The organism is Actinoplanes sp. NPDC049598, assembly GCF_040675435.1.
Lineage (GTDB): Bacteria > Actinomycetota > Actinomycetes > Mycobacteriales > Micromonosporaceae > Actinoplanes.
Map to the genome: position 1 here is coordinate 345358 of NZ_JBFAOX010000001.1, position 55882 is coordinate 401239.

The window sequence follows — 55882 nt, forward strand, 5'->3', positions numbered from 1 at the left end:
CGACCGCGCCGGCCAGGGTGGTGACGATGCCGGTGGGCACCGAGATGGCCACGTCGGCCGGTAGGACCAGGCGCAGCAGCACGTCGGCGGCGACCACGATCAGCGCCCCGGCCAGGCCGGCGAAGGGCAGCAGCAGGACGTGCCGGCCCAGACCGGGGACGCGCCGGGCGGTCAGCCGGGCGATCACCGGGGCGCACAGGCCGACGAAGCCGATCGGGCCGGCCACCGTGATCGAGATCGAGGCGAGCAGCACGGCCGCGACGACCGCGAGGACACGGGTGCGGCGGACGTCGACGCCGAGCACGCGGGCCGAGTCGTCGCCCAGGCCGAGCACGTCGAGGCGGTGGGCCATCAGCAGGGTGGCCAGCACGCCGACGGCCACGATGGGCGCCGCCAGCTTGACGTTCTCGCTGCCGGACTGGACGGTCGTGCCGCTGCCCCAGGCGAACAGGCCGACGGTGTTCTGCTGGAAGAGCAGCAGCAGTACGGAGGTGAGGGCGTTGAGGGCCAGCGCGACGGCCGAACCGGCGAGCACGAGACGGGTCGGGCCGGCCGCGCCGCCGCGGGAGACGAGCAGGACGACGCCGGAGGCGATCACGCCGCCGGCGAACGCGACCAGCCCGCCGACCGCGAACGGCACCGCGATGCCGAACGCGGCCACGGCCACCACCGCGACATAGGCGCCCGCATTGACCGCGAGCGTGTCCGGGGCGGCCAGGGGGTTGCGGGCCACCGACTGCAGGACCGCGCCGGCGATGCCGACCGCGAGCCCGACGAGCAGGGCCGCGCCGAGCCGGGGGAGGCGGCTGGCCACGAGCACCGCCACCGCCTCGTCGTTGCCGGTGGCCCACGGGTTGAGGGCTTTCAGCAACTCGCCGAGGCCCAAGCTGGCGGTGCCTTGCGTGAGGTGCACCGCGGCCAGCACGGCGAGCAGCACGACCCCGGTGACGAAGACGGCTACCACGCCGACGACCCGCCGGGGAGTGCTGGTGGTCTCTCGGACCAGAGTCGCGCTGCTCATCAGTGGATCAGGCGGTCAGGGCGGTGGTGAGGGCGTCGATGAAGACGTTGGCCGAGGCCGGGCCGCCGAAGGTCCAGATGCCGTCCGGGACGCGCTTGACGTGGTTGGCCGTCACGAACGGGAGTTGCTTCCACACCGCGTTGCTCTTGAGCGCGTCGGTGAAGTCGCCGCCGTCGGCGTCGTTGGCGGTGTAGATGAAGGTGCTCGAGGCGTCCTTGATCTTGGTGAGGCCCTCGACGTCGGTCTGGGCCAGGCCGTAGTCCTTGTCGCCGCCGGTCGTCCACTGGTTCTTCAGGCCGAGCTCGCCGGCGATGGCGCCGAGGAAGGAGTTCGGCGTGTACATCCGGACCGAGACGGTGCCGGAGTCGACCCAGCCGTCGGCCATGGTGAACGCGGCGCCGGTCTTGCCCGCCTTGGCCAGCGCGTCCTTGCCCGCCGCGACCTTGCTGTCGAACCCGGCCAGCAGCTCGGTGGCCTTGGCCTGGGTGCCGGTGGCCTGGGCGAGGGTGTTGACCGTCTTGCGCATGTAGCCGATCGGGTCGCTGCCGTCCGAGCCGCGCAGCGTGAGCACCGGGACCTGCTTGGCCATCGACTCGATGACGTTGGCCGGCAGGTCGCTGGTGGTGACGACCAGGTCGGGCTTGAGGGCGACGATCGAGTCGAGGCTGGGCTCGCCGCGCTGACCGACGTCCGGGGTGGCGGCGTCGATCGGGGCGGCCTTGTCCCAGATGTTGTAGCCCTTCACGTCGGCCTGGCCGACCGGCTTGACGCCGAGGGCGACCAGGTTCTCCGTCAGTCCCCACTCGAGCGAGACCACGTTCTTGGCGGGGGCGTCGAGCTTGACGGTGCCGCGCTCGTCGGTGAGCTCGACCGGGCCGCTGGCGGCGGCAGCGGACGGGGCGCCGGCCTCGTCGGCCGGCTCCTCGGTGGTGCCGCAGGCAGCGGTCAGGAGGACAGCGGCTACGCCGACGGCGAAGGCGCGGCGGGTGAGAGCCATCAGAAGGGGGTCCCTTTCGTGATCAGGAAGCGAGAGACCGGCTGGTGTGCCGGCCGATGGGGCGGGTACGGACGTGGCCGTCGTCGCCGACGGACACCTCGATGCGCAGGCCGTAGACGTCGGTGAGCAGGTCGGCGGTGAGCACCTCGGCCGGGCGGCCGTCGCCGCGCACGACGCCCTGGCACATCAGCACGACCCGGTCGGCGACCGCGGCCGCCTGGTCGAGGTCGTGCAGCACGACGCCGACGGCGACGCCGTGGTCGTCGGCCAGCTCACGGACGATGTCGAGGATCTCGACCTGGTAGCGCAGGTCGAGGAAGGTGGTGGGCTCGTCGAGCAGCACCACGCCGGTGTCCTGGGCCAGGCAGGTGGCCAGCCAGACGCGCTGCAGCTCGCCGCCGGAGAGCTCGTCCACGGCGCGCTCGGCCATGGCGTCGACGCCGGTCATGGCCATCGCCTTGGTCACGTGGGCCGGGCCGTCGGGGTCGCCCGAGCCGAACCGGCCGCGGTACGGATGCCGGCCGTAGGTCACCACGTCGCGTACGGACACCCCGCCCGGCGTGGGCCGTGACTGGGTGAGCAGGGTGACCCGCCGGGCGAAGTCCTTCGGCCGCAGGGCGAAGGCGTCGCTGTCCTGCAGCTGTACCGTGCCGGAGGTGGGGGTGTGCAGCCGCGCCAGCGAGCGCAGCAGCGTCGACTTGCCGGACCCGTTGGGCCCGACGAGGGCCACGACGGTGCCCGCGCGCAACTCGATGCCCGCGCCGTGCACAACGGTCCTGCCGTCGTAGGCGAGCGTCAGATCGGCTCCGGTGAGCGCCGCGTCCCTGGTCATGAAGGTGAGGCTAACCTAAATCCGAGCGTGGCTCGAATCGCGGGTCATACCCAGCCAAGATCATCTATGTGCGTAGGGTGGGCGGATGATCGCGCACCCGGGGCTCCGCTTCACCGACCACACCGTGACCGTGCCGCTGGACCACAGCGACGCCGGCCAGGGGACGATCGAGGTCTTCGCCCGTGAGGTCGTCGCCTCCGATCAGGCCCGCGAGGATCTGCCCTGGCTGCTCTTCCTGCAGGGCGGCCCGGGTGGGAAGTCGCCGCGGCCGCTGCGCAGCGGCGGCTGGCTCGCCCGCGCGGTCAAGACGCACCGGGTGCTGCTGCTCGACCAGCGGGGCACCGGCCGCAGCACCCCGATGACGCCGGCCGCCGCCGGCCGGATCCGGCACTTCCGGGCCGACAGCATCGTCGCCGACTGCGAGATTCTCCGAGCGCGGCTGGCCGGCGGGCAGCGCTGGGACACCCTGGGGCAGAGCTACGGCGGGTTCGTCACGATGACGTACCTCTCCCAGGCCCCGCACGGCATCCGGACCAGCTACGTGACCGGCGGCCTGCCGGGCCTGACCGCCACCGCCGACGAGGTGTACGCCCGCACCTACCCGCGTGTCGCGGCCAAGAACGCCGAGTACTACCGCGCCTTCCCCGAGGACGTGGCCAAGGTCCGGGCGATCGCCGACCGCCTGGCGGCCGAGGACGTCCGGCTGCCCGACGGTGACCGGCTCACCGTCGAGCGGTTCCGGGTGCTGGGCAGCGCGTTCGGCATGAGCTACGGCTACGCCCAGCTGCACTGGCTGCTCGAGGAGGCGTTCTCCGACTCCTTCCTGTACGAGGTCATGCAGCTCACCGGATTCGTCGGCCAGCCGCTGTACGCCTTGCAGGAGTACATCTACGGCCAGGGCTCCGGCGCCACGGCGTGGGCCGCCGACCGGGCACTGCGCGAGCGCGAGGAATTCGCCGCCGGGGCCGACCCGCTGCTGTTCACCGGCGAGATGATGTACCCCTGGATGTTCGAGCAGATCCGGTCGCTGCGGCCCTACGCCGAGGCCGCCGAGACCCTGGCCGCCGTCGACGACTGGCCGCTGCTCTACGACACCGCGGTGCTGGCCGCCAACGAGGTGCCGGTCTTCGCGGCCGTCTACGCCGACGACATGTACGTCGACATGGGCCTGTCGCTGGAGACCGCGGCCGCCGTCGGCAACGTCCGCACCTGGATCACCAACGAGCACGAGCACGACGGCCTGCGCACCTCGGGCGAGGATGTGCTCGGCCACCTCATGGACATGGCCGCCTTCACCAAGTGAACCGGCCGGGATAGCTCACCTTGGCCAGCATCGCCTGGCCCTCGGTGCTGGGGTGGAAGTAGTCGATGTGGTTGACCAGGTCGAGGTCGAACCGCACGCTGTGCACCTCGCCGCCGTCCCAGCGGCACTTCTTGCCGTACGCCCGGCAGGCGTCGGCCAGCGCGTCGTTGTAGGAGTCGATCCGGGCGGCGACCTGGCGCCGGCGGTCGTTGTCGGCCTCCGCCGTGGAGGTGGGCCGGGCCAGCAGGGAGGGGCAGATGCCGCCGTTCCACGCGCGTACGGCCCGCTCGTCGGAGTGACCCACCTGCCACAGCCGGTAGAGGTCGGGAATGCTCACCACGAGCACCCGCGCCTTGGGCAGGCCCTTCTTGAGCCGGCCGAGCCCGGCGTCGACCCGTTGGCGGAAGGTGGCGACGCTGGTCATGCCCGTGGTGGTGCCGGCGCAGGCGTCGTTGGCCCCGATCAGCACCGTGACGTACTGGACCTTGGACTTGACCGCCGCGTTGGCCTGGCCGGCCAGGTCGGCCGAGCGGGCGCCGGGCTCGGCGTAGTTGTAGTTCCGGCCCTTGATGGCCGAGTTCTTGTCCCGGATGCGCCGGTAGTGGCTGTCCACCGCGGAGTCGCTGCCGGTGGCCCAGGAACGGCGCTCACAGGCGATCAGCGCGAAGCAGCTCGCGAACCCGGCGGTGATCGAGTCACCCAGGGCGGCCATCGAGGAGGGGTACGACTTCGAGGCGCCCCCGGTCGGCTTCGGATCGGCCGCCCCCGTGCCCTCCTCGCAGGCCAGGGCGAACACTCCGAGCACGGCGAGCGCGACCACGTGCCAGCGACGCATCAGATCCCCAAGATTCACCGAGAGTGACGACTTGGACACTCTACAGTGCCGGCAGCACCAATTCGCCCGCCGCCACGGCGCGTACGGCCCGCAGTAGTTCGGCCTTGCGCGCACCCTTGAAGACGTGCCCGCGGGCCCCGGCCCGCATGGCCGCGAAGACCGCGTCGTCGTCCGTCGTGCTCAGCACGAGCACCCGCAGACGCGGCATGAGCTGCAGCAACCGCTCGGTCGCGGCGACGGCGCCCATCCCCGGAACGTCCAGGTCGAGCAGCACCACGTCGGGCCGCAGGCGGGGCGCCATGATCAGCGCCTGCTCGCCGCTGGCGGCGCCGTCGGCCACCTCGATGTCGTCGGCCGTCTCCAGCAGCGCCCGCAGCCCCTCACGGAACGCCGTCTGGTCGTCGACGATCAATGCGCGAATCGTCTCCACCACCGCCCAACTCCCGGCCGTACGCAACGGGACTCCCCTCATCATCCTCGCCATGAACTACGGGGCGAGCGCGCTTCCGGTTGCCCCAACGCCCGAGGATTGCGCGAAGTGACGGCGATCATGCATCGACGGCGAAAGTGGTCGGCCGTTTCCGGACATGTGTGAGGGTGGACCCTGTGAACGCCCGGTTCGAGGCGCTGGCCCCCGCCCTGATCGAGGCGGTGCGACGTTATCTGGCGCGGCGCACCGATCCCGCCACCGCCGATGACGTGCTCTCCGAGACGCTGCTCGTGTGCTGGCGCCGGTTCGGCGAGATGCCCGGCGACCCGCTGCCGTGGGCCTACGGCGTGGCCCGCAATTGTCTGGCCAACGCCGAACGGGGCCGGCGCCGCCAGGCTCGCCTGTTCGCGCGGATAGCGGCAATAGACCCACCCCGGGCGTCCGTGGACGGGCCCTCGCCGCCGGACGACGACCTGGGCGGGGCGATGGCCCGGCTGCGCGACGCCGACGCCGAGCTGCTGCGGCTGTGGGCCTGGGAGGATCTCGCGCCACCGCAGATCGCCGTGGTGCTCGGCATCTCGGCCAACGCGGCCTCGATCCGGCTGCACCGGGCCAAACAGAGGCTGCGGGAGGAGTTGCGAAAGACCGGGACACCGGCCGGACATGAGGGGTCGACCGAGGGGAGCCGGCCATGACCGACGACGACCTGCGGGCGCGCCTGCGCCGCGCCGATCCGGCCCAGGAGCTGGACCCGGTGGCCCCTTCGCGAGTTGCGCGGCTCCTGGAGGAGACCATGACCACGACCACGACCACCGCCGTACGGCCCCGGCGCCCGCTGATCGCGCTGGCCGCCGCGGCCCTCGTCCTGATCGCGGCCGGCGTCGGCTGGCTGATCTTCCGTCCGCAGACCGAGGAGACCCCGCCCATGGCCACCGTCCAGCTCACCGCCCCGGGCATCCAGGCCAAATGCGTCGAGCCGACCGCGGCCACGCTGGCCGGGCGGGCCGACTTCGCCTTCGCCGGCACGGTCACCGCCGTGACCGGCGGCCAGGTCACCCTGCGGGTCACCCACGTCTACCGCGGCGCCGCGGCCGATCAGGTCCAGCTCGCGCAGGCCGGCGACTCCTCGGAGCAGATGATGGGCAGCGGCAAGTTCGAGGCCGGTAAGAACTACCTGGTCGCGTCCGCCGAGGGCAGCATGCTGATCTGCGGGTACAGCGGCGAGGCGGACGCCGAGGGCCTCCAAGGTCTCTACGACCAGGCGTTCGCATAGGTTGGTGGCATGCCGCGCCGTGCCGTCCCCGCCCTGCTCGCCCTGGTGCTCACCCTGCTGGTGGCGTCACCGGCCCGGGCCGAGGCCCCGCAACGCCTCGCCACCCAGGTCACCGACGCCTCGGGCGCGATCGACAACCGGGCGCCGGTCGACGACGCGCTGCGCGAGCTGCAGGACAAGACCGGGATCCAGCTCTGGGTGGTGCTCGTCGACTCGTTCGACGGCACGGCCGCCCAGAGCTGGACCGACCGGACGGCCGAGCTCAGCGACCTCGGCGACCGGGACGCGTTGCTGGCGATCGCGACCCAGGACCGGGCGTACGCGTACTCGTTCCCCGACGATTCCCGTCTGTCCGACCAGGAGCTGGCCGACGTCGCCGAGAAGGACATCGAACCGGCGCTGCAGCGGGGCGACTGGCCGGGCGCCGTCGTGGCCGCGGCTCAGGGCTATCAGGACGCGGCCGGGTCGAGCAGCGGGCTGGTCTGGGTGGGCATCATCATCTTCCTGGTCGTGGTGGCCGGGCTGGCCTGGGTGCTGCTGCGCCGCCGGCACCGGGCGGCCGCCCCGTCCGGCCCGTCGGCTCCGGCCGGGCCGACCGTGGCCGACCTGTCCGGCCGGGCCAACGCGCTGCTCATCGAGCTCGACGACGACCTGCGGGCCAGCGAGCGTGAGCTGGCCCTGGCCACCGCGCAGTACGGCGCCCCCGCCACCGAACAGTTCCGGGCCGCGCTCGAGGAGGCCCGCAAAGGTGTCGGCGAGGCCTTCCAGCTGCGGATGACACTCGGCGACACACCCGGCCCCGGCGACCGGGCCACGCTGGAGCGGATCATCTCGCTGTGCGAGGTTGCCGACAAGCGCCTGGACGACGAGTCCGACGCGTTCGACCGGCTGCGCGACCTGGAGAGCCGGGCGGCCGAGGCGGCCGACGAGGTGGACCGCCGCCGCACCCTGATCGAGGTGTCCCTGACCGGGGCCGCCGCGACCGCGCAGGATCTGCAGACCCGCTACTCCGGCGGCGCGGTCACCGCGGTCGCCGGCAACGCCGATCAGGCCCGGGAGCGGCTCACCTACGCCACCGACGCCGTCCGCCGGGCCCGCGAGGCTCTCGCTCAAGGCAAGAACCCCGAGGCAGCCCTGGCCGTACGCGGTGGCGAGCAGGCCGTCGATCAGGCCGACCACCTGGTTCAGGCCGTCCAGCGGGCGGCCGCCGAGCTGCCCGCGGCCCGGTCCGCGGCCGACGGGCTGCTGGCCGAGGTGACCGCCGAGACCGCGGCCGGCCGGGCCACGCTGAGCGGCGGGGGAGAGGTGCCGCCCGGACTGGCCGCGGCGGTCACCGGCGGCGAGCAGGTGCTGGCCGAGGTGCGGGCGGCGCTGGCCGGGCCGCGCCCCGACCCGGTCGACGCGGTGGCCCGGCTGCAGGCCGCGGACGCCGCGCTCGATGCGGCGCTGGCCGCTGCCCGGGACGCGGCCGAACGGGGTGCGCACGCGCGCAGCATGCTGGCGCAGGCGCTGCCGGTGGCCCGCTCCGAGGTGTTCGCGGCGAATGACTTCATCACCACCCGCCGGGGTGCGGTCGACTACGGGGCGCGGGCGGCGCTGTCGGAGGCCCAACGGCACCTCGCCCTGGCCGAGAGTCTGGCCGCCTCCGACCCGGTGGCGGCCCTCTCGGAGGCGCAGCAGGCTCAGCAGCTCGCCGCGCGGGCCGGCCAGTCGGCCCGCGTCGACGTGCAGGGGTGGGGTGGCGGTGGTGGCTACCGCCAGCCGGGCGGCTTCGACGCGGGTGCCTTCGCGGGTGCCGTGCTCGGCGGCATCCTGGCCGGCGGTGGCGGCGGGGGCCGCTCCCGCGGCGGCTTCGGCGGCAGCAGCCGGCATTCGGGCGGCGGCGGCCACAGCAGCGGAGGCGGCCGCCGGGGCGGCGGCGGCCGTTTCTGATCAGGCCGGGCTTGAGCAGCTCAGCGGCGTACCACCACGGCCTTGCCGATCGCGGAGCCGGACTCGACGATCTCGTGGGCGCGGCGCAGGCCGGCCGCGTCGATGCCCTCGATGCGCTCGGTCAGCGTGGTGTGCAGGACGCCCTTGTCGACCAGCTCGGCCACCTGGCGCAGGATGTCGTGCTGGGCCCGGCTCGTGGGGTCGTAGAGCGACCGCGTGAACATCAGCTCCCAGTGCCAGGCGATGCTCTTCGACTTCAGCGGCAGCAGGTCCAGGCCGTCCGGTTCATCGATGGCGACCACCGCGCCGTACGGGTGGACGATCTCGGCGAAGGTCTCGATCATGCCGGCCGAGTGCGGGCTGAAGACGTAGTCGACGCCGTCGGGCAGCGCGGCCCGCAGGTCGCCGTGGTGGTCGACCACCCGGTGGGCGCCCCGGTCGAGCACGTACTGGCGCGACTCCGGCCGCGACGCCGTGCCGATCACCTCGAGACCCGTCAACTGCCGGGCCAGCTGCACCAGGACCGAGCCGACGCCGCCGGCCGCCCCCAGCACGAGGATCGAGCCGGTGCTGGCGCTCGTGAGGCGCAGCCGGTCGAACAGCGCCTCCCACGCGGTCAGCACCGTCAGCGGCAGCGCGGCCGCCTCGGCGAAGTCGAGCGTCTCCGGTTTCGGGCCCACGATCCGCTCGTCGACGAGGTGGAACTCGGCGTCGGTGCCCGGCCGGGCGATCGAACCCGCGTACCACACCTGGTCGCCGGGGCGGAAAAGCGTGACCGCCGCACCCACCCGGTCCACGACGCCGGCCGCGTCGAAGCCGAGCACCCGCTCGGCGCCACCGCGCCGCAGCTTCACGTCGACCGGGTTGACCGAGACGGCCTCGACCCGCACCCGCAGGTCGTGCTCGCCCGGCTCGGGCACGGGCAACGTCAGGTCTTCCAGGGCATTGTCGCGGCTGCCGACCGCGCGCATCGTTTCGCTCATGACCGTGACGCTATTCCGATGGCCCTAGTTACCGGCAAGGGATCCTAGTTCCCTTTGGGTACTACGATGGTGGCGTGAAGACCGACGCCTGCACCCGGCAGCACGACGTCTACGACGCGTCGTGCCCCTGCCGCCAGCTGCTGGATCTGCTGGCCAACAAGTGGAGCGCCCTGGCCCTGGGCGCCCTCGAGGACGGCCCGCGGCGCTTCGGCGCGCTGCGCGACCGCCTCGACGGCGTGAGCCCGAAAGTGCTCACCGCCACCCTGCGGCGGCTCGAGGAGCAGGGCTTGATCGACCGTACGGTCTACCCGTCCGTGCCGCTGCACGTCGAATATTCGCTCACCGCCCTCGGCGAGGACGCGTGTGCGCCCCTGGCCGCCCTGCGGGAGTGGGCGGTGGCGAACATCGACCGATTCCCGGCCCTCACCGGAGCAGCGTGACCCGCCCGCTGTCCAGGTCGTAACGCGCGCCCACGATCCGTACCTCACCCGCGGCGACGTGCTCGGCCAGCAGCTCGCTGCGCGCGGTCAGCGCCGCCGCCTGGGCCAGCACGTTGGCCCGGACGCCCTGCTCGACCACGTCGCCCGGGCCGCCGATCAGCGGCTCGACGATCGGGCGCAGCGCCTCCACGATGGCGCCGATGTGGCCGGGCGCGGGGCCGCCGCTCTCGATCGCGTCGACCGTCGCGCTGATCGCGCCGCACCGCTCGTGCCCGAGCACCACGATCAGCGGGCTGCCGAACTCCTCCACCGCGAACTCGATGCTGCCCAGCAGCAGGTCGTCGACGATGTTGCCGGCCACCCGGTTGTCGAAGACGTCCCCGAGACCCTGATCGAAAAGGACCTCCGGCGGTACGCGGGAATCGGCGCACCCGATCGTCACGGCGAACGGATGCTGCCCGGCCGCGACCTCGTGCAGGCGGCGCAGACTCTGGTCGAGATGCCGGGCGTGACCCGCCACGAAACGGCGGTTGCCGGCGAGCAGGCGCTTGAGGGGGTCGGTTTCGGTCTCCGAGGCGACGGCGGGCGCGGCGGTGGCCCCGACCAGACCGGCGACGGCTCCCGAGATCAACAGGGAGCGGCGAGAAAGATCCATAAGCCTCGATCGTAGTCGTGAATCAGCGCCCTCGTAGCCCCGGATGTCGCCACGGTGCCTGCTCGGCGACCCGGCCGAGCCGGGGCAGCGGGCTTGGCGGCGGGGGGAGCGGGCTCGGCTCGAAATGCCGGACGATGCGGCGGATGGCGCGGAACAGGTCGCGTACCACGGCGGCCTCCTCGGGCGAGCTCAGCTGCCACCCGCGGAACGGCAGGTCGCCGTCGGCCGAGCGGAAGGTGAGTTGCTGGTCGTGGGCGTTGATGCCGCCCAGCGCGCCCAGCTCGCGGTAGTCGACGCGGGTCGCGCTGGGCTGCCAGTGCCGGGCCTGGGCCGGGGTGAAGACGATCTGGTTGCGCTGGGCGAACAGGTTCCAGCGCAGCACCAGCAGGCACGTCCCGCCCTCGTCGAGCTGCCCGCGGTCGACCAGCTCGGCCACCACGTCCGGGTCGACCGGGTATCCGGCGGTCCATCCGTGCCCGTACGACGTGTGGTGCAGCAACTCGGCCACGGCCAGGGCGACCGGGTCTCCGGCCTCCTCGATCGGCAGGAACAGCCGTCCCGCGAGCGCGAGCCGGGCCTCGTCGGTGGCACCCTCTTTCCAAAGCCGGGAGCCAAGAGCGAAGACCTCGGGGGTACGCGCCGACGCGCGGAACGAGGTGATCAGGTCGGCCCGCTGCTCGGGCGGGAGGGCCGCCAGCGTCGCGGTGGCCAGGCCGAGGTCGCCGCCGCCGATCGCCTGCAGCACCCGCCGCACCGTCTCCGGTCCGCCGTGCCGGGTGACGGCGGCGAGAACCGCCTCGATCCCGGCCGCGTCCAGCGAGGACAGGTGATCCTCCAGGACGCCCAGGGCCTCGCTGTCGTCCGCGTCGTAGAACGCCCGCACGACGACCGCGAGCGACTCGGGGGGAAGCGCCGGGAGGCTCCAATCCGACCGGAGTTCCTGCGCGACCGCGTCGATCAGCTGGGTCGCCAGCGCGGGCACCCCGGCCAGGACCGGGATGAGGGCGCGGCGCCGCTCCGCTTCGGTGTGGTCGACGGACCACTCGGGCGGCGCGTCGTCGAGGTCGCCGTCGTCATCCGTGGCCGGACCGGTCAGGGCGCCGAGAACGGGACGGGCGTTCAGCAGCTCGGTGGCGAGATCGACCTCGCCCGCGGCGGCAAGCTGCTCGATGACCAGGCTGAACTCGGCGTCCGGGCGGGCCGCGAGACTGCGCCCGACCGCGGCGGCCCGGTCGTCGCCGGCTTCTCGGGCGAGGGCGAAGAACCTTGCGAACACGTCCGAAGGCGGGCCGGGAATGTGGTCGATCAAGCGCCCGATCAGCGCTGTGCGGCGCGGCTCCGGCAGGGTGGCCGTCAGCGTGGTCAGATCCTCGGCCGAGCGGTTCTCGGCGGCCCACTCCAGCAGGCGGAACGTGTCCCGCACCCGGCCCTGGGCCCGGATGTCGGCCACCAGCCCGATCAGGCGCTCGACCGGCCGCCCGTCCGCGGCGGCGATCGAGAGCGCGACCGCGTCGCCGCCCTGGCGCCACAGCTCGGTGACGATGGCCCGGATCCCGTCGTCACCGAGCCGGCCCAGCTCGGCGACGAGGACGCGCCGGCAGTCGGCCCGCAGGGCGTCGTCGCCGGCGAGGGCGCGGATCAGGGCCGCCTGCTCCCGGGCCGGGACGGAGCGCCGGGCGGCGGCCAGCACCAGACGTTCGGCCGTCTCGAACAAGTTCTGCCGGCAGAGGTGCAGCGCGATGGACGCCAGTTGCTCCGGCTCGCGGTCCATGATGGCCGGGATGGCGGAGCCGTAGAGCCGGGCCGCCTCGCTGTCCCGCCCCGCCTCGAGCAGGGTGTCGGCCACCGCCGCGGCGTCCTCGCCGGTCAGCCGGCGGCCGGCCTCCTGGATCGCCGCGTCGGCCGGACCCGGCAGATCACGGACGGACAGCCCGGTCACCAAGGCGATGATGCGCGCGGGATGCCCCTCGGCGTCGAGGGCCACCGCCTGCCGCAGCAATCGGTCGCCGAGTTCGGCCCCGTCCTCGCCGAGGCCATGCAGGCCGGCCACGAACTCCACGGTCCGCTCGGGCGAGCCCTGGGCGATCTTCAACAGGAGCGAGTCCGCGATCCGCCGTTCGTCCAGCTCACCGAGCAGCTCCAGAATGCCCCGGACTTCGTCGAGCGGCCGGCCCGCCGCACCTTCCAGCACGGCCGCCACGTCAGCGCCCTCCGGCGCGCCGGGCGTGTCGGCGCCGAGCTCGAGCAGGATGCCGGCGACCTCCTGGTCCGGCTTCAGCCGGCCGACTGCCCGCAGGAGGGCCTCGGCCGCGCCGGGTGGGCCCTGATGGCGTAAGCGGGCCACCTCGATCCGAAGGTCCCCCGGTGACGCCGGCAGGTCGTGTGCATCGGGCAGCGGCTCCGGCTCGGCCGCGGGCTCGGTGATCGGCTTCGGGGTCGTCGGGGCCGCGCCGGTCCAGCGGTTGCGGCTGAGCACGATCTTGTTGCCGGCGTTGCGGGCGCGCTGGTGGGGGAGCGGCCGGCGTTTGGCGGTCAGCTCGCCGTGCATGCGCCAGTAGATCTGCTCCACGCTGATCAGGTCGGGGGCGTCCTCGATGCCCTCCTCCAGGATCTTGATGAGCTCGCCGGTGAACGCCGTGTAGGTCTCGCCCGGCGGGGCCAGCGCCGTCTTCGTCTCGCCCGCCGCGACCAGCAGGTAGCTGCCCTCGACGGCGGCCCGGTTGGCCAGGTGGCCGGCGGCCGGCCCCTCCGGCTCCATGCCGCCCGGCATGGCGCGACCGCTGTAACAGCAGTCCAGGATGATCACTTTGGCCGACCGTTTGTGGAAGCGCTGCACCTGCCGGCGTACGTCATCGAACTTGATCGCGGTGAACGGCTTGGCCTGGTCCGTCTCGGGCAGCGCGAGAAGGAGGTCGACGCCGCCGTCCAGGAGCCCGTGACCGGCGTAGTAGACCAGCAGGGTGTCGCTCGCGGCCGAGGCCGCCTTGTGGATCTCCTCCAGGGCCTCGCCGGGCGACTTCGGCTCGGGCACCACCACGACGTGTTCCTCGGGCAGGCCCCAGACTCGCTCGTCGCGCAGCAGCTGGGCCAGCCGGGTGAGATTGTTCGTGACGGCGGGCAGGTCCTCCATGGAGGCGAAGTGCGCCGTGCCGATCAGGACCGCCCGGGAGCGGGCGGGATCGGGAAGGTTCACGACCGCCCGTCGGTGTCGCCGTCGTTGATCGCGTTGAGGATCCGGTGGATGGTCTCCTCGTCGGCGTCCTTGGCGGTGATCTCGACGTCACCGTGCTTGAAGGTGATCTCGGGGGCGTCCTCGCGGTCGGCCGACTTGCGCCACTGGGCGTACGACAGCACCAGCGAGGCGATCGCGGTCGTGCTGCTGACGATCACGTCGATCACGTCGAGCGGGCTCTGCGCGCCCGGCCGCGTGCCGGTCGAGCCGAGCGACGCCTCGTGGTCGTCGTCGCTCAACCACTCGGCCAGGCTGTGCAGGCTCGGGTCGTCGCTGGAGGTGATCTGGATCAGCATGGGCCGCCCTCTCGTGCCGGTTTCGGACCATGGTGCTCCGAGAGGGCAACCCGTGCACTCGACCGAGTGGTTATCTCGCGCTGGCGGGCGCGACGGAGCGGTTGCTGGCCGCGGCGGCCAGGCACTCCTCGGTCACGATCGTGATGAAGCGGCGTTCACGCCGGTTGGCCTTGGACGACCAGCCGTCGCCGACCTCGGTCCACCATTTCTGCGCCTCGGACTTGCGGAACAGGTCGGCGAGGTTGAAGCGCAGCGCCTTCTCGTCCATCTGTCCCATGTGCCACAGCGTGTTCCAGTGCGCCACCCAGATGCTCATGCCGATGGCGTTCATCCGCTCGTCGCCGGCCGGCCGGTCGGTGGCGTTGTAGTCCAGCTCGGGATGATCCAGCATCAGCTTGATCAGTTCGAAGTGCCGTTCGCGGATGTCGGTCATCTGCGCGGCGCGGGTCTGCTGCTGCTGGGCCGCGAGGAAGATCGCCACGGCCAGCAGTGCGGCGATCGACGCGATTGTCGGTAGATCGATCATCTCGACTCTCTGTTCGTTCGGGCGCCGTGTGGATCACGCAGTCCGGGCTTCCGGCTGACACGAACGGCGAACCACGGCTGGGGGGCCTCGACGAAAACTCTCACGTGATCGAAGGCCTTCACAAGGCGGAGTCGCACTTGCTGTCCGTCCCCCTCGGCCTGACTAGCCTTCGGCAGTCAAGTGCCCGATCGTGTACGGAGCGTGCGCGGACCGGACACTGTCGGCTGGCCGACACCCAGCTCATGCCGAACGCCTCTTGGCTTCCACTGTGGACACACCGGACACATGTTGGGCGGCGGTGTCACACCGGAGGTCCGTTCCGGTAACCGAAAGCCGGGGATAATGGCGAAGTGCGCATAGTGCGCTTAAGGGACTTCCGAGGCGTAGCCTTCGAGGCTAGTTCATCATAACCCAACGTCACTGGCCAAGCACTATAGGTAAACAAGGTCTCGAATGAGTCCATCCCGTGATCAGGTCTACTGAGAACGGGCGCCGCCGGGAAGAATCCGGGCATGACCGCCACGAAGATCCTGCTGTCCGAGTCGGAGATGCCGCGGAACTGGTACAACCTCGTGCCCGACCTGCCCAGCCCGCCACCACCGGTGCTGCATCCCGGCACCCTGCAGCCGGTCGGCCCCGGCGACCTGGCCCCGCTGTTCCCGATGGCGCTGATCGAGCAGGAGGTGACGACCGAGCGCTACGTGCCGATCCCCGACGAGGTGCTCGAGGTCTACCGCTTGTGGCGGCCGTCGCCACTGTTCCGCGCGCACCGCCTCGAAAAGGCCCTCGGCACCCCCGCCAAGATCTACTACAAATACGAGGGGGTGTCGCCGGCCGGCTCGCACAAGCCGAACACGGCCGTGCCGCAGGCGTTCTACAACGCGGCCGCGGGCATCCGCCGGCTCACCACCGAGACCGGCGCCGGCCAATGGGGCACAGCGCTGGCCTTCGCCGCCGGACAGTTCGGGATCGAGTGCGAGATCTGGCAGGTGCGGGCGTCGTACGACCAGAAGCCGTACCGCAAAATGATGATCGAGACGTTCGGCGGGACCATCCACCCTTCGCCCTCTCCCCTCACGGCGGCCGGCCGGCGGATTTTGGAGGCGGACCCGAACTCGCCGGGCTCGCTGGGCATCGCGATCAGCGAGGCGGTGGAGGTGGCCGCGCAGAACGCCGACACCAATTACGCCCTGGGCAGCGTGCTCAACCACGTGCTGCTGCACCAGACGGTGATCGGCGAGGAGGCGCTGCTGCAGCTGGCCAAGGTGGACGAGACGCCGGACGTGATCGTCGGCTGCACCGGCGGCGGCTCGAACTTCGCCGGCCTGGCCTTCCCGTTCCTGCGCGAGAAGCTCGCCGGCAACCTCGACACCGTGATCCGCGCGGTCGAGCCGGCCGCCTGCCCGTCGCTGACGAAGGGCGTCTACGCCTACGACTTCGGCGACACGGCCGGCATGACCCCGCTGATGAAGATGCACACCCTGGGCCACGACTTCATCCCCGACCCGATCCACGCCGGCGGCCTGCGCTACCACGGCATGTCCCCGCTCATCTCGCACGTCTACGAGCTCGGCCTCATCGAAGCGGTCGCCAAGGATCAACGCGAATGCTTCGAGGCCGGCGTCCAGTTCGCCCGCACCGAGGGCATCATCCCGGCCCCCGAGCCGACCCACGCCCTGGCCGCCTGCATCGAGGAGGCCCTGCGCTGCAAGGAGACCGGCGAGGAAAAGGTCATCCTCACCGCCCTGTGCGGCCACGGCCACCTGGACCTCCCCGCCTACAGCCGCTACCTGGCCGGCGACATGGTCGACCACGAACTCTCCACCGACGCCGTCAAACAGGCCATCGCCAGCCTCCCTTCCGTGCCCGCCTGACCATCCGCGCCCGGCGCCGATTCGGCGCCGGGCTCATGTTCGGTCGGCGATCAGGACGTGGCTCTGGGCGAGGGAGGCGCGGTGGTGGACGGGGATGCCCAAAGCGGCGGCGGTGGCGGTGAGCGGCTCGTGCCGGGTGACGGTGTAGCCGTGGGCGGCGAGCAGGGCGGTCATGGCGGGCGGCGTCCACGTCGACCGCCACGGTTCCCGGGCCCAGACGCTCCGGCGGCCGGTCGAGGCCATCAGCAGACGCGCCACGAACCGGCCCACCTTGGCCGACGCCGCCGGCGCCTGGAAGTTGACCACCAGCCGGCTGCCCGGCGCGGAGCTGCCCGCCACCGCCGCCACGGTCGTCGCCACCTGGGCCTCGGTCAGGTAAGGCACCACACCCTCCCAGATCCACGTCGTGGCCAGCTCGGCCCGGTGCCCCGCCGCCACCAGCGCGTCACCGAGCCGATCGCGCCCGAAGTCGACCGGCACGAACACCGGCGCCCTTCCCGGCAGCCCCGCCACGCTTGCCAGCTCCGCGGCCCGGCGGCGCTTGTCCGCCTGCGAGGCCGGCTGGTCGACCTCGAACACGGCCGCCGCGGCCAGCTCGGGCATCCGCCAGGCCCGCCCGTCCAGTCCCGCCCCGAGAATCACCACCTGCGGGCTCGGCTGCTCCCGCACCGCGTCGTCGATGAAGACCGTCCGCGGCGCCATCAGCTCGGCCGTGGCCCGGATCGACTCGTAGTCGATCCGATCCGACCAGCCCTGGGGCACGGCAGCCGCCCGCACCCACCGAACAACCTCGCGCTCACCGGGCAACAGCAGCGCCATGGCCGTCGGATCGGCGAACCGCCCGACCGCGATCAGCCCGTCAGCGGCCGCGCGCCCCTGGCACACCTGCACCGCGGTCCGGCTGGCCGGCAGCGTCTGCGACATGGCTCCCTCCCCGTCGATCGACCGTAGCCGCGCCGCCGACGGCGGGCCGATGACGGATGTCATCAGCTCCGGAGGGCGTCGAGGTCGGCGAAGAAGTCGGGGTAGGTCTTGGCCACGCAGCCCGGGTCGAGGATCTCGATGCCGGGCGTGCGCAGGCCGAGCAGGGACAGGCTCATCGCCATGCGGTGGTCCTCGTAGGTCTCGAACGCCGTGGGCCGGGGCACGCCCGGGTTGACGGTGAAGCCGTCCTCGTCCTCCACGGCGTCGATGCCGGCCCGGCGCAGCTCGGTCACCACGGCCCGGATCCGGTCGGTCTCCTTGCCGCGGATGAAGCCGATGCCCCGGACCCGGGTCGGCGAGTCGGCGAAGACCGCGACGGCGGCCAGCGTCTGGGCCGTGTCGGAGATGTCGGCCATGTCGACGTCGACGCCGTGCAGCGGACCGGAGGCGGCCACCGTCAGCGAATCAGGCGCCCGGGTCACGGTCGCGCCCATCCGCTCCAGCACGTCGGCGAAGCGCACGTCGCCCTGCAGGCTGCCCGTGCCGAGGCCGCTCACGGTGACCCGGCCGCCCGCGACCGCGGCCGCGCCGAGGAAGTAGGAGGCCGCGCTCGCGTCGGGCTCGATGTCGTACGTGCGGGGCTGGTATGAGCCGGGGCGCACGCTCAGGCCCTCCACGGTTACGCCGAAGGCCGCCATCACCGCCTTGGTCATCTCGACATACGGCACCGAGACGAGCTCGGAGGTCAGCGACACCTCGAGCCCGTCGCGCATGAGCGGGCCGGCCATCAGCAGCCCGGAGAGGAACTGGCTGGAGATGTGGCCGCTGACGTGGACCGGGCCGCCGTGCATGGGGCCGCTCACGGCGGCCGGCAGGAAGCCGGGCTCGCCGAGCTCCTCGACCTTGGCCCCGACCTGGCGCAGCGCCTCGAGCACGGGACCGAACGGCCGGGCCCGCAGCTGAGCCGTGCCGTCGACCACCGTCCGTACGCCGGACAGGGCGGCCGCCGGCAGGATGAAGCGCGACGTCGTGCCGGACTGCCGCGCGTCGACGATGGCCTGTGGCGCCGTTGCGCGGCCGCCGACCACCGAAACCGTACGGTAAGAGGGGTCGACGGTGACGGACGCGCCCAGCGCGACCACCGCGTCCATCATGGCGCGGGTGTCGTCGGCGAACAGGGCGCCCGTGAGCGTGGACGAGCCCGGCGCGAGGGCGGCGCAGAGCAGGGCGCGGTTGGTGATGCTCTTGGAGCCCGGCGGGCGGACGACGGCGTGGAGGGGACGGCTGAGCGGCTTGACGGCGCGAGATTCGGTCACGCGCCCATTCTTGCGGGACGGGCCCCGGCCGCGCCGAAGGAATTTCCAGCCTGTGGATAACCGCCGCGATCTTGGAGCTAATGTGGATAACTCCGATGATCTTCGCCGGGCCGCCACAATGACCCGATGCGAATCAGGACAGCGCTTCCGTCCGATCTCCCGCAGCTGCAGGAGATCGAGCGCGCCGCGGGTGAGAGCTTCCGTTCCCTCGGCATGGCCGCGATCGCCGACGACGACCCGCCCCCGCTCGAGGTGCTCGCGCACTATCAGCGGGCCGGGCGGGCCTGGGTGGCCGTCGACGAGTGGGACGCCCCGATCGGCTATCTGCTGGCCCGTCCGGTCGACGGTGACGTCCACGTCGAGCAGGTGACCGTCCATCCGAGCCATCAAGGCCAAGGCGTCGGCCGGCGCCTGCTGGAGCGCGCGGAGCAGTACGCGGTGGAGGCCGGCGCGCCCGCGGTGACGCTCACGACGTTCGCCGAGGTGCCGTGGAACGCGCCGTACTACCGCCGCCGCGGGTTCGTCGTGCTGGACGCCGCCGCGCTCACCCCAGGCCTGCGGGCGGTCCGCGAGCACGAGGCGTCGATCGGGCTCGACCGCTGGCCGCGCGTCACCATGCGCCGCGCGGTCGGCCCCGGTCAGGCGCCCGGCGACGACCAGTCGCGATCGGCCGCCAGGTAGAAGCCCGGGTAGGACGGCTGGTTGTAGGTGGTCTGCTGACGGGCGACCTCGGCCCGGTACTGCGGGTCGTTCATCAGGGTGGTGAGTCTGTGGTGCGCGACCTCGGTGCTCAGGTGGATGCGGATGGCCGAGCTGTCGGCGGTGCGCAGCAGCAGCTCCTCGCGCCAGTCGCCGAGGACGTCGGCGATCAGGCCGGCGTTGCCCTTCGTGCCGTTGTTGGTCAGTGTGCCCTCGGCGGTCAGCAGGCGGCCGCGCTGCCAGTCGTCGATCGTGGGCGTCACGTCGAGGGCGCCGTTGAGGATCTGGGTGGAGCCGTCGGCCGCCCAGTGGATGCTCTGGTTGGTGCCGGGGATCGGGCCGGGCACGACCTGGCCGGTCGCGGTGTGCACGCCCAGGGCCTCGGAGCCGCCGGGCATGCTGGCCCACGACTCGAGCCCGCGCGTGCCGGGCAGCACGTCGCCGATCATGCCGCGGCCGGTGTCCCGCCCGGAGTAGGCGCCGAAGAGCACCTCGCCGGTCCGCGCGTCGCGCATGGCCATGCCGTACGGGGCGAGCGTCGCGTTCTCGTGCACGGTGAAGATCTCGAGTCCGGGGCGGTCCGGGTCGATGTCGGTCACGTGCATCGCGTCGCCGTGGCCGAGCCGTACCCGCTGGCCGGGCGCGGCGCTGCCCTCGGGGAGCGCGCCGAACGAGGAGTAGAGCAGGCTCCCGTCGTCGTCGATGGTGGCCGAGCCGTAAACGATCTCCTGCCGGCCGTCGCCGTCCACGTCGGCCGCGCTCAGCGAGTGGAAACCCTGCGTGGTCAGCGTCGCGAAATCGGGGTTGGCGCCGTCCCGCCCGTGCGGGGTGTCGTTGAAGGGATTCGTCATGGGGGTCCAGCCGCTGTCGGCGTACCAGTTCTCGGTGAGCCGCCGTCCGTCCCAGCCGTAGGCGACCAGCGTCGACCGGGTGTAATAGCCGCGGGCGAAGACGGCCGAGGGGCGGCGGCCGTCCAGGTAGGCCACGCCGGAGAGGAAGCGGTCGACCCGGTTGCCGGGCTCGATGCGTGGCATCGCGTAATCGCCCCACATCAGGCCGTCGTCGTGCCGGCCCGGTTTGTAGGGGACGGTCTGCAGCTCCCGGCCGGTCGCGCCCTCGAAGACGGTCAGGTACTCCGGGCCGTCGACGATGAAGCCCTCGAACGCCCGCAGGTTGTTGCGGGTGCTGCGGGCCGGGGCGTAGACGTCGACGAAGTAGTCGACCAGCGCGGTCGCGTCGGCCCGGCTCAGCGGATAGGTGTAACGCGGCTCAAGGCCGAACGCCTGCTCGAGGGTCGCGGGCCACCGGCCGGCCACCACCTCGGGGTGCGCGTGCCAGCCCTGGAAAAGCTCGACCAGGTGCTCGTAGTAGCCGGCCGCGCTGAGCCGGTAATCGTCGGTGTTCGCGTAGCCCGCGCGCACGTCGGCCCGGGGCATGGTGATGTAGCGCTCCGAGACGACACGGCCGTCCGGCGCGTAGCGGATGATCTTCGTGCCGGGGGCGGTCTTGAACATCATCTCGGAGCGGCCGTCGCCGTCGAAGTCGTAGACGAGGAACTGGGTGTAATGCGCGCCCGCCCGGATGTTGACGCCGAGGTCGATGCGGTGGCGCAGGGTGCCATTGAGCTCGTACGTGTCGATGTAGACCGGGCCCGTGTAGCCGGCCTGTGAGACGTCCTTCGAGTTCGAGGGGTCCCACTTGACGACGTACTCGTACTGGCCGTCACCGTCCACGTCGCCGACGCTCATGTCGTTGGCCGAGTAGGTGTAGGCCTCGCCGGCCGGGGTGACGCCGCCCGCCGGCTTGCGCAGCGGCAGGTCGTAGTAGGCGGCCTCGCCGGCCGCGGTCGCGGTCATCGACACGGTGGGCCCGGCCGCCGAGCCGGCCCGCGCGATGCGGTAACGCGCGGTCGGCGAGCCGGTGCGGTCCAGGTAGTTCGTGCTGTCGGAGACCGTCGCGATCCGGCGGCCGTCGCGGTAGACGTCGAAGGCCCCACGCTCGTGGGCGAGCAGGCGCCAGCTGAGGAAACGACCCTCGCCGGTCGACGCGACGACCAGGCCGCGATCCAGGCGCTCCATGGCCGGCCGGCCCGCGCCCACTTCGGCCGCGCCCACTTCGGCCGCGCCCGCCTGGGCCGAGGTCGCCGACAGGGCGGGGGCGGCGGTCAGGAGCAGCACTGCGACGTACGCCAAGCGTGTGGTCATGGCGGTCTCCGGGGTCAGGTAAGCGCTTACCTCGGAGAGTCTGCATCGACAAACGCCGATGGGTCAAGCTGCTACTTCACGATCCGCAGGTGCGAGCGTGACCGCTTGCCGGGCTTGGCGGCGGGGGACGGCGTCTCCTCCGGCGTGAACACCTCGTCGAGGCGGTGGCGCAACGTCTCGCGGTGATCCTCCCGGGGCGCCTCGCTGATGATGCGCGGCGCCGGGGCGTACCGCCGCTTGAGCTCTCGGACGACGGCCGTGACCAAGGCGACGGTGAGGGTGTCGCGCACGACGGCCCAGCCGGCGGTGCCGAAAGTGAAGTCGGCGGGGAACAGGACGCCCTGCAGGACCGCGCCCGACACGCCCGCGAGGGCCGACGCGCCGGCGAGGCGGCCGAGTGAGCCCTGGACGCCGTGCCAGTAAAGGGGCAGCCAGCGGTCGAGCAGCCAGGCGAACAGCACGGCCGGGAGCACCTGCGGGACCGCCTGGGTCATGCCGGCCAGCACCGTGTCCGTATCCGGCACCAGGGCCGCCAGCACCAGCATCGCGAGGGCGTCGAACCGGCGCGGTCCGTACGCGCCCTGGGCGACCAGCCAGACCGCTCCCACGGCCGCGGCGGGCCAGAACGCGCCGTCCAGGGCGTGCCCGGCGAACAGCGCCAGCAGGTAGAGCAGGGCGAACCCGGCCGAGCGGGCGCCGTAACGGGCGAGGCTCAAGGCGTACCTCCAACCGGCCCGGGGGAGGGGCCGTTCTCGCCAGGATCGGCCGCGGGCGGGCCGAGTTGAGCCTGGTGGCGAAGTTTTGTCGGACCCATCCGATACAACTACCGCACCTGTTCGTGAGGAGGATCGGTTGTGACAAGCGAGGGCGTCGCCTACGAGCGGCGCAGCGCAGCCCCAGTCATCGCGCCCGTGCGGTCGCGCAAGCTGGCCAAGGTGCCGTTCGTGGAGCTGGCCGAGGGCCGGCTGCAGGGAGTGGTCTCGAGCGGGTCGGACGTCGAGCGGGTGTACGTCTCGTCGATCACCGCGGGCGAGCACGGCCTGAGCTGCAACACCAACAACAACCGACCGTGCGGCGGCCTCGGCGGCGGTTCGCGGCCCTGCAATCATCTCAAGGGCCTGCTCGAGGCGGCCGTCGCGCAGTACGGCGTGGAGCGCGTCGCCCGCTACCTGAAAGTCGAGCCGCCCACGGGCTCGCTCGACCTGTGGCCGGTGTTGCATCCGGTCAGCGCGCCGCAGCGGGCGGCCGAGGTGTTCAGCGGCTTCCTGCGCCACCTGGCCTACCTCGAGGTGCCGCCGAGCACCGACCCGCTGCCGGAGCTGCAGTGGTTCCCCGCCGCCGGGCCGGAGGTGCGCTGATGCTGGCCGACGTCCTGCGGGCCCGCCCGGCCGGGTTCGACGAGGTCCTCGCCCTCGTCGACGGGCTCGACGACGCCCTCGTGCACGGCCTGGCCCGGCTCGACGACGATCGGGCGGCCGCGCTCGAAGCGGTCGCGGCCGCCTTCGACGGCTCGCCGCCGGCGGGCCGGGTCGGCGACGCCATCGGCAAGATCGTCGCCGGGACGGTGACCGACGAGCACCTGGCCGCCCTGGCCGGCGCCCGGGTGGCCCTGCTCGGCGCCGCCCACGACGCGCTGGTCGCCGGGTTCGACGCCGCCGCCGGCCGCACCCGCGAGCCGCGCCCGGCCCCGGGCGGGACGGCCGAGCCGACTCACCTCACCGCGGGCAGCCGGTCCTGGTTGCGCGAGCTGGCGATCGCGGGCTGGCGCGGCGTCGACCACGAGCTCGCCGCCGGCGGCGCCCAGACGGTGCAGGCCCTGCTGACCGAGCCCGCCCGGCGGCGGCTGGCCGTGCTGCTCGACGGCTTCTCGGCCGAGTTGCGGGCGGCCGCGCCGGTCGCCACCCTGCCCCGGGTGCCGGTGCGCCGCTGGGCCGACCTGTGGAGCCGGGCCCTGGTGCTCTCGCAGGACGGGTTGCCGGCCGAGCCGTCCGCGCCCGCCGACGGCCGGCTGCTGATCCTCGGCGCCGACCTGCACGAGCATCCGACCGTGTTCCGCTGCCAGGTGCACGCGCTGCTGGAGACGGGCGACGGCGTCCGGCTGGTCCGCACCAGCGTGGCCGCGGCCAAGGTCGACACCATCAGCGGCCCGTCGGCCTGGCGGCTGCTCGGCGCGTTCCCGGTCCTGCGGGCCGCGCTCGCCGAGCACCGCTCCGTCGAGGTGGCGGGCATGACGCTCACCGCCGGCGGTGACCTGATCTGGGAGGAGGAGCGGGCGACGGCGGGTGAGCCGGCCGACCCGTTCACGACCGCACGGGTCCGGCTGGCCGGGGCGGTCGCCTCCTCGACCGCCCCGCTCGACCGGCATCCGGCCGCGATCGCCGAGCCGGTCCTGCTGGAGGAGGGCGGCTTCGAGGTCGACACCGCCCGGCTGCCGGCCGCCGGGCCCCTGACGCCGGAGCTGGTCGCCTCGGCCGGGGCCTGCCTGGGGCTGCTGCGCTTCGACGGCGACCGGTGGGTGGTCCAGCCGCTCGCGGTGCGGGCGAGCGTGCGCAAGAAAGAGGTCGCCGTGCACACCGGTGACTGGGCGCTCGGCCCCACCGACGCCAAGGCGGCCAAGGCGGAGGCGGCCGCGGGCGGCGCCGTCGAGATCCTGCAGGAGCGAGCGGGAAGGCTGCTGCGCCGATGACCGCGGAGAAGCCGATGACCGCCGAGAACAGGCGACAGGTCCTCTACTGGCGGCTGCTGGCCCGTCTCTTCGATCCCGAGGAGCAGCCCACGCTCGAGGCGGCGAGCGTCGCGATCGTCGACGACCTCGGGCTGCCGGCCGCGCTGCTCGACCCCGAGAGCTCGGTCGACAACCTGGTGCAGCGCCACCCTCATCTGGCCGCCGAGCTCGACGGCCTCATGACACCCGGCCCGGACGACCGGGAGGGCGAGGTACGCCGGGCCGCGCTCGCCTCGAAGCTGTTGCTCAACGTCTTCGACACCGGCCACGGCGACGTCACCGCGGGCCGGCTCGCGCGGTGGCAGGCCGACGCCGGGTGGTTCGAGCGGGCGCTCGGGCACGAGCCGGGGCAGCTGCGCGGCCGCCCCGAGGGGAAGGTCCTGGCCGGTCTCGAGGGCGACCTGATCAAGCGGATGCGGCTGCGTGAGGTGCTGGCCGACCCGCGCCTGGCCCAGCAGCTGACACCCAGCATGTCGCTGATCGAGCAGCTGCTGCGCGACAAGAACAACCTGGACGGTGTCGCCCTGGCCAACGCCAAACGGCTGATCCGCCAGTTCGTCGACGAGGTCGCGGCCGTGCTGCGGACCCAGGTCGCCCAGGCCAGCGCGGGCACGGTCGACCGGTCGGTGCCGCCCAAGCGCGTCTACCGCAACCTCGACCTCGACCGGACGATCTGGAAGAACCTGCCCAACTGGAGCCCGGAGGACGAGCGTCTCTACGTCGACCGGCTCTTCTACCGGCAGACCGCCAAACGGGTCACCCCGGCCCGCATGATCGTGGTGGTCGACCAGTCCGGCTCGATGGTCGACTCCATGGTCAACTGCACGATCCTGGCCTCGATCTTCGCCGGTCTGCCCAAGGTCGATGTGCACCTCATCGCGTACGACACCCGGGCCCTCGACCTCACGCCGTGGGTGCACGACCCGTTCGAAGTGCTGCTGCGGACCAAGCTCGGCGGCGGCAACGACGGCCCGGTCGCGATGGCCATGGCCCGCCCCAAGATCGCCGATCCGCGCAACACCGTCATGGTGTGGATCAGCGACTTCTACGAGTTCGACCGGTCGCGGCCGCTGTTCGAGGGCATCGAGGCGGTGCACCGCTCCGGGGTGCGCTTCATCCCGGTCGGCTCGGTCAACAGCTCCGGCACCCAGAGCGTCAACCCGTGGTTCCGGCAGCGCTTCAAAGATCTCGGCACCCCCGTGATCTCCGGAAAGATCCAGAAGCTCGTCGTCGAGCTCAAGAACTTCGTGGCATAAGGAGAAACCCCATGAGCGAGATGCTGCGACCCCCGGCCGAGGTCAAGTACGCCGACGAGCTGGACTGGCTCGAGTCGATCGACGACGGGCCCAAACCGTTCTCCTGGCGCCTGAGCCCCAAGATGGTGCGCCTGTTCATCCTCGGCTCGGAGCGGGCCGACGGCCTCGACCGCGAGATCGGCCAGAAATGGTACGGCGACCGCAGTTTCGTCGAGCGGTCCATCGTCACGCTCGCCTCCGACCGCGGCCTGCTGCTCATCGGCGACCCCGGCACCGGCAAGAGCTGGCTGGCCGAGCTGCTGGCCGCCGCCATCAGCCGCAACTCCACCCTGGTCGTGCAGGGCACCGCCGGCACCACCGAGGACCACATCAAGTACTCGTGGAACGTCTCGATGGTCATCGCCCAGGGCCAGTCGCGGGCCTCGATGATCCCGTCGCCGATCATGACCGCGATGGAGGGCGGCGTCATCGGCCGCTTCGAGGAGCTGACCCGCTCGACCAGCGACGTGCAGGACGCGCTGATCTCCATCCTGTCCGAGAAGTACGTCTCGATCCCCGAGCTCGACGAGGACAACATCGTCTTCGCCCGGCCCGGCTTCTCGATCATCGCCACCGCCAACAGCCGCGACCGCGGCGTCAACGATCTCTCCTCGGCCCTCAAGCGCCGCTTCAACTTCGTGCGCATCCCGGTCGTGACCAACAAGAAGAGCGAGGCCGAGATCGTCCGGTTCCGTACGGAGGAGTTGCTGCGCCGCCACAACATCGAGCTCCAGGTGCCGCCGACCCTGCTCGACGTGCTGCTGCAGAGCTTCGCCGACCTGCGCGCGGCCGCCGGCTCGGCGGGCAGCGACGACGAGAAACTCGAGTCGGCCCTGTCCACGGCCGAGCAGATCGGCGTCCTCGAGGACGCGATCCTGCACAGCAACTTCTTCGGCGCCTCGGCGCTGACCGCCGAGACGCTCGCCGGCTCGCTGGTCGGCTCGCTCGCCCGGCGCAGCCCCGAAGACCTCGCGATCCTCAACAAGTACTGGCACGGGGTGATCGAGCCGCGCAGCAAGGAGACCGGGGGCGAGTGGACCGGCTTCCTCGAGGGCGGCCGCCAGGCGATCGCGACGCTGTCATGACCGGCCCGTTCGACCCGCTGCGGGCCCAGCTGCTGGGCGCGGCCGAGGCGATGGCCGACGGCCCGGCCGCCCTGCCGGAGATCCTGGCCGGGATGGTCGACGACGTCGAGCACGCCCTGCGGGAGCCGCTGGAGATCTTCCCGGTCTGCCATCACTCGCCGGCCTCGGCGCTGGCCATGGTGCGCCGGCTACGCGAGAAACAGCCCAAGGTGATCTACCTGGAGCTGTGCGAGGACCTGGCGCCGCTGCTGACCGAGCTGCGCAACTGCCGGCTGCCGGTGGCGCTGCAGGCCTTCGCGTCCGAGCTCGACGGCTTCCCCATGGAGTCGGCGCCGCTCAGCGTCATCGCGCCGATCACCGAGAGCTCGGCCGAGTACCAGGCCATCTCGTACGCCCTGGAGACCCCCGGGGTGGAGCTGGTGCTGGTCGACCGGTCGACGGATCACATCTTCCAGTGGGCGCCGGACGCCGAGGCCGCCAAACCGACGACCGAAGAGGACGATCTGCACGGCGACGCGGTCGGCGTCGAGATCGGTGACCTGCGGCCGCGCTTCGCCGAGCTGGAGGAGCACCTGCTGCACCACGGCCGGGTGCGGCACTGGTCGGAGTGGTGGGACCAGTTCGTCGAGCAGCCGCTGGCGGGTGCCGATCACGACACGTACAGGCAGGTCATGGTTTTGATCGGCAGTTTGTTCCGGCGCCTCGCGCCGCACGACACGCTGCGCTGGGAGAGCGATGAGGATCGCGAGCGGTACATGTGGACCCGCATCCGCGAGCATCTCGCCGCCACCGGCGCCGACCCCGCCGACTGCCTGTACGTCTGCGGGGCCTTCCACGCGGCGAGCCGGCTGCCCGAGGTCGGCTCGGCCCCGGGCACCCCCGGCTTCGCGATCAGCCCGCGGACCGGGACGAAGTGGCTCTACGGCCTGATCCCGTCCAGTCACTCGGCGATCGAGGCGCAGTTCGGGCTCGCTCCCGGTTCGGTCTCGATCGCGGCCGCGACGTGGCAGAAAGGGCTGAGCAAGTCGCGGCTCTCGCCGTTCGAGCTGGAGGGGCAGAAAGGCGGGCGCAACAAGAAGAACCGCAAGGCGCTCCCGCCGCCGGTGGCCGCGAGACCGCCGGCTGACCAGCTCACCGGCTACCTCTCCGGGCCGCCCGTGCTCGACGGGCTCGACGAGGCGGAGCTGCGCGACTGGTGCGTCGACATCGTGCGGCTCGCCCGCCGCAACGGCTACCTCGCCAGCACGGCCGACGCGATCGCCGTCTTCGAGACGTCCATCCTGCTGGCCGGGATGCGCGGGCGGGCCCGGCCCACCCCGTACGACTTCGCCGACGCCGCCGTGACCTGCATCGAGAAGGACGTCGTGCCGGGGCGGCGCGACGTGCGGCGGCTCTGCGAGATCCTGCTCGGCGGCGACCGGGTCGGGCAGGTCGGCTACGACGCGCTGCCGCCGCTGGCCCGCGACGTCTTCGACCGGCTGGCCCCGCTCGAGCTCGACCTCGAGCAGCGCACGATTAAGCGCGCGCTGCTCGACCTGACCGCCCGGCCCGAACTGGCGGCCTGCTCCCAGCTGTTGTGGATGCTGCGTTACCTCCTGCCCGACCACGCGGTCCGGCCGATCATGGGCTCGCGCCGGCTCGGCGAGAAGCACTTCCAGGAGAGCTGGGATCTCGACCTCGGCCGGCACCAGCGCACGATCATCGAGCTCGGGTACGAGGGCGTCACCGTCGAACAGGTGCTGGAGCAGCGCCTGCGCCGGGCCGCCTGGGATCAGTCGGCCACTGCGGCGGTCGCGCTCAAGGCGGTCGAGGATTCCCTGCTCTTCCTGGCCAGCCCGCGGCTCACCGACGAGCTCGGCGCCCGCGCGGTCGAGCTGCTCGCGGCCGAGCGCACGGTCGACGAGGCCCCGGTCGTGCTGCGCCGCATCCGGCGGCTGCTCGGCCACTACCGGAGCACCGCTCCGGCGCTGCCGCCCTGGTGCCAGCGGTTCGTCACCGAGGGGTACGCGCACTACTGCACCCTCCTGCCGACCGCGTTCGTCGACGATGAGACCGGTGTGCGGCAGGTCGGAGCGATGCTCGGCTTCCTGTTCGGCATGGAAAGCCTGGCCCTGTCGCTCGGCTGCGACCGGACGCAGCTCGAGCTCGCGGTCCGGCAGTCCCACCCGGAGACGCCGGCCAAGATCGCCTTGCTCTGGGCGGCGCGGCATCAGCTGGGTGCGCTGCCGATGGCCGAGCTTCGTACGCGGGTGGCGGAGCTTCTCGGCAACCCGCTGGTGGTGCCCACGGTCCCGCAGTACGTGAGCGGCTTCGTGCAGGCGCTGGAGCCGGTGCCGCGCCTGGCGCCGTTCGTGGTCGAAACCCTGTCCAAGGCCTTCGGCCGCCTGCCCGACCCGATCCTGCTGCCCTGGCTGCCCACGCTGATCACCACGCTGCGGGATCAGGCGGCCGAGCTCGTGCCGGTGCTGACCCGGGAGGCGGGCCGCACCTTCCCGGCCACCCTGCCGGCGCTCGACGGGTGGACTCCGCCGTGGGAAGCGCAACCCTCCGTCTCACGGCCGGGAGCTGCCCGGTCCGGCGCGGGGCCGGCGGCCGCTTTGCTGGCTGCGCATCCCGGCGCCACCGACGCGGTCGCCGAGTTGCTCGGCTGCCCGGGTGAGTGGTCGCCGCCCGCGGAGCCGTCACCCGCGGTTGCCGCGGCGGCTTTGCTCTCCGCCTTTCCGGAGACGGTGACAGCAGTGAAGGCCCTTATCGGCGAGCGGTGATCAGGCGACCCGGTGCGGTGGGTCAGCTGTGGGCTGGAGAGGGGAGGACGAGAGCTCCGCGGAGCGCAGCTCGATGGTGCGGGTGGCGGCGACGGCCAGGGCGATCCAGGGCGGGGCGAAGACAGGTGTGCCGTAGATGAGCCGAGGGCGCGTAGAGGGTCGGCGTAGACGGGCAGGGCTGGGCGGGCTACACCGACCAACAGGTGATCGACCTCAGGGCAACGGTAGGGCGCCACGACGATGTCCGCCTGCACGTCGACTCCGGCCGGTGCCTCCTGTAGGTGCTTGTCAATCGAAGCAGGCTGAAAGATAGTTCAGACCGCAGGTCGGCCAGCGGTTCTGGTATTCGCCCATCTCGTCGCGCATGTCCCAGACACCTTCGGCTGCGGCCTTGTCGTTGACCTCCGCTTGGACGCCAAACTTGACGTCCTCCTGATCCGCGGTCAAGATGCCGCCGCAGATATATCCATTGCGTACGAGGGCGCCGTAGCTATTCTCTGCATCGACGGCTCCGAAAACCATGAACGAATCCGGCTTGCTGTTGCCGAACATCAGAGTCTCATCCGAGTATTGCGCCGTTGCGGGGGCCTTCAGGGAGTACCCAAGAGTGCGGTGGCAGGCTGCGAGTGCGGCTGCCTTGGCGCGAGCGGGGCGGTCAACGTCCTTCTCATGCTCCCGGTAGACGAAGGAGCCGGCCGCACCGACGATGGTGAGCAGGGTGGCCAAGAGGCTGACAAGGAGGTAACGGGGACGGCCCCTGGTCTTCTCGCCTAGCAGTGGCAGCGAACCCGAGATCCGTGGCGGAGGAACCAAGTTAAGTTGCGTTTTGGTGGTTGCCGAACGGGTCGTTGATTCCGACGTTGCGGTGGGGGAAGGTAACTGGGCAGGGGATGTGGGTCGGACGAAGTCGGCCCACTGCCGGCCGTCCCACCAACGCATTGCGGAAGCGTCGCTGGGATCGGCGTACCAGCCCGGCGGCGTCTGATTGATCTCGGTGGCAGCGTGTCGCGGTGCCAGAGACGACGCAGGAAGCATTGCCGTCTCGTCGGCGATGAGCGACTCGATTTCGGCCATGGTGAGGTCGAATCGAGCGGCGATCGATTCCACGGCTTCACCATTGGCGTAAGCGGCTATGACGGCGTCGCCATGTGTCGCTGTCGTGCCCGGAGCATCACTCATGAGGAACCTTCATGACTGGGGGTTTGTTGCTCCAACTATCGGGTCCGACCCCGCCGTCGTTTAGAGGTCGCGCCGAAAACCAGACGGAGCGGGGTCCCCTACAACGAGCTGGGAGCGGATCGATCTGCCGGAGTAGTAGCCAGAGTTCACTAGCCTGATCCCTTGTCGTCACCCGATTCGGCCACCGCACGGGTTCGCGACCTTCATTTTTGAGGGGAGGGTCGACTGACAGGCTGCGCCGCTCGCGAACCCGCCGCGTCGGGCCGGTCGAAGGGCACCCTCGCGGGCGGTCGACGTTCGCGGCGGGCCGTGTCCGGCCGATCAGTTGATCACTTCCGGTTGTTGTGTCAGACCTGAGGCGCGGGAGCTGACTGACAAGGCGTGGCGGTGACCGAGCTGTTGTTGCGGAACCAGAAGCTCACGGTCTCCGTCTCCAAGCATCCTGCGGCAACGATCAGCGGCTCGAGGGTTCCGGCGGAGCCGTTCGCCTGAGGCAGGTGCCTCGGCAAACCGGCGAGAGCGGGCTTGACGCTGTTCCTCGGTGATCAGGTGGATGTATCCGGCGGCCTTCGCCAGCCAGCGACCTTTGGGAACGTCAGTGCTGAAGTCCACTTGCGTGACGCCCCCTCCCTGGCCAGCTCCGAGTCGATGTAGAGCCACCGGGCCGGCACCTCCACGGCGTCAGAGCGGTCGTGCGGGGCTGCGGGTGTCCCGCCGAGGGGCGGGTCAGCTGTGGGCGGGGGAGGGGAGGACGAGGGTTCCGCGGAGGGCGGCTCCGGTGGTGCGGGTGGCGACGACGGCCCAGGCGGTGAGGAGGGCGGCGTAAAGGACGGTGGCGGCTGCGGCGAGCATGGTTGAGCCGGTGTGGGCGGCCAGGGCTGAGGTTCCGGTCACGCAGGTGCCGACCGGGAAGGTGAAGGACCACCAGGTCAGGGTGAAGGGGAGGTGGCTGCGGGCGGTGCGGATGGTGATGGCCGCGGCCAGGGCGATCCAGAGCAGGGCGAAGCCGAGTACTGGTATGCCGTAGATGAGGCCCAGGGCGCGTAGCGGGTCCGCGTAGGACGGGGGCAGGGCCAGGTGGGCCACGCCGCCCAGCAGGTTGGCGGCGGTGATCGATTGGCCCAGCGGGCCCAGGACGATCCAGAGGGTCGGGACCAGGCGGGCGGGGCCTACGTCGCCGGTGGTGAGGCGCTGCCAGATCTGGGGGATCACCAGGAATGACGCGATCAGGCTGAGGCCGAACATGGCGTAGCAGGCCACCAGCAGGGTGAGCCGGGGTTGGCCTTCGGGGAGGTACGGGAGGAGGAGCGCGCCGGTTGAGGCGGAGACCATCGGCGGGACCACGGGCATCAGCCAGCCGCCGAAGGCTGCGCGCTCGGTGTTGTCGTGGCGGGTGAACTGAAGGTAGGGAATGGCGATGGCGGTGAGCAGGCCGCCGATCGTGCCTGCGGTCCAGAGCGTCCAGTCCACGGCGAGGGCGGCCGTCTCGCCGATCACGTCGCGGCCGGCCAGCAAGGTGGCGGCGCCTACGGTCATGAGCGCCATCGGGGGTGCGCCGTAGAAGTGGGCCATGACGGGGTCGAGGTGGTGCCGCCGCGCGGTCCGGGGGTGGCGTCGCCAGTGCAGCACCGTCGCCACCGAGACGGCGATCAACAAGACGACCGCCAGCGCCCAGGAGGCCACCCCGAGCAGCCGCAGCCCTGGCAGATGCACCGGCAGGGACACGGCCGCCGTCGCCACGATCCCGGTCCCCATCACCGACGCGAACCAGTTCGGCCCGAAGTTCGCCACCAGCACCCCGAGTGGCCCGCTCGCGATGAGACCACTCGCCGTGTTCCGCGTTGCGGTGGGGGCGCTCGTGGTGGCCGGAGTTGCGGTGGGGGCGCTCGTGGTGGCGGCGGCCGCCGGGGGTGCTGTGGTGGTCGGGACGGTCATGGCTCTACGGTCGCCGGGGTTGTGGGTGGGCGGTAGGTGGGCTGATCTTGTGGGGTCACAAGACGAAGTTGTAGGGGGTTACTATCTGACGTTGTGGTGCTCAGTGCGCGTATGCCTGATCTGGCGGCTCTCGAAGTGTTTCTCGCGGTGGCTCGAACCGGGAGTCTGAGCGCGGCGGCGCGGGAAGTGGGGGTCTCCCAGCAGGCGGTGTCGGCGCGGCTGGCGGCGTTGGAGGGGCAGACCGGGATCCGGCTGGCGACCCGGACGACGCGAGGGGCCGAGCTGACGCCGGCGGGGGTGGTGGTGGCGCAGTGGGCTGATCGGCTACTGACGCTTGCCCACGAGATCGACACCGGGTTGGGGTCGCTGCGGGAGGACAACCGGAGCCGGATTCGGGTCAGCGCCAGCCTTACGGTGGCCGAGCAGCTGCTGCCGAGCTGGCTCGTCAGCCTGCAAGCCGACGCCGAGCGCCGGAGCGAGACCCCTGTCCAGGTCGTGCTCACCGCCACCAACAGCGACACTGTGATCGAACAGGTTCGTTCCGGCTCGGCCGACCTCGGATTCGTCGAGGGGCCGACCACCCCGAGAGGGCTGCGCAGCCGGGTGGTCGCCCATGACGACCTGGTCCTCGTCGTCCCGCCCACGCACCGCTGGGCCCGCCGGCCCGACGGCATCGACGCCGCCGAGCTGGGGGAGACGCCTCTGGTCACCCGGGAGGCCGGCTCCGGCACCCGCGACTTCCTGACCGCGGCCCTGACCAAGGCCCTCGGGAAGGACTACCACCCCGCCCACCCGGCCTTGGAGCTCTCCACCTCCGCCGCCGTGCGGGCGGCCGTCCTGGCCGGCGCCGGGCCTGCCGCGCTGAGCCGCCTGGCCGTGGCCGACGACCTCCGTGCCGGTCGCCTCCGCCACATCCCGGTGAACGGCCTCGCCCTGCACCGTCCCCTCCGAGCCATCTGGCAGGGCCCCCGAACCCCACCCGCCGGCGGCGTCCGCGCCCTCCTGGCCCACATCGGCGCCCTCCCACAAGAATCGCCGTCGACGCCCGCGTGAAGATGCCCGCGTGAAGATGCCCGCGTGAAGATGCCCGCGTGAAGATGCCCGCGTGAAGATGCCCGCGTGAAGATGCCCGCGGGCGAGCGGGGCGGGCCAGTAAGGGCAGATGACGCCGGCCACGGAGGCCAGGTTGGCGCGCTGGCGGAGGCGGTAGAACTCGCCGATGGCGGCGACCTGGGCGACGGCGGCCTTGAGGTGGAGGAGGCGGCCGACCCGCTTCTCGCAAGCATCGACGAGGCTCACGTGTTCGGGAAGTGCGGACTGCTGGGCGCGCTGAATGGCGCACGACAGCGCCTCCAGGGTGGCCTCCTCGACGAGGATGGCCGTGCGGAGCCCTTTCAAGGTGTTCACTCCGCACGGAAGGTAGAGGTCTTGCTGCAATTGGACCGTTTCACGCCAGTCGTGCAGCGGGTTCTTCCAGTACCTGACCCGCCCGGGGCGAGCGTCCTGCACATCCGCGAAGGACACAGCGCTGGGCTGCAGCACCCAGAGGAGCAAGAGCAGGGTGATCGACAGAAGTACGAGGCCGAGAGCGCCGAGCAGGCCCGCCGGCCAGCTGAACGAGGCCTGGCCCAGATCGCCCAACGGTGAGGTGCCGAGCAGCAGGGCCAGGGCCGCGCCGAGGACCGTGGACATCCACTTGGCCGACTCGCGCAGGCGCTCGCCGAGCCGGTCCCAGTGTTCCCACGCCTCGGCCAGCGGGGTGGCGCGGTGTTTGCTGTTCGCGTCGGGGCTCGGTGACCAGGTGGGCCAGATCGCGTCCTCGGGCTCCCAGTCGGGATCGTCCTCGGGCCACGGTTGGAGATCTTCCTTCTTCTTGGTGGGGCCGAAGCGGATGTCCCGGCTGACGACGCCGTCCGCGGGCGTGACCACGACGTACCAGTACGTCGCCTTGCCGTCGGCGGAGAGCGAGCGGTGCCCCGCTGATCAGACAACCTGGAAGTCAGTTGTGGACCATGGCCAGGGCGGCGATGACGAAGCAGAGGCCGATGGCGGCGCAGACCACGCCGATGGTGGTGGCGAGGGCGCTGCGGCGCCGGAGGCGGTAGAACTCGCCGATGGCTGCCACCTCGGCTACGGCGCCCTTGAGATCGCGGAGGCGGGCTACGCGGGCCTCGCACGCCTTGAGGAGGATCTTGTGGGTGGGGGCGCCGGCGGTGGCGCCGCGCTGGATGGCGCAGGCCAGGGCCTCCAGGGTGGCGCCCTCGACGATGATGGCGTGGCGCAGGCCGCGGAGGGTGTTGACGCCGCAGGGCAGGTAGAGGTCCTGCTGGCGTTCGACCGTGCAACGCCAGCTGACCAAGGGGTTGTGGCGGCCGGCGGCGTTCTGGACCTGGGCGAACGACACCGCGCTCGGGCGCAGCACCCAGAGCAGTAGAAGCAGGGTCGCTGACATCAGGATCAGGCCGGCCACGCCGCACAGGGCGGCCGGCCAGGTGAACCTGGCCTGGCCCAGGTCGCCCAGCGGGGAGGTGCCCAGCAGCAGGGCCAGGGCGGCGCCGGCGACGGTCGACATCCACTTGGCCGACTCGCGGAGCCGGTCGCCGAGGCGGCTCCAGTGCTCGCCGGCCTCGGCCAGCGGCGTGGGACGGCGCTCGCCGTCGACGTCGGGGCTGGGGGACCAGGCGGGCCAGATCACCGACTCGGGCTCCCAGTCGAGCTCGGCCGTGCCGGTCGGCCACTCGGGCAGGTCGTGCTTGTCGCGGCCGTGGAAGATCCGCCGTTCGATCACGCCGTCGGCCGGGCTGACCACGACCTTCCAGTACACCGGCTGGCCGCCGTCGGTGATGGAGCGGTGCAGGTGCTCCCCGCTCAGCAGCCGGGCCTGCGTGTCCGTGGTCATGACCCACCGTCACCCCGGGCCCGGCCGCCGCGCAGGCGGTTCGGGAAACTTGTACTCCACCTCGGGGCGACCCGGGCCGCCGTAGCGGGGGCTGCGGGCGACCTGACCGGTTTCGGCCAGGTGTTCCAGGTAGCGGCGGGCGGTCACCCGGGAGGCGCCCATCCGGGCTGCCACCTCGGCCGCAGAGAGGCCGGTGGTGTGGTCGGCCGCGCGCAGCACACCCAGGACGAGGTCGAGGGTGCCCTGGTCGAGGCCCTTGGGCAGGCCGGCCGGGGACGGGCCATGCAGGGAGGCCAGGGCGCGGTCGATCTCGTGCTGGGCCGCGACCGGGGACGTTCCCTGCACCTGGCTGCGATAACGGGCGTACGCCAGCAGTTTCTCCCGGAACGCGGCGTAGGTGAACGGCTTGAGCAGGTAGTGCGTCACGCCGAGGGAGACGGCCGAGCGCACCACCGCCAGATCGCGGGCGGAGGTCACCACCAGCACGTCGGTGCCGATGCCGGCGCCGCGCAGGGACCGGCACAGATCGAGGCCGAACATGTCGGGCAGGTGCAGATCGAGCAGGATCAGGTCGACCGGAACTGATCGCAGCACGGCCATCGCCCGCTGCCCGGTCGGCGCGACACCGGCAACGTCAAAACCGTCGATCCTCTGGACGTACGCGGCGTGCGCCTCCGCGATCAGCGGCTCGTCCTCCACCACGAGGACCCGGATGGCAGTCACGGCGCCACCGGGAGGCGCACGGTGATGGTCGCGCCGTCCACCTCGATGGCGCCGCCGTGCCGCTCGGTCACCTGGCGGACAAGCGACAGGCCGATGCCGCGCCCCTGCGCCTTGGTCGACCAGCCCCGTTCGAACGCACCGGCCGGGATGCCGGGCCCGCTGTCGCTGACCCGGACCACGACCGCGCCGTCGAGATCGGTCACGAGCACGGTCACTTTGCGGGGTGGATCGGTGCCGGCGACCGCCTCCAGCGCGTTGTCGACCAGGTTGCCGACCACGGTCAGCAGGTCGCGGCTGGGCAGCCGGCTGCCCTCGATCCGCGACTGTTCGTCGACGGCCAGCTCCACCCCGCGCTCGCCGGCCTGGGCCGATTTGCCTAGCAACAACGCCGCCAGCGCGGGCTCGTCGAGCGAGCCGACCACGCGGTCGGTCAGCTGCTGGGCCACCGCCAGCTCCGCCGTGGCCAGGTCAACTGCCTCGGCCGTACGCCCGAGCTCGATCAGGGTGAGAACGGTGTGCAGCCGATTGGCCGCCTCGTGGGCTTGCGCTTGGAGGGCTTCGGTCAGGCCGCGTACGGAATCCAGCTCGCCCGTCAGCGCACGCAGCTCGGTGTGGTCGCGCAGGGTCAGTACGGTGCCGATGGTCTGCCCCTCCGACTGGATGACGCGCTGGTTGGCCACCAGGACGCGGTCGCCGGCGAGCACGGGCGCGTCGGCCACCGCGGTCCGGGCGGCGATCAGGTCGCGTACCTCCGCCGGAAGGTCGTCGCCGAGCAGGCGCCGCCCCTCGTCGTTGATCAGCGTCACGCGCCCTCCCCGGTCGGCCACCACGAGCCCCTCGCGTACGGAGTGGAGCACGGCGTCGTGGTACTCGTACATCCGGGTCATCTCGGCCGGGCCCAGGCCGTGTGTCTGCCGGCGCAGGCGGCGGCTGAGCAGCCAGCTTCCGGCCGCGGCGAGGAGAAGCGCCAATGCGGTCGGGACGGCCACCGCGGGCGTACGGGCCAGCAGCTTCTGATCCAAAGCCTTGGTGGTGATGCCGACCGAGACCAGGGCGACCACCTTCTGGTTGTCGTCTTTGACCGGGACGACGGTGCGGACCGACTCGCCGAGGGTGCCGACGCTGGTCTCGACGACCGTGCCGCCGGCCAGGGCGCCGTCGATCGACCCGATGAAGGGCCGGCCGATCAGCGAAGGGGTGGTGTGCGTGTAGCGGGTCCGGTCGGGCGCCATGATGACGATGAAGTTGGTGTCGGTCGCGGTGCGGACGCTCTCGGTGTACGGCTGCAGGACCACCGTCGGGTTCGGACGCTGTACGGCCTCGATGACCATGGGGGAGCGGGCCACCGTCTCGGCGATGTCGGTGACGTCGTCGATGGCGGCCTGCTCGGCGTCGTCGAGCACGATGAGCACGGTGCCGGCCGTGCCGATCGCGACCAGGGTGGTCACGACCAGCACCTGCAGCACGAACAACTGGCGGGCGATGCTCCACCGCTTTGCTATCGGCATGTTGCGGTCCTGGAACTCGGCGGTAAACAGAATGAACGCAATGATGCCCCCGGGGTGAGACGCGGGCCACATTCTCTGGCATGGCAACCGAGAGCCCTACCCCGCGGGTCAGACGGGACCAAACGCACTATCTGTATGTGGCGGTGATCGTCGCCGTCGTGGCCGGCATCGCCGTCGGTCTGCTCGCGCCCGACTTCGCGGTCGAGCTCAAACCGGTCGGCACCGCCTTCGTGAACCTGATCAAGATGATGATCGCGCCGGTCATCTTCTGCACCATCGTGCTGGGCGTGGGCTCGATCCGGCAGGCGGCCAAGGTGGGCCGGGTCGGCGGTCTGGCCCTCGGATACTTCCTGCTCATGTCGACCGTCGCGCTCGCCATCGGCCTGGTCGTGGGCAACATCATCCACCCCGGGGCCGGGCTGCACCTGGACGCGTCGCTGGCCGAGGCCGGTCAGAAGGCGGCCGGGGACGCGCCCAAGGAGGGCCTGGACGACTTCGTCCTCGGCATCATCCCGACCAGCCTGCTCTCGTCGCTGACCCAGGGTGAGGTGCTGCAGACACTGCTCGTGGCGCTGCTGGTCGGCTTTGCCGTGCAGGCGCTCGGCCCCCGCGGCGAGCCGGTGCTGCGGGCCATCGAGGTGATCCAGCGGCTCGTCTTCAAGATCCTCGCCATGATCATGTGGCTGGCCCCGATCGGCGCCTTCGGCGCGATGGCGGCGGTGGTCGGCGCGACCGGCGTGGACGCGCTGAAGAGCCTGGCCCAGATCATGCTCGGGTTCTACGTCACCTGCGCGATCTTCGTCTTCGTGGTGCTCGCGCTGATCCTGTGGACCTTCGCCAAGGTGAACATCTTCTCGCTGCTCAAGTACCTCGGGCGCGAGTTCCTGCTGATCCTGTCGACCTCGTCGTCGGAGTCGGCGCTGCCGCGGCTGATCGCCAAGATGGAGCACCTGGGTGTGAGCAAGCCGGTCGTCGGCATCACGGTGCCGACCGGGTACTCGTTCAACCTGGACGGCACGGCGATCTATCTGACGATGGCGTCGCTGTTCATCGCCGAGGCGATGGGCGACCCGCTGTCCGTGGGTGAGCAGATCTCGCTGCTGGTCTTCATGATCATCGCGTCCAAGGGGGCGGCCGGCATCACCGGGGCCGGGCTGGCCACGCTGGCGGGTGGGCTGCAGAGCCATCGGCCGGACCTGGTCGACGGGGTGGGCCTGATCGTCGGAATCGACCGGTTCATGTCGGAGGCGCGGGCCCTGACCAACTTCGCCGGGAACGCGGTGGCGACCGTGCTCATCGGCACCTGGACCGGGGAGATCGACCGGGAGAAGACCTCCGCCGTGCTGGCCGGGCGGGACCCGTTCGACGAGGCCACGATGCTCGACGACGGGCCGCCCCAGGAAGCCGTGCCGGCGGGTGCGGCGGCCGCGTCGGCCGCTCCGCCTTCCGTGCCGAAGGCCTGAGCGCCGCCTTGCTCGGCGGCCCGGCCTCCCGCCCCCGGAGGCCGGGCCGCCCCGCGCCGGCGGGTCGGTCGTGTCGGCGTACACCCTGGTCTATGGCCTTTGGGGTTGGCTGGAAAGGGCTGAGTAGCATGATCGGGTGCTTTCCCCGGGGACCTTGCTCAGCGAGCGCTACGAACTGACCGAACGCATCGCCGCCGGAGGCATGGGTGAGGTCTGGCGCGGGACCGACCTCATGCTGCATCGCGCCATCGCGGTCAAGGTCGTGCTGCCCGGGCTGATGGCCGACCCGGAGTTCCTGACCCGGTTCCGCTCCGAGGCCCGGATGATGGCGGCGCTGCGCCACCCCGGCATCGTGCAGGTCTACGACTACGGCGAGAACGCCACCGTCGGCGGCGGCCGCATGGACTACATGGTCATGGAGTTCATCGAGGGCACGCCGCTGGCCAAGCAGATCCAGCAGGCCGGGCGGCTCAGCCCGGCCGAGACCATGCGGATCGTGGCCCAGGTGGCCGACGCGCTGCAGGTCGCCCACGACGCGGGCATCGTCCACCGGGACGTGAAACCGGCGAACCTCCTGGTCCGGCCCAACGGCGCCCTCGTGCTGGTCGACTTCGGCGTGGCCCGCTCGACCCAGGTGACCGGCATCACCAGCACCAACGTGGTGCTGGGTTCGGCCAATTACATGGCGCCGGAGCAGGCCGAGGGGCACCCCGTCTCCGGGCTGACCGACGTGTACGCGCTGGGCGCGGTCGCTTATTGCTGCCTGACCGGGCGCCCGCCGTATGTCGGGGAGAACCCGCTGCAGGTGCTGGCCCAGCTCGTCTACGGCGAGCTGCCGCCGCTGCCGCCGGACGTGCCGCCGGCGGTGGCCGCGCTGGTCACCCGGGCGCTGGCCAAGAACCCGCAGCACCGGTTCCCGAGCGCGGCCGCGATGGCCCAGGCTGCTCGGGGGGCGGGGCGGCCGGGGGCTCCGGCTCCTCAGCAGCGTCCGGGTGGGCCGGGGAACTCGGGCGCCTTTCCGCCGGCGGGGGCCGCTTCCGGCGGGTACCCGCCGACTGGACGTAACCCTGGAACCGGGTCGTATCCCCCCGGTCGCTCGCAAACCGGATATGGCGCGCGCCCGGCGGGGGCGGCCGCTGTGGGTGGGACCGCGCCCTATCCGTCCGGGACCGGGCAGTATCCGGGTGGCACCGCCCAGTACCCGGGTGGCACCGCTCCGTATCCGTCGGGTGGCTCCTCCTATCCGTCCGGCAGCGCGTCGGTCCCGTCGTCCGGCTTCGCCGCCGGTGCTGCCTCCGTCTCGCCGCCTTCTTACGGCTCAGCGTCGGGAGCCGGCGGCAGCTACGGCTCGGGGTCAGGGGCCAGCGGAAGCTACGGCTCGGCCTCCGTCTCCGGCGGCGGCTACGGCAACCGCCCGCCCGCGTCCGTTGTCACGGGCGGCTACGAGGGCGGTGGCAGCGGCGGCAGCAGTGGCGGCAGCGGCTCGGCGCCGGCGACCAAGAAGCGCACCACGGTCATCGCGCTCGCCATCGCCGCCGTCGTGCTCGGCGTGGTCGCGGTGACCTTCGCGATCGTCAACCAGGGCTCGGGCACCCCCGATCCCACCGGCCAGGACACGGCGGCCGGCGCCCTCGACCCCAGCCCCGGCCCCACCGGCGCCCCGGCCGAGGAAGAGGCCACCAAGCCGTCCAAGAAACCCAAGCCGACCAAGACGAAGACCACCAAACCGGCCGACCCGACCACCGAGCCGGCCGAGGACGAGACCGAGCCGGCCGAGGACGAGACCCCGGCCAACGGCGGCACCAACCCGTTCACCGCGCCCCAGCTCTGCGGCGACGGCTACCAGATCATCGACACCGCCACCCTGAGCGGCAACGCCGGCACGGTCGGCCGGGTCTACCTGCTCCAGGGCGACGAGGGCAAGAACTGCGTCGTCACGCTGCGCAGCAGCGATCTGGCCGAGAAGGCCGACGCCTCGGCCTTCCTCGAGGTGCAGGGCAAGAACCGCGACTCCCAGGGCGGCGAGGTCGACTACTACGCCGGCCCGGTCAAGGCCGCGGCCGACAAGACCTGCATCATCTGGGGCGGCTCGATCGACGACTTCTCCTACGAGAGCAAGCCGACGCACTGCGGCTGACCGATCAGGACAGCACGGGGAACAGGTCGGTCGAGGCCCGGCCGGTGGCGGCCTCGATGAAGTCGATCGGGGGCGCGATCTGGGCCAGGACACCCGCCGAGTGCTCCAAGCTCTCGGCGGGGACGTCCGGCTCCAGATCAAGAGCACGCTGTACGTCGAGCAGGTGCACCGTGGTCTCGAGGATGCCGATGCTGACGATCTCGTCGAGCGGCATCACGGCCCGGCCGAAGTAGCTGATATGGACCGGGCCGAGCTTGCGGGCGGCCTCGATCGCGGCCGGGCCGATGGCGGCGAACTGGGAGACCATCTGCTCCACCGTGTACTTCGCGGAATCCTCGCGGCCCGCCTTGGCGACGTGGCTGCGCATCGTGTTGGCCACGCCGTCGGGGGCGTTGAACTCGGCCATCAGCGCCGCGGCGGAGGCGTGGGTGGGCGGGGAGTCGGTCACGCCGCGCTCCACCAGCACGGCGAAGCCGAACGGCCACTGCGCGGCATGCGCCCATAGATGCCGCACGGTCCAGTCGTCGAGGCGGGTGGGCCGGTCCCAGTCGGCGTCGTCCATGGCGCGCCCGGTCGCCGCCCAGGCCGACCAGAGCGCGTCCAGCGTGGTCAGCCGATCATCGATGGTCATGTCTGGACTCTACTGAGACCGCGGTCACAGCGATGACCCGCCGCCCGGAGTGGGCGGCGGGTCGGTACCGGGATGCTGCTGCGTCAGGCGGCCGGCGGGGCGGCCTCGACGGTCGCGGCGGCCGTCTCGACGGTCGCCGAATCCGTGCCGCCGGCCGTCACCGCGGCGGCGGTGGCCTCGTCGCCGATGGTGGCCCCGGCGCCGGTCTCCGTCGCGGTGGCGTCGGTGGCGGCGGGCGCGGTGGCAGCCGTCTCATCGGTGCCGGCACCAGCGGCGGCCTCGGTGGCGGCGCCGGTGGTGTCGGTGGTCGCGCCAGTGGCGTCGGTGGCGCCGGTCGTGTCGGTCGCACCGGTAGCGTCGGTGGCCGCGGTCGCGCCGGTGGTGTCGGTGGCCGCGGTCGCGCCGGTGGTGTCGGTGGTCGCGCCGGCAGCGTCCGTGGCCGCGGTCGCCCCAGTGGTCGCGCCGGTCGCGCCAGTAGCGTCGGCAGCACCAGTGGCGTCGGTGGCCCCGGTGGTGTCGGCGGCGCCGGTGGTGTCGGCGGCGCCGGTCGCTTCGGTGGCACCGGTCGCGCCAGTGGTACCGGTAGCGTCGGTGGCGCCCGTGGTGTCGGTGGCTGCGCCGGTCGTGCCGGTGGTGTCGGTGGCGCCAGTCGCGCCGGTCGCGCCCGTGGTCGCGGTCGCGTCAGCTGCGTCCGTAGCGTCGGTGGCTGCGGCCGCGCCCGTGTCGGTGGCCGCGCCGGTCGCACCCGTAGTGTCGGTCGCGCCGGTCGCACCCGTGGTGTCGGTCGCGCCCGTAGCGCCGGTGGTGTCGGTGGCTCCACCGGTCGCGCCGGTGGTGTCGGTGGCCGCCCCCGTGGCGTCCGTGGTCCCCGTGGCACCCGTGTCGGTGGCGGCGCCGGTCGAGCCCGTCGTGTCGGTGGCCGCGCCGGTCGTGCCCGCGCCGGTGGTCGCCGTGCCGGCGGTGTTCGCGCCCGAGGCGGTCGCACCCGCCTGCGGTCCGCCGGGCTGGCCGGCCTGCGCGCCCGACCAGGGGGCGCCGCCGCCCAGGGCCGACGGCCAGCCGGCGAAGCTGTCGAGGCCGGGCAGGCCGTCGAGGGTGAAAATGGCGATCACGATGCCGGAGAGGCCGCTCCGATGTTCGGGAGGCGGGGCGTAGGCGCCGGCCGCGCTGGCTGTCGGGTCGTCGGGCTCGTTGGCGAGTGCGCCCTGCGCGGGGCCCAGCGCCATGGCCGCACCGGTGAACAGGCCCATGCCGGCCAGGGCCAGGCGGCGGCTTGTGTTACGCATTTCTTTTCCTCCCGGGTATTTGTTTTCGACCCGGTCAGCTCAACATAGTCGGCGCATTGAATTACGGCGCTCGAACGGATTAGGCGTAAGTTTTTCCTGGGGCCGGTGACACCATTGGTAAAACCAGGAATTGACAGGTTACTCCCCGTTAATCGGGGGTATCCGGGCTCTTCAGGCCGCCGGCAGCTGCTCCACGAACGCCCCGCATTCCTCCACGTCGTCCCCGCCGCGCCTTTTCGCGCGGTACATGGCGGCGTCGGCCAGTCGCACGATCTGCAGCAGGTCGCGGGCCGGCCCACCGGCCACCCCGATGCTCAATGTGGCCGGGCAATCGGGCAGCGCGCGCACCGCGTGCACCATTCTCAGACCCATTTCGTACGCCGTGGAGGTGTCCAGACCGGGCAGCAGAACCGCGAACTCGTCGCCGCCGAGGCGGGCCACGAAGTCCTGGTCGCGGACGTTGGCGGTCAGGGTCGTGGCGATCGCCCGCAGCGCCGCGTCGCCCGCCTCGTGCCCGGCCGTGTCGTTGATCTGCTTGAACTTGTCGGTGTCGATGACCAGGACCGCCACGTCGCCGTCCTGGGTGCGCCGGACCGTCTCGTCGAAGGCGCGCCGGTTGGCGATGCCGGTCAGCGCGTCCAGGCCGGCCGCCCGGGCCGCCTGTTCGTGGCTGCGGCGCAGCGAGTCGAGCGACTTCATCGTGGTGAACGAGTGCAGGGTGCGCTGGCGTTGCTGCCACAGGGCGGCGGCCAGGGTGGCGCCGTAGGCGAGGGCGGCCTTGGCGTCGGCCGAGCCGTGGGCGGCCAGCATCAGCGCGTGGGTGTGGTGGGTGGCCGAGGTGATCAGCACGCCGGCGTCCGGCGGCACGGCGGCGACGGCCCGCCCGATCACGTCCAGGGCCTCGTCGAGGCGCCCGGTGCGGCGCAGCGCCACGGCGTGGAAGGGCTCGCAGAACGCGACGACGAGCGGGCTCATTCCGTACCCCTGCAGTCGCTTTTGATGGTGGTCGATCTCGACGGCGGCGGTGGCGGGGTCGTGCCGGTCGGCCTTGGCGCAGGCCGCGGCGAGCAGGGCGTAGCTGCGCCACACATCGGCCGACGGCCCGCTGACCTCGGCCGCGGCCTGCACGGCGTACCCCTCGGCCTGGGCCGTGTGGATCTCGGCCTGGTCGGTCTGGCCGACCTGGTACAGCTCGAGGGCCCAGTGCAGGTGCAGCTCGGCCAGGTTGATCAGCCACATGGAGCGCTTGCCGCTCTGGCTCTCGTCGGTGGAGCAGATGTCGTACGCGGCCTCGTAGTGCGGGCCGACCAGCTCGTACAGGCGCAGTTCCATCAGGGCGAACGCGATGGCCACCCGGGCGTGGACGGCCGCCACCGGCTCGGTCTCGGTGACCGCGTACGTCTCGGCGGCGACCAGGTCGCGCATGACGCTGTCGAGGTCGTACTCGACGGCGTGGGTCTCGCCGAGCCGGGCCCGCTGGGAGGCGCGGGTGCCGAGGGCGCAGGCCCGCCAGCCCGGGCTGTCCTCGCGTTCGGCGGCCACCAGCATGTCCTCGAGCGCCTGCTCGGCGGAGGCCTGGTCGCCCAGCACGTCCAGCGACACGGCCCGTACGAAGTGCAGGCAGGCCCGGTCGCCGACCTCGAGCAGCAGCGCACCGGCGCGTTCCAGCGCCTCGTGCGCGCCGCCCGCCTGCGCCTCCTCGAGCAGGCGCATGGCCTCTCGTGTGACGTCGTCCATCGGCCCTCCCTGACGGAGTTAATCGGCAACCGGTGGGCAACCTGAGGGTTTCCTGTAGCTATTGAAGATCGCTGATATAGCCCCTAGGTTCTCCAGAACGGGGAACGATGGCCCACGACGCCGCCGTCCTCGCCCGACGAGGAGGAGACCCATGGACAGATCGGTTACCCGCCGCCGGATGCTGACCGTCGCGCTCGGCGGCGCGGCCACCGTGGCCCTGCCGGCCCCCGCCTGGGCCGTCACCGGCCAGCGGCCCGGCGCGGCCCGCCCGCCGGCCCTGACCGGCCACGACCTCCAGGTCGCCCGGCGCGTGTCGGCCGAGCGGGCCCTGCAACACCTGAAGGTGCTCTCGGTCGACATGGGCCCGCGCATCGGCGGCACCCGCTCCGAGAAGATCGCCGCCGACTACATCGCCCGGGTGCTGGACCGGCTCGGCTACGACGTGACGCTGCAGCCGTTCCCGGTCGCCGACAAGTTCCTGGCCCAGCTCGACTCGCCCAGTGGTCTCCCGCGCGACCTGAACTGGCAGGCCGGCGCCTCGGCCAACGGCGGCCTGGACACCCGGGTGCGGGGCACGGTGGTCGACGTCGGCGCGGGCGCCGCCGACAGCTACCCGGCCGACGTCACCGGCAAGATCGTCCTGATCGACTACGTCGCGGCCGACCGCGACGCGCAGGTCGCCACCGCGGTCGCCAAGGGGGCCGCGGCCGTCATCTTCCTGCCGGTCGACCTGGTCGAGCCGCGCCGGGCTTCGGCCTTCAGCCCGGTGCTGGCCGCCCCGGTCGCCATCCCGGTGGTCGGCGTCGCCCAGGCCCAGAAGCACCGCCTGCGGGCGCTGCTGGCCAAGCGTCGGCTCGTGCTGACCCTCACCACGCGAGCCCACCGCAACCTCACCTCGCACAACGTCATCGCGGACGCCCCGCGCCGCCGCCCCACCGGCACCGAGCCGGTCGTCATGGTCAGCGCCCACTACGACACGGTCATCGGCGCGCCCGGCGCGAACGACGACGGCTCGGGCACCGTACTGAACCTCGAACTGGCCCAGGTCCTGCGGAACCTGCCGACCAAGGCGCGGCTGCGGTTCGCGTTGTGGGGTTCGGAGGAGCAGGGGCTGATCGGCTCGCGCTACTACGTGGCGCAGCTGCCGCAGGCCGAGCGGGACCGGATCCTGGCGGTCTACCAGAACGACATGGTCGCCACGAGCTGGGATCCGGCCACCCGGTACTGGCTGCTGTCGTACACCGGCCTGGCCAACCGGGCGACCGACGAGGTGGCCGCGGCCGCCGAGCGCCTCGGTTACGCCCCGCGCATCTCCCCGGTGACGTTGCGTGGCTCCAGTGACCACCAGTCGTTCCAGGAGGTCGGCATCGCCGCGGCCAACTTCTCCTGGCGCGGTGAGGAGTCGCCGGCGCTGCTCGAACCGCCTTACCACAGCCCCGAGGACACCATCGCCAAGAACATCAGCCTCGAGCGGCTTCAGGTGTCCCTCGAGCTGATCGGCTCGGCCGCGTACGCCACCGCGCTGGGATAGCTGACAGCCCGCCCACAGCACACGAAAAAGATCGCTTCATAGCGTGACGCTCTCATCGTGTGCTGTGGGGGAGGGCTCGTGCGCGACCGCTATTTCGATTCACTGCGAGTGCTGGCAATCATTCGCGTGTCGGTCTACCACATGTTCCCGTTCGCCGTTCTGGAGCTCGTCTTCCCGTCCATGGGCGTGATGTTCGCACTGGCCGGCTCGCTGATGGCGAACTCGCTGGCTCGCGGTTCCTCCCGGTACAACGTGATCTTCGGCCGGATACGGCGGCTGCTGCCGGCGTACTGGGTCCTCGGCCTTTTTGTCGTTCCGGCGATGCTCCTGCTGGGCTGGGACGAACGGCCGGCGCTGTGGCACCTGACCGCCTGGGTGGTGCCGTTCGTGTCGCCGCCGAGCAGCGACGTGGGCCTGCAGGCGCAGGAGGTCATCTGGTACCTGGTCACCTACCTGTGGCTGGTGGCCCTGTCACCGGTGCTGCTGTGGCTCTACCGCCGCGCCTGGCTGGTCACGATCGTGGCGCCGCTCGCCCTGCTGCTCGCGCTGACGATCTGGCCGGCCTGGCCGGCCAACCCCAACTTCCAGGACGTCGGGACGGACCTCCTGACGTACGCCGGCTGCTGGATCCTGGGCTTCGCCCACCGCGACGGTACGCTCCGCAAGGTCAGCGCCGGGCTCGTGGCCTCACTGGCGGTCGTCTGCGTGGGCGGTGCCCTGTTCTGGGCGCACCGGCACGGGGCCCTGCAGGACATGCCGGTCGCCTACGGCATCTACCAGATCGGCTTCGTGCTCGCACTGCTGCGCTGGCAGCCCGACATGGCCTGGCTGACCCGCCGGCGCGGCCTGGACAACTGGGTCACCCTCATCAACGCCCGCGCCGTCACCATCTACCTGTGGAACAACGTGGCGATCGCCCTCTGCTTCCCGATCGGCGACGCCCTCAGCACCTGGATCCTCGGCCAGACCGGCGAGGAGCTCAGCTACTGCGTCATCGCCCTGGCCCTGCTCACCAACGCGGTCCTGCTCTTCGGCTGGGTCGAGGACCTGGCCGCCAAGCGCACGCTCCGCTTCCTGCCGTGGCCCCACCCCACCCCAGCGAAACCTGCCGGCCGCGCAACGGTTCCAAGCCTCTCCCGCCGTTGGAACGACCCGGTCCCGCACTACGCCACCACAAGTCCTCGCCCCCGCCTGTAGTAGTCAGCCGGGGTCAATGAGGGTTCAGGCCAGACTCGTTGCCGCGACCGGGCACGGCCGCATGCCCTCGCCGGAGAACCACCACCGGGCGAGCTGCACCTCGTTGACGACCACCGTGCTGATCTCGCGGTCGCGACGGTCGGCCACCCACGCGATGAGCCGATCCGGATCTCGGACCACCTCGGCGAAGTGCACCAGATTGAGGTACCAGAACTCTCGGTCGAACTCGTTCTCGTGCCAGCCGTCCGCGCCCAGCGCCTTCCCGTACGCGTCGGCAAGCCGGTCGGGCCCGTCGTCGGCAGGAACCGCACACGCCATCACCGATCCGGGCGTCAGCGTCAGGCCGACGACCGTGAACGTCAGTGGGCCTATCCCCTCCACGGCGGCATCGAAGGCGACGGCATAAGCCGAACGAGGGGGTCATCGTCGCCGATCCTTTCCCGCCACGGTTCCAGAGAGCGCAAGGTCAGATGGGAGCTGCCCACCGCGCCGGTGACCCATTGACGGCCGCCGGCCGTGACGGCTGCCTCATGTGCCACCCGATCCAGATCGGACGCGGAGCTTGACCTCAGAGCCCGTGGTGCAACCTCCTCAAAAACAGCCATCGCCAAGGACGAATGGTGGCCTCTAGTCGTGGACGATCTGTTTGAGCATGGTGCGGTGAAGGGCCTCGGCGTACGGGGTGACCTCGCGCTCCAGCAGGTCGGACTCGGTTTCGGTCACGACGACGGCTGCCTCTCGGTGCGGACGGCCGTCGAGCCATTCGTGGCGGCGGCCGGGCGCCGGGTGGGAGGCGAACAGGGAGGCCTGGGTGCGGATCGACAGCTGGCGGCGGGCTGGGGCGGTGGCCGGCTCGCGGTCCTGGACCGCGCGGAGCATGCGGCGCCGGGTGGTGGCGGCATCACCCTTGGGGACGTGATGCTGCACGTACCCGGGGAGCAGGGGGAGCGTCGCCAAGGTGTCGATCATGCGAAGGGCGGGGGTGGTGCCGGCGGTGAGTTGCCAGAGGGTCAGCCAAATCAGCTCGGGGCTGGGGCCGAGCTCCTGGGCGGAGACGCGCGGCGGGCGGAGCAGCTCGGAGAGACGCCCGAAGGTGAGGCGGGCCGGCATCGTGAGCAGCAGGCGGCGGTTGTCGGCGTACGCCAGGTGGCCCAGCTCGTGCCCGAGCAGCGCGACCACCTCCTCGGCCCGCAGGGCCAGCAGCAGCTGGGCACCGAGCACCAGGACCCGGCGCGGGCGTGGCCCGGTGACGGTGACGAAGGCGTCCCACCCGAGCGTGAACAGCACGACATCCGGGGTGGGGCGCAAGGGTTCCGGGTCAGTGGACAGGGTCAGCAGCCGGTCCGAGGCGAAGCCGGTCCGCCGGTTGGCGCGGTCGATCCGGTTCCAGATCCAGTTGGCGTGCTCGTCGGGTGGGAAGTTGTCGAGATTCCACTCGAAGGCGGCGCACCACGGTGCTTGCTCGGGCGCCGTGGTGAGCGTGGTGCCGCACCGAGGACATCCATTTTGGACCGTCGTTGTCGCGGCGGTCATTATGGTCAGGCGCGCATGACTGTCGCGATGGGGATGCCGGCGGCGCGCAGGGCGGGGATGAAGCCGCCGAGGATGCCGGCGACCAGGCCCGCGATGATGCCGGCCACGCCGGCCTGCCAGGGGAACTCGACGTTCTCCAGGATGGGGTGGGCCCCGCCGGCGAAGGTGGCCACGGCCTTGAGGGCCAGGGCGCTGGCGCCGATCGCGGCGGCCGCGGTGAGCAGGCCGGTCAGCAGGGTCTCGGCCAGGACGATGCCGGCCAGCAGCGAGCGTGGGGTGCCGACGGCGCGGCGCAGGGCGAACTCCTCGACCCGCTCGCCGACGGTGGCCAGGCCGACGTTGAGGATGCCGGCCACGCCGATCAGCAGGACCAGGCCGGCCATCGAGAAGAAGATCAACCGCATCAGGCGCAGCTGGTCCTCCTGCTCCTTGCGGTTGTTGACCGTGTCGACGTACGTCTCCTGGCCCAGGGCCTTGAGCTTGGCGACGAGCACCTGCTCGACGGGTGAGCCGGGGGCCAGCAGCACGGTGACCTCGCCGGCGGTGTTCGGGTCGACCAGATTCCCGGTCGGCAGCCAGGTGGCCAGCTCGTCCGCCCGTACATAGGCCCTGGGCTGGGGGTTGCCGTCGTCGACGACGCCGACGAAGCGGGGCGTGAGGTTGGCCGTGGCGCCCTGGACCCGCATCTCGGCCGGCACGCTGTACTGCTGGAAACCCTTGGCCGCCTCCTCGTTGAGCACCAGCCGCGGCGCCAGCGACGGCACCGTGCCGAAGTCGAGCCAAGTGCCCGACACCGTGCGGAACGGGCGGAACTGCCGGATGTCACCGGTCAGCGCGGTCAGCCGTACCTCCACGGCGGCGCCCTTGGGCCCGCTCGGTTCCTCGCAGTGACCGTCGGCGAAGCAGATCTGGCCGCCCCAGCTCTCGCCGATCGGCGAGCCGCCCTCGTTGACCGGGCGCACCCCGGGCTCGCCGATGATGCCCTGCACACCGATCGCCGCCACCGCGTCGGAGCGGTCCTTCACCGAGGCCAGCACGGCGTCGACCGACTTCTGCTCGGGACCCATGCTGATCACCCGGGTGCCGTCGTAGCCGAAGGTCACCTCGAGGTCGGCCAGCGCGGCCCGCTCGGCGATGCTCGCGCCGGCCTGGACCACCACGACCGCCAGCACCCCCAGGAACAGGCTCACCATCGACAGCAGGGTGCGCAGCTTGCGGGCCCGGATGCCCTGCAGACCGATGATCAGGGAGGACCGGAACCGGCCCGAGAAACGCCTCACGCGGGCACCCGTTCGGTCAGAACCCCATTGACGAGGTCGTGGATGCGCCCCATCCGGGCCGCGTGATCCCGGTCGTGCGTCACCAGGATCAGCGCGCATCCCCGCTGCGTCGCCCCGAGCAGCGCGTCGATCACCAGCGTGCCCGTCTCGGTGTCCAGCGCCCCGGTCGGCTCGTCGGCGAGCAGAACCTTCGGGTCCCGGACGAGGGCGCGCGCGATCGCCACCCGCTGCTGCTCGCCACCGGACATCTTGGCCGGCCGGTTCTTCGCCAGGTGGGCGATGCCGACCTGGTCGAGCGCCTGCATCACCCGGGCCCGGCGGTCCCGCCGCGGCAGCCAGCCCTGACCGTTGACCAGGGCCATGGCCACGTTCTGGGCGGCCGTCAGATGCTTGAGCAGGAAGAAACGCTGGAACACGAAACCGAAGTGGGAGCTGCGCAGCTTGGCCGCCCGGCGCTCCGGCACCCGGCTGATGTCCTGCCCGGCCAGCAGATAGCGGCCGGAGTCGGGCCGGTCGAACAGGCCGACCACGCTGAGCAGCGTGCTCTTGCCCGAGCCGGAGCGCCCGACGATGGCGACACTCTCGCCGGCCCGCACGGACAGGTCGACGCCGTCGAGGATCGTCCGCGGCTCGGCCTGGCCCTTGAGCACCTTCGTGATGCCGGTCAGCTCGATCATTTCGGCGCCCCGGGCGGGGCGGCGGGCAGGTCCGGGCCCGGCACGGCGATCTCCTCGTCGCCGCGCAGCCCCGACTTGATCTGCACGACCTTGCCGTCGGAGAGGCCGAGCACCACGTCGACCGTCTTACGAGTGCGCTCCGGGGTCAGCACGTCGACCTTGCCGCGGCCCTGCGCGCCGGCGACGGCCTCGACCGGCAGCACCATCGCCTTGCTGGCCCGGTCGGTCACCACGGACAGCGTCACCTCGGCTCCGTTGATCAGCTTGACGCCGGCGGGCGGGGCACAGATCAACTGCAGGCCGGTGGGCTCGGACCCCTGCGGCGGGTTCTGCTCGGTGGTCTCCGGTTGCTGTACGGGTGGCAGGGGCGCGCCCGACGCCGGGGGAGTGGGAGCCGTGGTGGTCGGCGCCGGGGGCTCGGGAATCGTGCCGGCCGGCAGCGCGGCGATCGTGCCCAAAGGCGTACAGCTGAATGGTCCTGGGCCGTTCTTGATCTGGCCCTTGACCGTCCTGGCGGCGCCGGTGAGGCGGTAGGCCTGGGCGCTGTCGATGTCGGCCACGATGCCGTAGCCGCCGTGCCGGGCCGAGATGATCGGCATGCCCGCGCTGACCTCGGCCCGGTCGTCCATGAGCCGCCCGGCCAGCATCGAGCCCTCCGGGATGTTGATCCGCCGCGGTGTCCCGTCGTCCCACACGGTGGCCACCCACAGCGGCTGCGCGGCCGGCGTCTTGTTCGGCCGGCGCTGCACGTACCGGATCTCGCCCCTGGTCGGCGCGACGATGCCGAAGATCGGATTGATGGTCACCTTGCCGGTCAGGCTGATCTGGTTCGACAGGTCCTGCCGGGTCGGCTTCACGGTGGTCACCACCGTGCCCCGCTCCTCCAGCCCGGGAGTCTGCGCGGCCTGCTCGTCGCCCGTACAGCCCGACAGCGTGGCCGCCAGCGCCACCCCGAACGCCAGCCCGCGTTTGTTCACCCGAGTCCCTCCACCGGCCCGGCCGGGCACGTTCCCGCCCGGCGCGGCGAACCCTACAGGCAGCGCGCAAGTGCGTGATCAATCGACCACGATGAGCGCCCGCGACCCTGGTCTAGGATTCGGCGAATGTGGTTGAGGGGACTGTGGCACAAACACCATGAGGCGGCGAAGTTCCTCGTCGTCGGCGGGATCTGCTTCCTGGCGACGACGGCGATCAACTACGCGCTCAAGCTGACCGTGCTGCACGAGAAGCCGGTGACCGCGCTGGCCTTCGCCACGGTGCTGAGCACGATCCTGTCGTACGTCCTGAACCGCGAATGGTCCTTCCGCCGCCGCGGCGGGCGCGAGCGGCGGCACGAGGCGGCGTTGTTCTTCGCGGTCAGCGCCGTCGGCATCGTCCTGAACGTGCTGCCGCTGGGCTTCTCCCGCTACGTGCTGCTGTTGCGGGTGCCGGATGTCAGCCGCCCGATGCAGGAGCTGGCCGACTTCGTCAGCGGCATCATCGTGGGCACGCTGATCGCCATGGTCTTCCGGCTGTGGGCCTTCAAGCGCTTCGTGTTCCCCCACGCCGACGGCCGGCCCCGCCGCCCGGCCGGCCCGGGCCCCCGCAGCACCGTGGTGAAGCACGGGACCGGGACGAACGAGCGGCGATCGGACGCCGAGACTAGTTGAGGATGATGTCGCAGGCGAGCCCGCCCGCGAACTCACAGAACACGCTCTGCGCGTCGCCGCCGTTGAAACCGGGGACGGCCTCGCCCTTGTCGCAGTTGTTGCCGGTGCTGATGTCGCAGGGCGCCTGGCCGTCACCGCCCCCGGCCCGGACGAACCAGCCGGCCAGGGCTTCCCGCTCGGCCGAGCCGAAGCGCCCGTCCGGCTCGAGGTCGTAGGTCCGCTGGAACTGCTCGACCGCCGCCAGGGTTTCGTCGCCGTAGTAGCCGTCGACGGTCAGACCGGCGGCGATCGACCAGTTCAGCCAGGTCTGCAGGCTGGTGATGCAGGTGCCCTGGACGCCGACGTACATGACGTCGCACTCGCTCATCTCCAGCGTGATCCGGTAACTGCTGGCCGCGTCCACCCCGGTGTCGGCGCGCGCAGCCGAAGCGAACCCGCCCACGCCGACCACCGCCGCCGCCAGCGCCATCCCGATCCGGTTCTTCCATGTCATTCGCATGCCCCCATCACTCGCCCCGCGCCGACCGGGTTCACGTCACCCCGGTCATGCACCCGAAGGAGTTACCGGTCCGCGCTTGGTGGAGGGGTTGCCCTCGAGCCGGCGGGACACGAGATACATGCGGGGGACTTTAGGATCTTCGGATGTTTGTGGAACGTCGTGGGCGTGGGACGCCGGTGCTGATGCTGCATGGGTTCGAGGTGGATCACCGGATTCTGCTGCCGCTGGAGGAGGTGTTCGAGGGGGAGCCGGGGTGGGAGCGGATCTACCTCGATCTGCCGGGGTTCGGGCGGACGCCGGGGCGGGAGGACATCCGGGGCAGCGACGACGTGGTGGCCGAGATTGACCGGTTCGTCGAGGCGGAGCTGGGGGAGCGGCCGTTCGCGCTCGTGGGGAACTCGTGGGGTGGGATGCTCGCGCGGGGGATCGTGGCGCGGCGGGCGGAGCAGGTCCTCGGGTTGTGTCTGCTGTGCCCGGCGATTGTGGGGGACCGGGCCGCGCGGGAGGTGCCGCCGCGGCGCGTACTGCACGAGGATCCTGAGGTTGTTGCTGGTCTGACCGAGGAGGAGCGGGCGCTCTACCGCGAGATGTCGGTGGTCGAGTCGGCCGAGGACTGGCGGAAGTTCCGGCAGTTCGTGTTGCCGGGGATCTACGCGACGGACCGGGCGGCGGCGGCGCGGATCGAGGCGGACTACGTGGTGCATGCGGCGGCGCGGAGGTACGAAGGGCCGACGCTGATCGTGACCGGGCGGCAGGACGACATCGTCGGCTACCGGGACCAGTGGCGGGCGCTGGAGGACTATCCGCGGGCGACCTTCACGGTGCTCGACGCGGCGGGGCACAACGCGCCGCTGGAGCGGCCCGAGGTGGTCAATCCGCTGGTGGCGGACTGGCTGCGGCGGATGAGGGGCCCAGCAGGGCGGTGACCAGGTCGGTCAGGGGTGGGATGAGCTCGTCGGGGCCGGCCGCGGTGAGGGGCTCGACGCGGACCGAATTGCGCAGCACGACCATGCCCATCGAGGTGGCCAGCAGGAGCTGGGCGCGCAGCAGGGCGTCCGGCGAGGACGAGCCGGTGGCCTCGGCCAGGCGTTCGCTGATGGCCTGGATGACGCCGCGGCGCATCTCCTCGGCCCGTTCGTCGCCGGAGGTGCGCAGGAGCAGCAGCATGGACTCGCTGGTGCTGCGGGTGTCGGTGATGCGGCGGGCGATGTTGGCCGGGATGTCGTCGAGGGTGACGCCGGAGTCGCGGCGCAGGTCGGTGACCGCGTCGGCCAGGCAGGCCTCGAACAAGCCCTCTTTCGAGGTGAAGTAGCGGCTGATCAGCGCGACGTTGACGCCGGCCTCGTCGGCGAGGTCGCGGACCGTGGTGGCCGCGTAGCCGTCGCGGGCGAAACGTTTCTTGGCCACGTCGAGCAGCAGCTGCCGGGTGCGGGCGGCGTCCCGCCGCCGGGGCGCTGTTTCCACCCCGAAGAGCCTAACGGGGCTCCTCGGCCGCCAGGCGGCGGGCCACGTTCTGCCGGGCCTGATCCATCGGTTCGCGGTCGTCGGGGCCGGCCACGGTGATGTCGTCGAGGTGGGCGTCGATCCAGTTACGCCAGGCGCCCTTCGCCCGGTCGCGGATGGTGTCGCCGATCGCCCGTTCCAGCTGGGCCACCCGATCGTCCGGCTGGGGCGCGGCGACCTCGGTCGCGGCCGCCTTGGCGCTGTCGCGCAGCGGCACCTCCTTGAGCAGCCACGCGATCAGGAAGCCGAGCACGGCGATGGTCAGCACCTGCATGGACAGGCCGATCCCGGCCAGCAGCATGCCGAGCAGGATCGCCACGAAGACGACGTTGACCTGTCGCCGGCTCAGGATCGGAGGCTCGGCCGTACGGGTCGTCATGCCCTAAGTTTCACGTTTCGTTCCGTTCGCGCCGCTGGATCGCTAGCTTTTGTCCCATGGCCGGTGCTGTGCTCGCGGATCTGAGCGTCAAGACGAAGATCTTGGGCGCCGTTTGTGTCGCCATCGTGCTGGCCGTGGTGGTCGGCGTCGGCAGTCTGATCGGGCTCGGCAACGCCAGCGCCTCGGCCGAGCAGATCTACACCAGCAACGTCTCCGGCGTGAACTACGTCGGCGAGATCCGCAGCGCGCTGGCCCAGTCACGGCTGGACACCACCAATCACATGCTCTCCGACACCGCGGCGCAGAAGAAGCAGTACAGCGACGCGTTCGCGGCCGACTTCGAGGCGCTGACCGACGCCCTCGAGGCGTACCGGACCAGCGGCCCGGCCGTGCCCGAGGCCGAGGTGGCCGAGCTGGGCGACGACTTCGCCGCCTACAGGGCGATGGTCGAGGACAAGCTCCTGCCGGCCGGGCTGAGGAACGACCTCGACGCG

Annotated in this window: 51 protein-coding genes (2 of these 51 running past the window's edge); 21 read left to right on the forward strand and 30 right to left on the reverse strand. The window is 71.7% G+C overall.

Annotated elements, in window-relative coordinates:
• The 3 genes in view from AB0J66_RS01745 to AB0J66_RS01755 are tightly spaced (at most 22 nt apart) and all read right to left on the reverse strand, a layout consistent with a single transcriptional unit that may run on beyond the window.
• Positions 1–1021, reverse strand: the start of a protein-coding gene (locus AB0J66_RS01745; protein WP_364654796.1) for an iron ABC transporter permease. Its footprint begins 1067 nt before the window's first position; the window shows 1021 of its 2088 coding nt (coding positions 1–1021); its start codon is at positions 1019–1021; its stop codon lies beyond the left edge, outside the window.
• A gap of 7 nt (positions 1022–1028) precedes the next feature.
• Entirely contained in the window at positions 1029–2018 is a 990-nt protein-coding gene (locus AB0J66_RS01750) for an iron-siderophore ABC transporter substrate-binding protein (RefSeq protein WP_364654797.1), read from the reverse strand.
• 22 nt (positions 2019–2040) lie between these two features.
• Positions 2041–2850, reverse strand: coding sequence for an ABC transporter ATP-binding protein (locus AB0J66_RS01755; protein ID WP_364654798.1), 810 nt, complete (start codon positions 2848–2850; stop codon positions 2041–2043).
• A gap of 85 nt (positions 2851–2935) precedes the next feature.
• Between AB0J66_RS01755 and AB0J66_RS01760 the strand changes: the two genes are divergently transcribed.
• A complete protein-coding gene (locus tag AB0J66_RS01760; protein WP_364654800.1) occupies positions 2936–4153 on the forward strand; it encodes an alpha/beta fold hydrolase in 1218 nt (405 codons plus the stop codon).
• Here the strand turns inward: AB0J66_RS01760 and AB0J66_RS01765 are convergent.
• Both AB0J66_RS01765 and AB0J66_RS01770 read right to left on the reverse strand, forming a co-directional pair.
• Positions 4143–4988 (reverse strand): SGNH/GDSL hydrolase family protein, encoded by an 846-nt coding sequence (locus AB0J66_RS01765; RefSeq protein ID WP_364654801.1) that lies wholly within the window; start codon positions 4986–4988, stop codon positions 4143–4145. The two genes, AB0J66_RS01760 and AB0J66_RS01765, sit on opposite strands and share 11 nt — an antisense overlap.
• A 40-nt stretch (positions 4989–5028) precedes the next feature.
• Entirely contained in the window at positions 5029–5463 is a 435-nt protein-coding gene (locus AB0J66_RS01770; protein WP_364654803.1) for a response regulator transcription factor, read from the reverse strand.
• 131 nt (positions 5464–5594) lie between these two features.
• Here AB0J66_RS01770 and AB0J66_RS01775 point away from each other — a divergent pair, with 131 nt between their 5' ends.
• From AB0J66_RS01775 to AB0J66_RS01785, 3 genes are read left to right on the forward strand one after another with little or no spacing between them, the layout of a single operon-like run.
• Positions 5595–6113 (forward strand): sigma-70 family RNA polymerase sigma factor, encoded by a 519-nt coding sequence (locus tag AB0J66_RS01775; RefSeq protein WP_364654804.1) that lies wholly within the window; start codon positions 5595–5597, stop codon positions 6111–6113.
• Positions 6110–6691: a hypothetical protein gene (locus AB0J66_RS01780; protein ID WP_364654806.1), complete on the forward strand. Its 582-nt coding sequence runs from the start codon at positions 6110–6112 to the stop codon at positions 6689–6691. Before AB0J66_RS01775 ends, AB0J66_RS01780 begins: the two co-directional genes overlap by 4 nt.
• 9 nt (positions 6692–6700) lie before the next feature.
• Complete coding sequence (locus AB0J66_RS01785; RefSeq protein WP_364654807.1) at positions 6701–8623, forward strand: TPM domain-containing protein; 1923 nt, start codon at positions 6701–6703, stop codon at positions 8621–8623.
• A 20-nt stretch (positions 8624–8643) separates the two neighbouring features.
• On the opposite strand, the gene AB0J66_RS01790 is transcribed toward AB0J66_RS01785, so the two are convergent.
• Positions 8644–9606, reverse strand: a complete 963-nt coding sequence (locus AB0J66_RS01790; protein ID WP_364654809.1) for a zinc-binding alcohol dehydrogenase family protein — start codon at positions 9604–9606, stop codon at positions 8644–8646.
• Positions 9607–9680: 74 nt separating this feature from the next.
• Here AB0J66_RS01790 and AB0J66_RS01795 point away from each other — a divergent pair, with 74 nt between their 5' ends.
• Positions 9681–10046, forward strand: coding sequence for a helix-turn-helix domain-containing protein (locus tag AB0J66_RS01795; RefSeq protein ID WP_364654810.1), 366 nt, complete (start codon positions 9681–9683; stop codon positions 10044–10046).
• On the opposite strand, the gene AB0J66_RS01800 is transcribed toward AB0J66_RS01795, so the two are convergent.
• The 4 genes from AB0J66_RS01800 to AB0J66_RS01815 form a co-directional block, all read right to left on the reverse strand.
• Positions 10030–10701, reverse strand: a complete 672-nt coding sequence (locus AB0J66_RS01800; protein ID WP_364654812.1) for a carbonic anhydrase — start codon at positions 10699–10701, stop codon at positions 10030–10032. The two genes, AB0J66_RS01795 and AB0J66_RS01800, sit on opposite strands and share 17 nt — an antisense overlap.
• 22 nt (positions 10702–10723) lie before the next feature.
• Entirely contained in the window at positions 10724–13894 is a 3171-nt protein-coding gene (locus AB0J66_RS01805; RefSeq protein WP_364654814.1) for a caspase family protein, read from the reverse strand.
• The gene (locus tag AB0J66_RS01810; protein WP_364654815.1) at positions 13891–14229 is read right to left on the reverse strand and encodes a hypothetical protein; all 339 of its coding nucleotides are present in this window, start codon (positions 14227–14229) and stop codon (positions 13891–13893) included. Before AB0J66_RS01810 ends, AB0J66_RS01805 begins: the two co-directional genes overlap by 4 nt.
• Before the next feature lie 70 nt (positions 14230–14299).
• Positions 14300–14755 (reverse strand): DUF6082 family protein, encoded by a 456-nt coding sequence (locus tag AB0J66_RS01815; protein ID WP_364654817.1) that lies wholly within the window; start codon positions 14753–14755, stop codon positions 14300–14302.
• 512 nt (positions 14756–15267) lie between these two features.
• On the opposite strand from AB0J66_RS01815, the gene AB0J66_RS01820 reads away from it, so the two are divergent.
• Positions 15268–16629 carry a TrpB-like pyridoxal phosphate-dependent enzyme gene (locus tag AB0J66_RS01820; protein WP_364654818.1) on the forward strand — a complete coding sequence of 454 codons (1362 nt, stop codon included), beginning with the start codon at positions 15268–15270 and terminating at the stop codon, positions 16627–16629.
• 33 nt (positions 16630–16662) lie between these two features.
• On the opposite strand, the gene AB0J66_RS01825 is transcribed toward AB0J66_RS01820, so the two are convergent.
• Both AB0J66_RS01825 and aroA read right to left on the reverse strand, forming a co-directional pair.
• Entirely contained in the window at positions 16663–17553 is an 891-nt protein-coding gene (locus tag AB0J66_RS01825) for an SAM-dependent methyltransferase (protein WP_364654820.1), read from the reverse strand.
• A gap of 62 nt (positions 17554–17615) precedes the next feature.
• The gene (gene aroA, locus AB0J66_RS01830) at positions 17616–18869 is read right to left on the reverse strand and encodes a 3-phosphoshikimate 1-carboxyvinyltransferase (protein ID WP_364654821.1); all 1254 of its coding nucleotides are present in this window, start codon (positions 18867–18869) and stop codon (positions 17616–17618) included.
• 126 nt (positions 18870–18995) lie between these two features.
• Here aroA and AB0J66_RS01835 point away from each other — a divergent pair, with 126 nt between their 5' ends.
• Positions 18996–19550: a GNAT family N-acetyltransferase gene (locus AB0J66_RS01835; RefSeq protein WP_364654823.1), complete on the forward strand. Its 555-nt coding sequence runs from the start codon at positions 18996–18998 to the stop codon at positions 19548–19550.
• On the opposite strand, the gene AB0J66_RS01840 is transcribed toward AB0J66_RS01835, so the two are convergent.
• Together AB0J66_RS01840 and AB0J66_RS01845 are read right to left on the reverse strand one after the other, a co-directional pair.
• The gene (locus AB0J66_RS01840) at positions 19508–21772 is read right to left on the reverse strand and encodes a rhamnogalacturonan lyase (protein ID WP_364654824.1); all 2265 of its coding nucleotides are present in this window, start codon (positions 21770–21772) and stop codon (positions 19508–19510) included. The genes AB0J66_RS01835 and AB0J66_RS01840 overlap by 43 nt on opposite strands.
• 71 nt (positions 21773–21843) lie before the next feature.
• The gene (locus AB0J66_RS01845; protein ID WP_364654825.1) at positions 21844–22488 is read right to left on the reverse strand and encodes a hypothetical protein; all 645 of its coding nucleotides are present in this window, start codon (positions 22486–22488) and stop codon (positions 21844–21846) included.
• A gap of 138 nt (positions 22489–22626) precedes the next feature.
• Between AB0J66_RS01845 and AB0J66_RS01850 the strand changes: the two genes are divergently transcribed.
• From AB0J66_RS01850 to AB0J66_RS01870, 5 genes are read left to right on the forward strand one after another with little or no spacing between them, the layout of a single operon-like run.
• A complete protein-coding gene (locus AB0J66_RS01850; protein WP_364654826.1) occupies positions 22627–23130 on the forward strand; it encodes a hypothetical protein in 504 nt (167 codons plus the stop codon).
• Positions 23130–24458, forward strand: a complete 1329-nt coding sequence (locus AB0J66_RS01855) for a hypothetical protein (RefSeq protein ID WP_364654827.1) — start codon at positions 23130–23132, stop codon at positions 24456–24458. Before AB0J66_RS01850 ends, AB0J66_RS01855 begins: the two co-directional genes overlap by 1 nt.
• Positions 24455–25753 carry a VWA domain-containing protein gene (locus AB0J66_RS01860; RefSeq protein ID WP_364654828.1) on the forward strand — a complete coding sequence of 433 codons (1299 nt, stop codon included), beginning with the start codon at positions 24455–24457 and terminating at the stop codon, positions 25751–25753. The genes AB0J66_RS01855 and AB0J66_RS01860 overlap by 4 nt, the downstream gene beginning before the upstream one ends.
• An 11-nt stretch (positions 25754–25764) precedes the next feature.
• Positions 25765–26877, forward strand: a complete 1113-nt coding sequence (locus tag AB0J66_RS01865) for an AAA family ATPase (RefSeq protein ID WP_364654829.1) — start codon at positions 25765–25767, stop codon at positions 26875–26877.
• On the forward strand, positions 26874–29642 hold the full coding sequence (locus tag AB0J66_RS01870; protein WP_364654830.1) for a DUF5682 family protein: 2769 nt from the start codon (positions 26874–26876) through the stop codon (positions 29640–29642). The genes AB0J66_RS01865 and AB0J66_RS01870 overlap by 4 nt, the downstream gene beginning before the upstream one ends.
• Positions 29643–29930: 288 nt before the next feature.
• Here the strand turns inward: AB0J66_RS01870 and AB0J66_RS01875 are convergent, their stop codons facing one another.
• Positions 29931–30821 carry a DUF2510 domain-containing protein gene (locus tag AB0J66_RS01875; RefSeq protein WP_364654832.1) on the reverse strand — a complete coding sequence of 297 codons (891 nt, stop codon included), beginning with the start codon at positions 30819–30821 and terminating at the stop codon, positions 29931–29933.
• Positions 30822–31547: 726 nt separating this feature from the next.
• Entirely contained in the window at positions 31548–32756 is a 1209-nt protein-coding gene (locus AB0J66_RS01880) for a TDT family transporter (protein WP_364654833.1), read from the reverse strand.
• 111 nt (positions 32757–32867) lie between these two features.
• Between AB0J66_RS01880 and AB0J66_RS01885 the strand changes: the two genes are divergently transcribed.
• Together AB0J66_RS01885 and AB0J66_RS01890 are read left to right on the forward strand one after the other, a co-directional pair.
• The gene (locus AB0J66_RS01885) at positions 32868–33809 is read left to right on the forward strand and encodes a LysR family transcriptional regulator (protein WP_364654835.1); all 942 of its coding nucleotides are present in this window, start codon (positions 32868–32870) and stop codon (positions 33807–33809) included.
• 66 nt (positions 33810–33875) lie between these two features.
• Positions 33876–34403, forward strand: a complete 528-nt coding sequence (locus AB0J66_RS01890) for a hypothetical protein (protein ID WP_364654836.1) — start codon at positions 33876–33878, stop codon at positions 34401–34403.
• Positions 34404–34755: 352 nt separating this feature from the next.
• Here the strand turns inward: AB0J66_RS01890 and AB0J66_RS01895 are convergent, their stop codons facing one another.
• Genes AB0J66_RS01895 through AB0J66_RS01905 form a run of 3 tightly spaced genes read right to left on the reverse strand, consistent with a single transcriptional unit; the run spans position 34756 to position 37886 of the window.
• Positions 34756–35655 (reverse strand): hypothetical protein, encoded by a 900-nt coding sequence (locus AB0J66_RS01895; protein WP_364654837.1) that lies wholly within the window; start codon positions 35653–35655, stop codon positions 34756–34758.
• A gap of 9 nt (positions 35656–35664) precedes the next feature.
• Entirely contained in the window at positions 35665–36378 is a 714-nt protein-coding gene (locus AB0J66_RS01900; RefSeq protein WP_364654839.1) for a response regulator, read from the reverse strand.
• A complete protein-coding gene (locus tag AB0J66_RS01905; RefSeq protein WP_364654840.1) occupies positions 36375–37886 on the reverse strand; it encodes a sensor histidine kinase in 1512 nt (503 codons plus the stop codon). Before AB0J66_RS01905 ends, AB0J66_RS01900 begins: the two co-directional genes overlap by 4 nt.
• Before the next feature lie 80 nt (positions 37887–37966).
• Between AB0J66_RS01905 and AB0J66_RS01910 the strand changes: the two genes are divergently transcribed.
• Together AB0J66_RS01910 and AB0J66_RS01915 are read left to right on the forward strand one after the other, a co-directional pair.
• Complete coding sequence (locus AB0J66_RS01910) at positions 37967–39349, forward strand: cation:dicarboxylase symporter family transporter (RefSeq protein ID WP_364654842.1); 1383 nt, start codon at positions 37967–37969, stop codon at positions 39347–39349.
• 136 nt (positions 39350–39485) lie between these two features.
• Positions 39486–41486 (forward strand): serine/threonine-protein kinase, encoded by a 2001-nt coding sequence (locus tag AB0J66_RS01915; RefSeq protein WP_364654844.1) that lies wholly within the window; start codon positions 39486–39488, stop codon positions 41484–41486.
• 4 nt (positions 41487–41490) lie between these two features.
• Here the strand turns inward: AB0J66_RS01915 and AB0J66_RS01920 are convergent, their stop codons facing one another.
• The 3 genes from AB0J66_RS01920 to AB0J66_RS01930 all read right to left on the reverse strand — a co-directional run bounded on the left by AB0J66_RS01920 (position 41491) and on the right by AB0J66_RS01930 (position 45140).
• Positions 41491–42117 carry a maleylpyruvate isomerase N-terminal domain-containing protein gene (locus AB0J66_RS01920; protein WP_364654845.1) on the reverse strand — a complete coding sequence of 209 codons (627 nt, stop codon included), beginning with the start codon at positions 42115–42117 and terminating at the stop codon, positions 41491–41493.
• Positions 42118–42200: 83 nt separating this feature from the next.
• Positions 42201–43403 carry a hypothetical protein gene (locus tag AB0J66_RS01925; protein ID WP_364654847.1) on the reverse strand — a complete coding sequence of 401 codons (1203 nt, stop codon included), beginning with the start codon at positions 43401–43403 and terminating at the stop codon, positions 42201–42203.
• Positions 43404–43574: 171 nt separating this feature from the next.
• Positions 43575–45140 (reverse strand): GGDEF domain-containing protein, encoded by a 1566-nt coding sequence (locus AB0J66_RS01930; protein WP_364654848.1) that lies wholly within the window; start codon positions 45138–45140, stop codon positions 43575–43577.
• A gap of 151 nt (positions 45141–45291) precedes the next feature.
• Here AB0J66_RS01930 and AB0J66_RS01935 point away from each other — a divergent pair, with 151 nt between their 5' ends.
• Together AB0J66_RS01935 and AB0J66_RS01940 are read left to right on the forward strand one after the other, a co-directional pair.
• On the forward strand, positions 45292–46671 hold the full coding sequence (locus AB0J66_RS01935) for a M28 family peptidase (RefSeq protein WP_364654850.1): 1380 nt from the start codon (positions 45292–45294) through the stop codon (positions 46669–46671).
• Positions 46672–46749: 78 nt separating this feature from the next.
• Positions 46750–47868, forward strand: a complete 1119-nt coding sequence (locus tag AB0J66_RS01940; protein ID WP_364654852.1) for an acyltransferase — start codon at positions 46750–46752, stop codon at positions 47866–47868.
• Between the two features lie 24 nt (positions 47869–47892).
• Here AB0J66_RS01940 and AB0J66_RS01945 read toward each other — a convergent pair whose 3' ends face one another.
• The 5 genes from AB0J66_RS01945 to AB0J66_RS01965 form a co-directional block, all read right to left on the reverse strand.
• On the reverse strand, positions 47893–48249 hold the full coding sequence (locus tag AB0J66_RS01945; protein WP_364654854.1) for a hypothetical protein: 357 nt from the start codon (positions 48247–48249) through the stop codon (positions 47893–47895).
• Positions 48250–48495: 246 nt separating this feature from the next.
• Positions 48496–49401, reverse strand: coding sequence for a M48 family metalloprotease (locus tag AB0J66_RS01950; RefSeq protein WP_364654856.1), 906 nt, complete (start codon positions 49399–49401; stop codon positions 48496–48498).
• Positions 49402–49406: 5 nt separating this feature from the next.
• The gene (locus AB0J66_RS01955) at positions 49407–50681 is read right to left on the reverse strand and encodes an ABC transporter permease (RefSeq protein ID WP_364654857.1); all 1275 of its coding nucleotides are present in this window, start codon (positions 50679–50681) and stop codon (positions 49407–49409) included.
• Complete coding sequence (locus AB0J66_RS01960; RefSeq protein ID WP_364654858.1) at positions 50678–51358, reverse strand: ABC transporter ATP-binding protein; 681 nt, start codon at positions 51356–51358, stop codon at positions 50678–50680. The genes AB0J66_RS01955 and AB0J66_RS01960 overlap by 4 nt, the downstream gene beginning before the upstream one ends.
• Positions 51355–52335, reverse strand: a complete 981-nt coding sequence (locus tag AB0J66_RS01965) for an efflux RND transporter periplasmic adaptor subunit (RefSeq protein WP_364654860.1) — start codon at positions 52333–52335, stop codon at positions 51355–51357. Before AB0J66_RS01965 ends, AB0J66_RS01960 begins: the two co-directional genes overlap by 4 nt.
• Before the next feature lie 126 nt (positions 52336–52461).
• Here AB0J66_RS01965 and AB0J66_RS01970 point away from each other — a divergent pair, with 126 nt between their 5' ends.
• The gene (locus AB0J66_RS01970; RefSeq protein WP_364654862.1) at positions 52462–53007 is read left to right on the forward strand and encodes a GtrA family protein; all 546 of its coding nucleotides are present in this window, start codon (positions 52462–52464) and stop codon (positions 53005–53007) included.
• On the opposite strand, the gene AB0J66_RS01975 is transcribed toward AB0J66_RS01970, so the two are convergent.
• Entirely contained in the window at positions 53000–53506 is a 507-nt protein-coding gene (locus AB0J66_RS01975) for a peptidoglycan-binding domain-containing protein (RefSeq protein WP_364654863.1), read from the reverse strand. The two genes, AB0J66_RS01970 and AB0J66_RS01975, sit on opposite strands and share 8 nt — an antisense overlap.
• Positions 53507–53649: 143 nt before the next feature.
• Between AB0J66_RS01975 and AB0J66_RS01980 the strand changes: the two genes are divergently transcribed.
• Positions 53650–54432, forward strand: coding sequence for an alpha/beta hydrolase (locus tag AB0J66_RS01980; RefSeq protein WP_364654864.1), 783 nt, complete (start codon positions 53650–53652; stop codon positions 54430–54432).
• Here AB0J66_RS01980 and AB0J66_RS01985 read toward each other — a convergent pair.
• Together AB0J66_RS01985 and AB0J66_RS01990 are read right to left on the reverse strand one after the other, a co-directional pair.
• Positions 54377–54970 (reverse strand): TetR family transcriptional regulator, encoded by a 594-nt coding sequence (locus AB0J66_RS01985; protein ID WP_364654865.1) that lies wholly within the window; start codon positions 54968–54970, stop codon positions 54377–54379. The genes AB0J66_RS01980 and AB0J66_RS01985 overlap by 56 nt on opposite strands.
• A 10-nt stretch (positions 54971–54980) precedes the next feature.
• Positions 54981–55388: a hypothetical protein gene (locus tag AB0J66_RS01990; RefSeq protein WP_364654866.1), complete on the reverse strand. Its 408-nt coding sequence runs from the start codon at positions 55386–55388 to the stop codon at positions 54981–54983.
• Between the two features lie 56 nt (positions 55389–55444).
• On the opposite strand from AB0J66_RS01990, the gene AB0J66_RS01995 reads away from it, so the two are divergent.
• Positions 55445–55882: the 5' portion of a methyl-accepting chemotaxis protein gene (locus tag AB0J66_RS01995; RefSeq protein ID WP_364654867.1), read on the forward strand. Its footprint extends 1155 nt past the window's final position; only the first 438 of its 1593 coding nucleotides appear in the window; it begins with the start codon at positions 55445–55447; its stop codon lies beyond the right edge, outside the window.

What these genes read in the sequence shown, in the direction of transcription:
- AB0J66_RS01970 (WP_364654862.1), top strand. Translation starts at nt 52,462, where the DNA reads ATGTGGTTGAGGGGACTGTGGCACAAACACCATGAGGCGGCGAAGTTC.
- AB0J66_RS01835 (WP_364654823.1), top strand. Translation starts at nt 18,996, where the DNA reads ATGCGAATCAGGACAGCGCTTCCGTCCGATCTCCCGCAGCTGCAGGAG.
- AB0J66_RS01895 (WP_364654837.1), bottom strand. Translation starts at nt 35,655, where the DNA reads ATGACCACGGACACGCAGGCCCGGCTGCTGAGCGGGGAGCACCTGCAC.
- AB0J66_RS01865 (WP_364654829.1), top strand. Translation starts at nt 25,765, where the DNA reads ATGAGCGAGATGCTGCGACCCCCGGCCGAGGTCAAGTACGCCGACGAG.
- AB0J66_RS01860 (WP_364654828.1), top strand. Translation starts at nt 24,455, where the DNA reads ATGACCGCGGAGAAGCCGATGACCGCCGAGAACAGGCGACAGGTCCTC.
- AB0J66_RS01930 (WP_364654848.1), bottom strand. Translation starts at nt 45,140, where the DNA reads ATGGACGACGTCACACGAGAGGCCATGCGCCTGCTCGAGGAGGCGCAG.
- AB0J66_RS01755 (WP_364654798.1), bottom strand. Translation starts at nt 2,850, where the DNA reads ATGACCAGGGACGCGGCGCTCACCGGAGCCGATCTGACGCTCGCCTAC.
- AB0J66_RS01910 (WP_364654842.1), top strand. Translation starts at nt 37,967, where the DNA reads ATGGCAACCGAGAGCCCTACCCCGCGGGTCAGACGGGACCAAACGCAC.
- AB0J66_RS01975 (WP_364654863.1), bottom strand. Translation starts at nt 53,506, where the DNA reads ATGCGAATGACATGGAAGAACCGGATCGGGATGGCGCTGGCGGCGGCG.
- AB0J66_RS01815 (WP_364654817.1), bottom strand. Translation starts at nt 14,755, where the DNA reads ATGATCGATCTACCGACAATCGCGTCGATCGCCGCACTGCTGGCCGTG.
- AB0J66_RS01855 (WP_364654827.1), top strand. Translation starts at nt 23,130, where the DNA reads ATGCTGGCCGACGTCCTGCGGGCCCGCCCGGCCGGGTTCGACGAGGTC.
- AB0J66_RS01875 (WP_364654832.1), bottom strand. Translation starts at nt 30,821, where the DNA reads ATGAGTGATGCTCCGGGCACGACAGCGACACATGGCGACGCCGTCATA.
- AB0J66_RS01800 (WP_364654812.1), bottom strand. Translation starts at nt 10,701, where the DNA reads ATGGATCTTTCTCGCCGCTCCCTGTTGATCTCGGGAGCCGTCGCCGGT.
- AB0J66_RS01920 (WP_364654845.1), bottom strand. Translation starts at nt 42,117, where the DNA reads ATGACCATCGATGATCGGCTGACCACGCTGGACGCGCTCTGGTCGGCC.
- AB0J66_RS01825 (WP_364654820.1), bottom strand. Translation starts at nt 17,553, where the DNA reads ATGTCGCAGACGCTGCCGGCCAGCCGGACCGCGGTGCAGGTGTGCCAG.
- AB0J66_RS01980 (WP_364654864.1), top strand. Translation starts at nt 53,650, where the DNA reads ATGTTTGTGGAACGTCGTGGGCGTGGGACGCCGGTGCTGATGCTGCAT.
- AB0J66_RS01780 (WP_364654806.1), top strand. Translation starts at nt 6,110, where the DNA reads ATGACCGACGACGACCTGCGGGCGCGCCTGCGCCGCGCCGATCCGGCC.
- AB0J66_RS01935 (WP_364654850.1), top strand. Translation starts at nt 45,292, where the DNA reads ATGGACAGATCGGTTACCCGCCGCCGGATGCTGACCGTCGCGCTCGGC.
- AB0J66_RS01765 (WP_364654801.1), bottom strand. Translation starts at nt 4,988, where the DNA reads ATGCGTCGCTGGCACGTGGTCGCGCTCGCCGTGCTCGGAGTGTTCGCC.
- AB0J66_RS01990 (WP_364654866.1), bottom strand. Translation starts at nt 55,388, where the DNA reads ATGACGACCCGTACGGCCGAGCCTCCGATCCTGAGCCGGCGACAGGTC.
- AB0J66_RS01790 (WP_364654809.1), bottom strand. Translation starts at nt 9,606, where the DNA reads ATGAGCGAAACGATGCGCGCGGTCGGCAGCCGCGACAATGCCCTGGAA.
- AB0J66_RS01880 (WP_364654833.1), bottom strand. Translation starts at nt 32,756, where the DNA reads ATGACCGTCCCGACCACCACAGCACCCCCGGCGGCCGCCGCCACCACG.
- AB0J66_RS01750 (WP_364654797.1), bottom strand. Translation starts at nt 2,018, where the DNA reads ATGGCTCTCACCCGCCGCGCCTTCGCCGTCGGCGTAGCCGCTGTCCTC.
- AB0J66_RS01905 (WP_364654840.1), bottom strand. Translation starts at nt 37,886, where the DNA reads ATGCCGATAGCAAAGCGGTGGAGCATCGCCCGCCAGTTGTTCGTGCTG.
- AB0J66_RS01785 (WP_364654807.1), top strand. Translation starts at nt 6,701, where the DNA reads ATGCCGCGCCGTGCCGTCCCCGCCCTGCTCGCCCTGGTGCTCACCCTG.
- AB0J66_RS01810 (WP_364654815.1), bottom strand. Translation starts at nt 14,229, where the DNA reads ATGCTGATCCAGATCACCTCCAGCGACGACCCGAGCCTGCACAGCCTG.
- AB0J66_RS01820 (WP_364654818.1), top strand. Translation starts at nt 15,268, where the DNA reads ATGACCGCCACGAAGATCCTGCTGTCCGAGTCGGAGATGCCGCGGAAC.
- AB0J66_RS01885 (WP_364654835.1), top strand. Translation starts at nt 32,868, where the DNA reads ATGCCTGATCTGGCGGCTCTCGAAGTGTTTCTCGCGGTGGCTCGAACC.
- AB0J66_RS01950 (WP_364654856.1), bottom strand. Translation starts at nt 49,401, where the DNA reads ATGACCGCCGCGACAACGACGGTCCAAAATGGATGTCCTCGGTGCGGC.
- AB0J66_RS01925 (WP_364654847.1), bottom strand. Translation starts at nt 43,403, where the DNA reads ATGCGTAACACAAGCCGCCGCCTGGCCCTGGCCGGCATGGGCCTGTTC.
- AB0J66_RS01770 (WP_364654803.1), bottom strand. Translation starts at nt 5,463, where the DNA reads ATGATGAGGGGAGTCCCGTTGCGTACGGCCGGGAGTTGGGCGGTGGTG.
- AB0J66_RS01960 (WP_364654858.1), bottom strand. Translation starts at nt 51,358, where the DNA reads ATGATCGAGCTGACCGGCATCACGAAGGTGCTCAAGGGCCAGGCCGAG.
- AB0J66_RS01840 (WP_364654824.1), bottom strand. Translation starts at nt 21,772, where the DNA reads ATGACCACACGCTTGGCGTACGTCGCAGTGCTGCTCCTGACCGCCGCC.
- AB0J66_RS01760 (WP_364654800.1), top strand. Translation starts at nt 2,936, where the DNA reads ATGATCGCGCACCCGGGGCTCCGCTTCACCGACCACACCGTGACCGTG.
- AB0J66_RS01870 (WP_364654830.1), top strand. Translation starts at nt 26,874, where the DNA reads ATGACCGGCCCGTTCGACCCGCTGCGGGCCCAGCTGCTGGGCGCGGCC.